A 56482-nucleotide genomic window follows, 5' to 3' on the forward strand; every position below is an offset into this window, starting at 1 on the left:
GCTCGATGAGCGCCGGCCAGAGATGCAGGCCGTCGAGGCGGCGTACGACGGCACCTTCCGGCACGCTCACCTTCTCACCGACGGCAATCACCCGGTCGCCCTGGATGAGAAGGGTGCCATCCCGAACAACGGTGCGCGCATCGATGTGCAGCACCGCCCCGGTGAAGGCATGGACCGGCTGGGCAGCATCGCGCACATGGGCCGGGGGACGCATGCTCTGGCCATGCAAAGCCAGTGGAGCCAACAGGGGCAGGAATCGGAGCGCGCGCATTCGGGTGCGGCGAAAGTAGCCGGGCGGCGGCTTCGCGGGCGCAGAGCGGGCCAGCGCCGCTACATTGGGCGCATGGCAAACCGGGAAACAAAGGAGCGCAGGGCGCCCGATGCGCTGCTGATCATCGCCGCGGTGCTCGCGCTCGCCGTGGCATGCACCTGGATCGTCCCGGCCGGGTCGTTCGAAAGGCGCGAAGCGGTCACCGAAGCCGGCACGCGCACGGCCGTGGTGCCGGGCACCTACCACGCCGTGGATGCTACGCCCGTGCCGTGGTGGGGCTTCTTCACCGCGCCGGTGAAGGGATTCACGGACCATCAAGCGGCCATGATCATGGCCTTCGTGCTGCTGATCGGCGGGGCCTTCGCCGTGCTGAACGCAACGGGCGCCATCGATGCGCTGCTCTTCCGTGTGCTCCGCTGGGCCCGCGACCACCCCGGCCGCAAGCGATTCGTTATACCGGCCCTCATGCTCGCCTTCAGCATCGGAGGGAACACCTTCGGCATGGCGGAGGAGGTGCTCGTGTTCCTCATGATCACCATCCCGCTGGCGCGGAGCCTGGGCTGGGATGCCGTGGTGGGCGCGGCCATCCCCTTCCTCGGCGCGGGCGTGGGCTTCGCAGGCGCGGCGTTCAATCCCTTCACCGTGGGCATCGCACAGGGGCTTGGCGAACTGCCGTTGTTCAGCGGGTGGGAGCTCCGCATGGCGCTGTGGGCCGTGCTTACGGGAATCGCCATTGCCTTCGTGATGCGCTATGCCGCCCGGCTTGAGGCGGATCCGCGCCGCAGCATCCTGCACGGCGTGTCAGGACGGGCCACTGAGCATGGCGCACTGGAAGAGAAGCCGCTCACCGGCCGCCGCATCGCGGTGCTGGCGCTCTTCGCCCTCACCATCATGGCGCTCATCGTGGGCGTGAACCGCTACGGATGGTACATCGAGGAAATCGCCGGTCTCTTCATCGGCATGGGCGTAGCCGCGGCCATGATCGGCGGCATCGGTGCGGATGCCGCGGCCAAGGCCTTCGTGGGCGGTGCACGCGACATGGTCGCCGCCGCGCTGCTCATCGGGCTGAGCCGCAGCGTGCTGCTGGTGATGCAGGAGGGCCAGGTGGTGGACACGGTGCTCCATGCGCTCAGCGGCGCCATCAGCGGACTGCCGGCATCGGTGAGCGCGCAGCTCATGTTCGCGGTGCAGTTCGCCATCAACTTCTTCGTGCCCAGCGGCAGTGGCCAGGCGGCACTCACCATGCCGGTGATGACGCCGCTGGCGGACCTGCTCCACATCCCGCGGCAGACGGCCGTGCTCGCCTACCAGCTCGGCGACGGACTCTGCAACTTCGTCATCCCCACCAGCGGCGTCACCATGGGCATCCTGCAGATCGCGGGCATCCCCTTCGGCGCCTGGCTGCGATGGATCGGGCGGCTCATGCTGCTGCTGGTGGGCGCCGGCATGGCCTTCCTGGCCCTCAGCGTGGCCGTCTGGCAGCCCTGACCGCGCTGCCCCGCCCTACCTTCGCGCCGCTCCGAATCCCGCACCATGAACTCCGGCTTCCTCTCCTTCGCGCACAGCCTGCTGCGCTACGGCGTGCTGCTCTTCGTCCTCGTGGCCTTCCTGGTGAGCCTGCGCGGGCTGCTGCTCCGGCGGCCCATCCTCACCTGGGAGCGCATGGCCGCGATCATCGCCGTGGTGCTCTGCCATGTACAGCTCGTGCTGGGCGCCATCCTCTACATGCAGAACTTCCAGGCCATCTCCCGCATGGAGGGCGCGCAGCTCCGGTTCTGGAAATTCGAGCACATCGGCACCATGGTGATCGCCATCGTGCTGGTCACCTTGGGCCGGTCCCTGGCCAAGCGGGCAACGGAGGAGCCCCTGAAGCAGCGCCGCATCGCCATCTTCTACGGCATCGCGCTGGTACTCATGCTCTGGGCGGTCCCCTGGCCCATCAGGGACGTGGGGCACGGACTGGGATGGCTATGAGAAGGAGCCTCATCACCCTCACCGCGCTGGCCCTCATGGTGCTGGCCTGCGGCAACGGAGCCTCGGCCGAAGCCCCACTGGAGACGGGCGGCGACCAAGGCGCACAGCTGTTCCGCCTGCACTGCACCCTGTGCCATGGCAAGGATGGCCGCTTGGGATTCAACGGCGCCAAGGACCTCACGGCCAGCGCGCTCTCGCGCGCCGAGATGATCGCACAGGTGACCAACGGCAAGGGGAAGATGATGCCCTATAAGAACGTGCTCACCGCGAAGGAGATCGAGGCCGTGGTGGACTACACACGCAAGCTGGGGCAGGCGCGATGATCGACCCGCTGGAGCTGAAGGGCAAGGCCGAGAAGGCCGTACTCGTGGGCCTGATCACCGATGAGCAGGACGCTGACCAGTCGAAGGAGTACCTGGACGAGCTCGAGTTCCTGGCCGCCACCGCCGACATCGCCACGCTGAAGCGCTTCACCCAGCGCATGCACAAACCCGACGGCCGCAGCTATATCGGCAGCGGCAAGCTGGCCGAGGTGAAGGCCTGGATGGAGGCCAATGGCGCCGACTGCGTCATCTTCGACGATGAGCTCACGCCGGCGCAGCAGCGCAACCTGGAGAAGGAGTTGGCGAAGCCGGTGCTCGACCGACCGCGCCTGATCCTGGACATCTTCGCCCGCAGGGCGCGCACCGCGCACGCCAAGAAGCAGGTGGAACTGGCGCAGTACGAGTACATGCTGCCGCGCCTCACCAAATTGTGGACGCACCTGGAGCGCCAGCGTGGCGGCACCGGCACGCGCGGCGGCGCCGGCGAGAAGGAGATCGAGACCGACCGCCGCCTGGTGCGCGACCGCATCGCGCTGCTCAAGGCCCAGCTCAAGGACATCGACAAGCAGATGGCCACCCAGCGCGGCAATCGCGGCAAGCTGGTGCGCGTGGCCCTGGTGGGCTACACCAACGTGGGCAAGAGCACGCTCATGAACCTGCTCAGCAAGAGCGACGTGTTCGCCGAGAACAAGCTCTTCGCCACGCTCGATACCACCGTGCGCAAGGTGGTGCTCGGCAACCTGCCCTTCCTGCTCAGCGATACCGTGGGCTTCATCCGCAAGCTGCCCACCCAGCTCATCGAGAGCTTCAAGAGCACCCTGGACGAGACGCGCGAGGCCGACCTCCTGCTGCACGTGGTGGACATCAGCCACCACAACTTCGAGGAGCAGTACGAGACCGTGAAGCAGACCCTGAACGAGATCGGCGCGGGCTCCACCCCCACCGTCGTCGTCTTCAACAAGATCGATGCGTACCGCCCCGCGCCGCACGACCCCGACGACCTGGCGCCCAAGCGCGTGGACCAGTACTCGCTGGAGGAGCTCAAGGCGAGCTGGATGGCCCGGATGACCACCGAGGAGTGCATCTTCATCAGCGCTGCGGCCCGGCAGAACATCGATGCGCTGCGCAAGCTGCTCTATGAGCGGGTGAAGACCATCCACATCGCGCGCTATCCCTACGAGAGCGACCTGCTCTTCAAGGACGAGTACCTGGAGCCTTGAGCGCACGGAAGCCGGCGGCACGGCGCTCGCCCTCCGCCAAGGGGAAGCGCGGCAGGAAAGGCGGCTCCGGCAGGATGCTGCTGAAATGGGCCTTGATCGGGCTGGCCGCTGCCCTTATCGCGTTCTTCAGCCTGCTCCAGGCCGTGCGCATGGGCGCCTTCGGCGCGCTGCCCACGGAGCAGGAGCTCGGCAGCATCCGCAGCGAGGAGGCCACGCTCATCCTCGCTGAGGACGGCACGCTCATCGGCAAGCTCTTCGCCAAGGACCGCACCAACGTGCGTTACAAGGACCTGCCGCAGCACCTCATCGATGCCCTGGTCTCCACCGAGGACGCACGCTTCTTCCAGCACGCCGGGGTGGACGGCCGCAGCTACATCCGCGTGTTCTTCCGCACGCTCCTGGGGCGCGATCGCAGCGGCGGCGGCGGCAGCACCATCTCCCAGCAGATCGTCAAGAACCTCTACGGCCGCAGCGACCACGGGCCGCTCACCATCCCGGTGAACAAGATGAAGGAGGCGCTGGTGGCGCAGCGCCTGGAGCGCGCCCTGAGCAAGAACGATGTGCTGGTGCTCTACTTCAACTCCGTGCCCTTCGGCGAGAACACCTATGGCATCGAGAGCGCCGCGCAGCGCTTCTTCAACAAGCCCGCCCGCCGGCTCGACGTGCTCGAGAGCGCTGTGCTCGTGGGCATGCTGAAGGCGAACACCACCTACAATCCGCGGCTGCACCCCGCACGCTCCAAGGGGCGCCGCGACCAGGTGCTGGAGCTGATGCATGAGCGCGGCCACCTGTCGCGCGCGAAGACCGACAGCCTGCGCCAGCGGCCCCTTCGCCTGGACTACACCGGTGGCGACGCGCTCGACCTCTATGGCTACTTCAACCACCAGGTGGAGCAGGAGGCGCGCGCCATCCTGCGCGAGGCGGAAAAGCGCACCGGCCAGCGCCACGACCTGGAGAAGGACGGCCTGCGCATCACCACCACGCTCGATGCCGGGCTGCAGCGCATGGCCGCCGATGCCGCGCACGACCACCTGGCCGTCATGCAGCCGAAGCTGGACCGCGAGCTGCGCGCACGCAAGGCCCGCGCGGCCTGGGAGCGCGGCACCCCGCACCGGCGCTCGGCGCGGTGGAAGGCCGACCCGATGAGCGCCGGGGAGCTCTACGACCATGGCGGCCGCCGCTTGGATTCCCTGAGCCACCGCGACAGCCTCTGGCACTACCACCGCCTGCTGCACGGGGCCGTACTCATCATGGACCCGGGCAGCGGCGCCGTCCGCGCCTGGGTGGGCGGCAACGACCACCGCTACCTCCCCTTCGACCTGGTGAAGGCGCGCCGCTCCGCTGCGAGCACCATCAAGCCCTTCGTGTATGCCGCGGCGCTGGAGCGCGGCCTGCAGCCCTGCGATTACCTCGACAACTCGCGCAGGACCTACGGGGCCTACGACGATTGGGCACCCGACAACTTCGACCGCGACACCACCGAAGGCGAGGTGGCCCTCTGGCACGCCCTCGCGCGCAGCCTGAACCGCCCCACCGTGGACCTCTACTTCCGCGTGGGCGTGGACACCCTGCGCACCGTGCTCGGCGCCATGGGGCTTCCCACCAAGGATGCGGACAAGCCGGCCATGGCGCTGGGCGCCACCAGCGTGGCCCTGCACGAGCTGGTGCCTGCCTACGGCAGCTTCGCCCAAGGAGGCAATCGGATGCCTGCTCGGCTCATCACCCGCATCACCGATGCGCAGGGGAAGGTGCTCTACAAGGCCAAATCCGGCCGCCCGGTGCGCACCGTTAGCACGGAAACGGCCGCGGGCATCACCGCCATGCTGCAGCGCGCCGTCAACGAGGGCACCGGCTCCGCGCTGCGCACACGTTACGGGCTCAGCGGCGCCTACGCCGGCAAGACGGGCACTTCGCAGGACTACAGCGATGCCTGGTTCGTGGCGTACACCCCCAGCCTCGTCATCGGCACCTGGGTGGGCGCGCACGACCCTTCCGTGCACTTCAGCAGCAACCTGGGCACCGGCGGCCAGCTGGCATTGCCCATCGCCGGGCGCGTGCTCCGCGCCATCGAGAGCGACCCCAAGCGCCGCAAGCGCTACATCAGCGCTTTCGGTTGGCTCACCGAGCACCCCATCAGCATGGACTGCGCGCCGGTGCGTGAGCCCAATCTGCTGCAGCGCCTCTTCAGGCGGCACGACCAGCGCGAAGAGCCTGCCGATCAGGGCGAGCGCAAACCCGGCCTGCTCGAGCGGCTATTCAAGAAGCGGAAGGACGGCTAACCCGCCCGCAGGAGGCGCTCGCCGATGCCATCGCGCAGGGCCATGAAGCGCCGCTCCCAGTAGCGCCACACGAACCAGCTAAGCGCGATGCACACCGCCCAGTAGACCAGCAGCGGCAGCAGCAACCCGGCCTCGCGCTCCAAGGCGAACCAGCGATTGAAGACGTAGCGCACCGGCTGGTGCACCAGGTAGAGCGCATAGCTGATCAGGCTGATGAAGGTGATGGCGCGGCCCCAGCGCGGCGCCGCGGACCAGGCGGAAAGGGCCGGCAGCAGCAATGTCATGGCTACCGCGTTCAGCGTGAAGTAGTGCGTGCCGCTGAAGCGCAGGTGCTCCGCGCCATAGGCCATGGCGCAGCCCAGCATGCCCAGCAGGCCGATCGCGAGCAACGGCCACCGCGCCGTGCCCCAAGCCACGGGATACCTGATGCGCAGCCACGCCGCGAGGATACCCCATCCGATGCTGTCGAGCCGCGTGATAACGAGCTTGCGCAGCCCCTGCTCCAGGTGCCAAAGCGAAGGCGCCTCAGGCGCCAGTGCCCAGCGGGCGGCCATGGGCAGCGCGATGAAGAGCAGTGCCAGCACCAGATAAGCCCGGCGTGCCGAGGCCACGCCCAGGGCCGCTATCCCGAACAGCAGCAACGGGAACAGCAGGTAGAACCACTCCTCCACCACCAGCGACCACGACTCCCAGAAGAAGAGGTCCACCGGCTTATAGAGGTTCTGCAGGAAGACCGCGTAGATCCACGTATTGTGATTGATGATGCCGCCGGAGAAGCCAGCGAGGACCAACATGATGTTCACCGCCAGGAAGAGGTAGTAGTTGGGCAATGTGCGCAGCCATCGGCGCTGCCAGAAGTCGAGCAGGCGGAGGTGCCACGGCGCCCCATCCATGGCTGCGTTGCGCAGCAGGATGCCGCCGATCAGGTAACCGCTGAGCACGAAGAAAAGGTCCACCCCATCGATGTGAGGCGGCAGCGCAATGCCCGGAACGGCCGCCCGCAGCACATCGGCGCTGTGCCAGAACACCACCAGCAGGATCGCCGTGGCGCGCATGAGGTCGAGGCCGAAGACGCGGAGCATCGGGGTGAAAGTACCCGGGCGCCCTCAATCGAACGCCTGCATGTCGCAGAGCCTGCGGTAGTGCCCGCCCTTGGCGAAGAGCTCGGCGTGGGTACCGCGCTCCACGATGGCGCCCTCCATGATCACGCAGATCTCGTCGCAATGCTGGATGGTGCTGAGGCGATGGGCGATCACCAGGCTGGTGCGGCCCTCCATCATGCGGTAGAGCGCCTCCTGCACCAAACGCTCGCTCTCGGTATCCAGCGCGCTGGTGGCCTCGTCGAGAATGAGGATGGGCGGGTTCTTCAGCACGGCGCGCGCGATGGCCAGGCGCTGCTTCTGCCCGCCGCTGAGGCGGTTGCCCATGTCGCCGATCACGGTCTGGTAGCCGCCCTCGAGCTTCGTGATGAACTCGTGCGCGTTGGCCACCCGCGCCGCTTGCTCGATGGCCGCCATGCTCACGCCGGGCTGCCCGAAGGCGATGTTGGCCGCCACGGTATCGTTGAACAGGATGCTGTCCTGCGTAACGATGCCCATGAGCGCGCGCAGGTCGGTGATGCGCAGGTCGCGCACGTCGTGCCCATCGATGAGCACCTGCCCGCCGGTGGCATCATAGAAGCGCGGCAGCAGCCCGGCAAGCGTGCTCTTGCCGCCACCGCTGGCGCCCACCAGCGCCACGCTGCGCCCCTTGGGCACCACAAGGTCGATGGTGCGCAGCACGGGCTTCTCATCGTACGCGAATTGGACGCCCTTGAACTCGATGCGGTCGTTGAACGCAGCGACCGCCCTCGCATCGGGCTTCTCCTTCACGCTGTTCTCCACGGCCAGCAATTCGAAGATGCGCTCGGCGCTGGCCCCGCCCTTCTTGATCCAGTAGTAGCCGGTGGTGAAGCCCTTGGCAGGCGCCAACAGCTGGCTGAAGAGGATGATGTAGCCGATGAACTCGCCGCCGCTCAGCGTGGCGCCCTCGCCGATCACCAGCTGGCCGCCGAAGTACACGAGCGTCACCATCACCAGCGCGCCCAGGAACTCGCTCAGCGGCGAGGCCATGTCGCGGCGGCGCAGCGTGAACACGTTCAGCTTGTTCAGCATCTCGTTCTCGCGCCGGAAGCGGCGGCGCATCTGCTCCTCGCCGTTGAAGGCCTTCACCACCCGCATGCCGGTGAGGGTCTCCTCCACGGTGCTCAGCAGGTCGGCGGCCTTCTGCTGCGCGCGCAGCCCCTCCTTGCGCAGGCTCTTGCCCACGCGGCCGATGAGCAGCCCGCTGAGCGGCAGCAGCAGCAGCGCGATGAGCGTGAGCTGCCACGAGATGCCGATCATGAGCGCCAGCGAGAGGAGGATGGTGATCGGCTCGCGGAACACCATCTCGATGTAGTTCATGATGCTGAACTCCACCTCCTGCACGTCGTTGGTGATGCGCGCGATGGTGTTGCCCTTGCGCTCGCCGGTGTGGAAGCGCATGGGCAGGTCGAGGATCTTGTCGTACACCTCGTTGCGCAGGTCGCGCACGGCGCGGTTGCGCAGGATGCCGATGGCCCACAGCGCGAAGTAGCGCGTGAGGTTCTTCAGCAGGAAGCACACGGCCACCACCACGCAGATGAAGACCAGCCCGCCCATCTGGCCGTGCTCCTCGATGTAGGTGGCCATGCGCCAGTTGAAGAGCTCGGGCATGCGCTTGATGCCCTCCAGGCTCAGGCTAACCTCCGGGCGGTCGCTCGGCGGCGGGGTCTGCCCGAAGAGCAGGTTGAGGAATGGGATGAAGACCAGCAGCGACGCCAGGTGGAACAGGGTGCTCACCAGGTTGAACACCACGTTGAGCACGGCATAGCGCTGGTAGGGGCGCGCGTAGCGGAGTACCTTGAAGAAGTTGCGCATGGAAGCGGTGCCGCGAAGGTACCTTCGCGGCACGATGGACAGCCTACGACAGAACAAGGTGAACAGCCTGCTTCTAAAGGAGATGGCAGCGGTATTCCAGCAAGAAGGTCGGACGCTGCTGCCCGGCGGCCTCATCACGGTGACCGGCGTGCGCGTGAGCCCCGACCTGGGCGTGGCCAAGGTGTACCTGAGCCTCTTCCCCGTGCAGGACAAGAAGGCCGTGATGGAACGCATCAAGGAGCAGGCCCACCGCCTGCGCGGGGCGCTGGGCGGGCGCGTGGGCAAGCAGATGCGCGTGGTGCCCGAGCTCCTCTTCTACCTGGATGATTCGCTGGACCGGGCGGAGGAGATCGATCGGTTGCTCAAGAAATGATGAACATGGAACATTCAACGGCGAATGATCGACCCGCCGGAATGAAAAACATGGAAGATTCAACGGCCTTTGCAGAACGAGTCGGTTCCCCTGAGCGCAAGGAACGTGTCTTCGACCTGGAAGAACGCACCTGCGACTTCGCCGTTGCCACAATCGAGATCACGGAACGGATGCCGTCATCGCCTGCCGGGCGCTACTATGCCGACCAGTTGCTGAGATCAGGTGGGTCACCGGCCCTGCATTATGGCGAGGCACAAGGCGGAGAGAGCAGAAAGGATTTCGTCCACAAAATGCGCGTCGCCCTGAAAGAGCTGCGCGAATCCAGGGCCTGCTTGAAGATCATTCTCAGGGCACGCCTGCATCCCGAGCCCGAGGTCATTGATCGTGCTTTGGCTGAATGCACGGAATTGATCGCGATCTTCAGTTCCAGCGTTCGCACCGCCGAACGGAACATGGGAAAGAACTGGGACCCGAAGCCATGAGGACCCCGTTGCAGCGTTCACCAGTTCTTCGTTCTTGTATTCCATGTTCCATGTTCTCCATTCCATGTTCCATGTTCTTCATTCCATGTTCGATGTTCTACATTCCATGTTCCATGTTCTTCCTTCCTTCGCTCTGAGCCATGCAGTATGACCCTGTCAAGCGCCGCCTGGGCATCGTCTTCAACCGGACGCCCGCGCTGCGCATGCTCTTCTACCGCCTGCTCGACCTGCTGCTGCTGCGCTGCTGGCACATCCAGCGCGAGCTGCGGGCATGGATCGCCCAAAGGCAGGCCAGCGGCAAGCCCGTGGAAGCCATCTACGACGCCGGCGCGGGCTTCGGCCAGTACAGCTACTGGCTCAGCGGCCTGCTGCCCCAGGCGCGCATCACCGCCATCGATGTGAAGGACGAGCAGGTGGCGGATTGCAACGCCTTCTTCCAGAGGATCGGAAGGCCGCAGGTGATGTTCGAAGTCGGCGATGTGACCAGGTTCACCAAGCCGAACGCCTTCGACCTGGTGGTGTGCGTGGATGTGATGGAGCACATCCTGGAGGACGAGGCCGCGCTGCGCTGCTACAGCACCTCCTTGAAGGAGGGCGGCATGCTCATCATCAGCACCCCCAGCGACCAGGGCGGCAGCGATGTGCACGAGGAGGGTGAAGGCTCCTTCATCGAGGAGCATGTGCGCGACGGCTACAACATCGACGACATCCGGGCGAAGTGCCTGCGCAATGGCTTCAGCCAAGTGGAACCGCGATACAGCTACGGCGCTCCGGGCAAGATCAGCTGGAAGCTGAGCATGAAGTGGCCGCTGCTGATGCTGCAAGCGAGCAAGGCCTTCTTCATCGTGCTGCCGTTCTACTACCTGCTGGCCTACCCCATCGCCTTCGTCCTCAACATGGCGGATGTGCGCATGACGCACAGCACGGGGACGGGGCTGATCGTGAAGGCGTGGAAGTAGTCAGGCAATTGGGCAATCAGATGATCAGAAAATGCCACTTACGCTTGTCCTCCGTGCTTTGATCATCTGATCATCTCATTCACTGATCATCTGATCAATGAACCTCCCCCTCCTCTTCGCCCGCCGTTACCTGCTGGCCAAGCGCAGCACCAACGCGATCAATGTGATCACGTGGATCAGCATCGTGGTGATCGCGGTGGTCACCGGCGCCATGGTGGTGGTGATGAGCGCCATGAACGGCATCGCCGAGCTGGTGGACAGGATCTACTCGCCCTTCGACCTCGATATCACCATCACGCCCGCCCAAGGCAAGACGCTCGCGCGCGACTCCATCGACCTGGGCGCCCTGCTCGCGCGCGCCGATGTGGAGCAGGCCAGCTTCACCATCGAGGAGAACGTGCTGCTGCGCTGCGGCGACCAGCAGGCCGTGGCCACCCTGAAGGGCGTGGAGCCGCAATACCTGGGCATGGCCGGCATGGAGCGCTACATCTTCACCGGCGACGCCGCGCTGGAGGGCGCCACCGGGCCCGCCGCCATCCTGGGCCTCGGGCTCAAGGCCGACCTCGGCGTGCCACTGGACGATGGCGTGTTCCAGCCGCTGGAGATCAGCGCGCCCATCCGGGGCCGCAAGCTGAGCAAGTACAAGCAGGCGGCCTTCGAGCAAGCAGCTGTGGCCATGAGCGGCTCCTTCAGCATGAACATGGAATACGACAGCAAGTACGCCGTAGTGCCGCTGGACCTGGCGGCCGAGCTGCTCCACTACGACAGCGCGGCCAGCGCCCTGGAGCTGAAGCTGAAGCCCAAGGCCGACATGGACCGCGCGGCGCGTGAGATCGCCACAACGCTGGGCCCGCGCTATACCGTGAAGACGCGCTACCAGAAGAACGCGCTGATGTACCAGACCAACGCCACCGAGAAGCTCGTGGCCTTCGTGGTGCTCGCCTTCATCGGCCTCATCGGCGCCTTCAACGTGATCGCCTCGCTCACCATGATGATGATTGAGAAGAAAGAGGACATGCGCACGCTGATGAGCATGGGCGCCACGGCGCGCATGGTGCGCCGCATCTTCCTGCACGAAGGGCTGCTGATCGTGCTGGCGGGCGCGGGCATCGGCCTGGCGCTGGGCGTGGGCATCGTGCTGGCGCAGCAACGCTTCGCCCTCGTGGAGATGGCCGAGGCCATCACTGACTCCTTCCCGGTGAAGCTCGTGGGCACCGACCTGCTGCTGATCACCGCAACCGTGCTCGCCATCGGCCTGCTGGCCACCTGGGTGCCGCTGCGCGCGCTGAGCCGCAGGTTCCTCTACGCCACGGCGGCGAGGGCGTAGGTCGCCTTCACCTCATCCAGGATCTGCTCGATAACAACCGGGTCCTTCTCCGTGCACAACCGCAAGCGCACCTCCTTCACGTTGGGCAGTCCTTTCAGGTAGTTGCCGTAGTGCCGGCGCATCTCCACCACGCCTTCCCACGCGCCCTTCCACGCGAGTGATGCGCGCAGGTGCTGGCGCGCGGCCTCCACGCGATCGGTGATCGTGGGCGGGGCCTGGTGCGTGCCGGTGGCGATGTAGTGCTTGATCTCGTTGAAGATCCAAGGGTGCCCGATGCTCGCGCGGCCGATCATCACGCCGTCCACGCCGTAACGGCCACGGTAATCCACCGCCTTCTCCGGCGAGTCAATGTCGCCGTTGCCGAAGATGGGGATGCGCATGCGCGGGTTGTTCTTCACCGCTCCGATCAGGGTCCAATCCGCCGGGCCCTTGTACAGCTGCGCGCGCGTGCGGCCATGGATGCTCAGCGCGGCGATGCCCACGTCCTGCAGGCGCTCGGCCACTTCGATGATGTTCTTGCTCTTCTCGTCCCAGCCCAGGCGCGTCTTCACCGTCACGGGCAGCTTTACGGCCTTCACCACCTTCTCGGTGAGGCGCACCATCTTGTCCACATCGAGCAGCAGGCAGGCGCCGGCACCCTTGCTCACCACCTTGTGCACGGGGCAGCCATAATTGATGTCGATGAGGTCGGGCTTGGCCGCCTCGGCGATGCGCGCGGCCTCTTCCATCGCGTCCTCGCTGCCGCCGAAGAGCTGGATGCCGATGGGCCTCTCGGCTTCGAAGATGTCGAGCTTCTTGAGGCCCTTGGCGGCCTGGCGGATCAGCCCCTCGCTGCTGATGAACTCAGTGAACATCAGGTCGGCCCCATGCTGCTTGCACAGCGCGCGGAAGGGCGGGTCGCTCACGTCCTCCATGGGCGCGAGGAGCAGCGGGAACTCCGGCAGTGTGATGGGGCCGATGCGGACCATGGGCGGCTCAAAAGTACGGAAGCCCCGCAGGGCGGGGCTTCCGTGCATCGGCAATGCAGGGGGCGCTCAGCGTCCCTGCGATGTGCTGTAGTTGATCTTCAGCGCGTTGCTCTTGCGGAGCTCCTGCTTCACATCGGTAACGATCTTCATGTAGGTCTCCTTGTCCACCTTCAGGGAGCGCGTGATCTTCGGGCGCAGCACCTCGTCGCGGCGCTCGTTGCCAGCCTTCACCCAAGGGTCGATCTCGTCCAGCCTGGCATACTGGTCGTTGAGCTGCAGCAAGGGCTCTGTGCCGAGCTCCTTGCTCGTGGGCGGTCCGATGTAGAGGTAATCCACCAAGGCCTTGTCCTCGAGCTTTGTGGTCTCCGTGGCCTCGGGCAGCGTGATCTTCACCTTCAGGTCCACTTCGCGCATCACGGTGGTGACCATGAAGAAGAAGAGGAGCATGAAGATGATGTCAGGCAGCGAGGCCGTGCTGATGGCCGGGGTGGCGCCCTTCTTTTCCTTGAAGCGTGACATCGGATCAGGCGGGTTTCTTGGTGACGTCCACCGGCTCGGCCTCGGAGATGCGCTGCGGATAGACCATGCGGATGGCCTTGATGAGCTCCTTGTCCTCGTCCTTCTTCTCGTCGAGTTCGGTGAACTTGCGTCCGAACTTCTCCTTGCAGAGCTCGTCGCGCAGCTCGCGGATGCCGGCTTCCAGCTCGTTCTGCACCTTCACGTACATGTCGTAGCTGGTCTTGGAGCCCGTCTGCAAGGAGATCACGGCTGAACCCGGCAGCTCATTGTACTCGCCCAGCAGGCGCACGGCACTGAGCTTGCCCTCGTACTTCTCCAGCAGGTCCCGGTAGGTCTGCTTGTCCTTCTCGTCGGTGGCGGCCGCGATGCCCGCCTTGTACTCGGCGATCCGCTGCTGGCACTCGGCAGCGGTGACGCGCGATTTCTCAGGCAGGTTCTCCAGGTTGGCGGGATTCACCATGAACTCCTTGGCCCCGGCGCGCAGGTCCTTGATGTCCATCAGCTCCCCTTCCACCAGCAGCATGTCCGCATCGTTGATCAGTACCACGTAGACATTGCGGTCCTTCACCTTGTCCGCCTCCTGCTGGTCCTCCACGATGGGGGGCAGCAGGCGCAGGATGCCAGCGTCGGTATCCATGGTGGTCGTCACCAGGAAGAAGATCAGCAGCAGGAAGGCGATGTCGGCCATGGAGCCGGCATTGATCTCGCCCGGGCCTTGCTTGGCGCGTTTCCTCAGCATGGTGGCTTACTTGAAGAGGCGGGTGACCTCACCGTAGACGATGGCAATGATGGCTCCGAAGAGTGCGACGTACATGAGGATGAGGCCGGCACCGATCCACTTGGAGGCGCCCTCGGAGATGTTCCACTCCGGACGCACGCCGCCATCGCTGATCAGGTAGGCCACCACCAGCACCACCACGAAAGCGCCCATGCCCATGAACGATTTCTTGTTCAGGCCCATCAGCGAGAACGCCAGTGTGGAGACGGCCGCGATGCCGAAGGCGAAGTAGGTGACCCAGAGGCCGCCATCGATGCCGGTATCGCTGCCGCTGAAGATCATGAGGGTGAAGATCACCCCCAGCGCGATGAGCACCCATTGGGCAACGCGCCCCAGGAGCCCGGATCCCTTGTGGTTCATGGCCGCTTAGTGCTTGCTGAGGTTGTTCTTCACCAGCAGGTCGACCAGGCCGATGGAAGCCTCCTCCATCTGGCCGGTGATGCTGTCGATCTTGCTCTGCAGGTAGTTGTAGAAGATCTGCAGGATGATGGCCACGATGAGGCCGAACACGGTGGTGAGCAGTGCCACCTTGATACCGCCTGCCACGATTGCAGGGCTGATGTTGTTGGCGGCCGCGATCTGGTCGAAGGCGAAGATCATCCCGATCACAGTGCCCAAGAACCCGAGCATGGGAGCCAGGGCGATGAAGAGGCTGATCCAGGGAAGGCCGCGCTCCAGGCGGCCCACCTCCACGCCACCGTAGGCCACGATGCTCTTCTCGGCGATGTCAACGCCCTCATGCGCACGGTCAAGGCCCTGGTAGAAGATGCCGGCGATGGGGCCACGGGTATTGCGGCACACCTCCTTGGCACCATCGATGCCGCCGCTCTTGAGCGCATCCTCCACGCTGCCGAGCAGCTTGTTGGTGTTGGTGGAGGCCATGTTTAGGTAGATGATGCGCTCGATGACGATGGCCAGGCCCAGGATCAGGCATACGAGCACCGGGGCCATCCAGATGGGATCGCCTTCGATGAAGCGCTGCTTGAGCATCTGGTGGGTACCGCTGTCATCGGCAACCGCCTCGGTGGAAGCGGCGGCAGGGGCATCCTGCGCCATGACCGGGGTGCTGAGGAGGCCGAAGCCCAAGAGGGCGATCAGGCAAAGGGACAAGAACTTGCGTGCCATGTGAAGGGTTGCGGTTGTGGTTGTTGTCGGGGGTTGCGTTGCTAGTGGGAGCGGGTCAAAGATGGCGGAGAGAGAGGGATTCGAACCCCCGTTACCCTTTCAGGTAAACGCACTTTCCAGGCGCGCGCCTTAAACCACTCGGCCATCTCTCCTTGTTCTTCAAGGGAAGGGCGGTTCCAAGCCCTTCCGAAGGGCCGCCAAGGTACAAAAAGGACCATCCGGACAAGGGCGGCACGGGAAGCGGCGCGTCACGGGCAGCGAGCGGGCGATGGCCGGCATGTTAAGCCAGCGTCAACTCCCCCGCAATCGGTGCCGCCATTCGCTGCGCGAAGGCCTCCGCTTCCTGATCCCGCCCCAGCAGGAACATGGTTTTGGCCAAGGTCGCCTCCACGGTCATGTCCCCGCAGGGAACGACCCCCAGCTCCACGAAGGCCTGGCTGGTGACGTAGCGGCCCTGCTCCACCCGGCCTCCGATGCACTGGGTGGCATTGAGCAGGTGCAAGCCCCGCTCCCGCGCCTCGCGCAGCGCGGCCAGGAAGGCCCTATCCGTGGGGCCGTTGCCGCTCCCGAAGGTGGTGAGCAGCGCGGCCCTGAGCCCGGGCAGGGCCAGCGCATGCCGCACCCACTCCGCCCGGATGCCCGGGAAGAGGCGGATCACCGCCACTTGATCAACGAGGCGCTCATGCACGGTGAGCCCGCCCGTCCGGTGCGGTAGGATGGCGCCCCGGTCATAGCGAAGGTGCACGCCAGCCTCGGCGAGCGCCGGCCAATTCGGCGAGCGGAAGGCCTCGAACCGCTCGGCATGCACCTTCACCGTGCGATTGCCGCGCAGCAGCCGGTACTCGAAGTACACGGCCACCTCGGGCACCACGGGCCAGCCCCGCTCGTCCTTGGCGGCAGCGATCTCGATGGCCGTGATCAGGTTCTCCTTCGCATCGGTGCGGATGGTGCCGATGGGCAGCTGCGAACCGGTGAGGATGACCGGCTTCGCCAGGCCCTCGAGCAGGAAGCTGAGCGCACTCGCCGTATAGGCCATGGTATCGCTGCCGTGGAGCACCACGAAGCCGTCGTACCGGTCGTAGGCCTCGCCGATGATGCGCGCGATGCGCACCCAGTCCGCCGGCTGCATGTCGCTGCTGTCGATGGGCCGCTCGAACGCGACGCTCCCGAGGCGCACGGCGATGCGCTCCAGTTCCGGCACCTGCTCTTCGAGGTGCTCCAGGTCCATCGGGCGCAGCGCCCCCGTGCGCGGGTCGGCCCACATGCCGATGGTGCCGCCGGTGTAGATCAGGAGGACGCTCGCGCTCATCGGCCGAAGAGTTGCCCGGCGTTGGCCGTGGTGATGCGCGCGACCTCCTCCACCGGCCGCCCGACGGCTTCGGCCAGCCTGGCGGCGATGTACGGGATGTAGCTGCTCTCGTTGCGCTTGCCGCGGAAGGGCACCGGTGCCAGGTAGGGCGCATCGGTCTCCAGCACGCAATGGTCAGGGCCCACTTCGCGCATGGTCTCGAACAGGCCGCCCTTCGGATAGGTGATGACCCCGCCGATGCCGAGGTAGAAGCCCTTCAGAGCGATCACGCGCCGGGCCTCTTCGGGGGTGCCGGTGAAGCAGTGGAACACCCCACGGAGTCCCTCGGCGTTCTCCTCCTCCACGATGGCGATCACCTCCTGGAAGCTCTGGCGGCAATGGATCACAATGGGCAGGCCGAGCTCCTTCGCCCATCGCACCTGCTGGCGGAAGGCCTCCTGCTGCTGCACAAGGAAGGTCTTGTCCCAATACAGGTCGATGCCGATCTCGCCCACGGCGCAATAGCGCCCGGTGCGCAGCCGGCGCTCCACCTCCTCAAGGGCTGCCGCATTCTCCGCGCCCACGGAGCAGGGGTGCAGGCCCATCATGGGGAAGCAGCGCCCGGGATGCGCGGCGGCCAGGGCATCCATGGCCGCGATGCTCTCCAGGTCCACGTTCGGCAGATAGAGCCGGGCGACACCGGCTTCCAGCGCCCGCGTCAGCATGGCTTCACGGTCCGCAGCGAACTGGTCGTGGTAGAGATGGGCATGGGTGTCTACGAGCTCCACGGGGCGCGTTGGGGTTGCGGGGTGATACGTGTGCCGGGGGCCAAGCGGCCGCTGCAAAGGTGGCGCCCTGCCGCCAACGCCCGACTTCTCCCCTTCCGCCGCCCATCACCCGGCAACCATCACCTTTGCCGGCGTGAAGGTCCTCCTGCTGCGCTTCTCCTCCATCGGCGACATCGTGCTTACCAGCCCGGTTCTGCGCTGCGTGAAGGAGCAGCTGAAGGATGCCGAGGTCCACTTCGCCACCAAGGCCGCATTCGCGGACCTCGTGCGCTTCAATCCGCATGCGAGCAAGGTGCATGAGCTGGGCGACGACCTCGGCGCGCTCCTCACCAGGCTGAAGCAGGAGCGCTTCGATGCCGTCATCGACCTGCACCACAACCTGCGCACGGCGCGGATCAAGCGTGCGCTGGGCGTGCCGGCCCACAGCTTCCCGAAGCTAAACATGGAAAAGTGGCTGCTGGTGAACCTTCGCTGGGACCGCATGCCGCGCATCCACATCGTGGACCGCTACCTGAGCACCGTGGCGCACCTGGGCGTGAAGAACGACGGGAAGGGGCTGGAGCTGTTCGTCCCTGCCGATCGCAAGGTGCCGCCCGACGCGCTTCCCGCGACGCACCGGACCGGCTACACCGCCCTTGCGATCGGCGCAGCCCACGCCACCAAGCGGCTGCCCCAGCACCGGCTCATCGAGCTTGCGCGCCTCATCGAGGGGCCGATCGTGCTTATCGGCGGCAAGGAGGACCAGCAGGTGGCGCGTGCCATCGGCGATGCCGTGGGTGCGAGGGTCTACGATGCCACCGGCCTGTACGACATCCTCGGCAGCGCCTCGCTGATCGAACAGGCCCGCAGCGTGGTGGCGCACGACAGCGGTGCCATGCACATCGCGGCGGCCTTCCATCGGCCGGTGGCGAGCATCTGGGGCAGCACCGTGCCCCTGTTCGGCATGGGTCCGTACATCCCTCTGCATCCCGACCGGGCGCGCATCAGCGAGGTGGCGGGGCTGGCGTGCCGTCCCTGCAGCAAGATCGGCTTCGATCGCTGCCCGAAGGGCCACTTCCATTGCATGGAGCGGCAGGACCTCGCCCGCATCGCGCAACTCGCCAAGCCATGAGCTGGGACATATTCATTCAGGACCTGCCGGATGTGCCGACCATCGCCGACGTCCCGGCCGATTTCCGCCCGCGCCCCATCGGCACGCGCGATGCGCTGGTCGCCAAGGTGCGCGAGGCCATCCCATTCGCCGATGCGGTGGATCCGGACTGGCTCTTCGTGAAGGCCGAGGGCATCGACATCAGCATTCAGCTCCACATGGAGGACGCGGTTCAGGTGCGCTACATGGTGGCGCATGTGCACGGCGGCGAGCAGAGCGCGGCCTGCGTTGCGGCCTTGCTGCGGCAACTGGGCCTCCGCGGCCACGACACCGCCACCGGCGAGATCTTCGACACCAGCAGCCTCGACGACCGCCTCTGATCAGCGGCATGCGCCTGGCGCGCCGCCCCGCCCCCTCAGGACGCCGCTGGCGGGATGGGGGGCGGCACCATGTTCTCTACAGGCCTGGTGCTCTTCAGGTAGGTGAAGATGGCGTGGATGTCCTCGTCCTTCAGGTTCACCAGGTTCTGCCAAGGCATGGGCGGCAGCAGCGGGCGCGAACCCTCAAGGCCCTTGTAAAGGCCCTTGGTGATGGACCGCTTGAACTGCTCCTCGGTCCAGTTGCCGATGCCGGTCTCGTCGCTGGTGAGGTTGGCCGAGAACGAGGTGCCCCAAGGGCCGACGGCGGCGGTGAGGTCCATGCTGAATAGCGCCCAGCCCGCCACGTCCTTCGGCACCGGCGGCAGGGTGCTGCCGGCCGGGTGGCCGCTGAGCAGCCGATCGGGATCGAGCTCGGGACCGTTGGGGCCCATGCGCTTGGGCGAATGGCAATCGTGGCAGCCCATGGTCTCCACCAGGTACTTGCCGCGGTCGATGAGTTCGGCCTCGCTGGGGGCCTCAACGGCAGCGGCAACGGGTTCGGGTGCCGGGGGCGCTTGGTTGCACGCAGCGGCGAGCAGCAGGGCGGGCAATGCGGACCAGGGGAAAGGGTTGCGTAGCATGGGGGTTGTGGGTTTGGATGGGATATTGCTCTGCCGATCGCCCCCCGGAGAACGGCCTCCGGCTGATGCGATCGCGCCCTATGACGCACAACCCGCCTGCTTGTTACTCGAAGAGCGCCTTCAGCTCCGTGGCCTCCCCGGGCTTCATCTTGCCGCTGAGGATGAGCCTGAGCTGCCGACGGCGCAGCGCACCGTCGTAGCGCTTCTGCTCCTGCTCGTTGGTGGGCAGGGCCTCCGGCACGTTCACCGGCCTGCCGGCGCTATCCACCGCCACGAAGGTGTAGATCGCGCTGTTGCACATGATCTTCTCGCCGGTCACCTGGTCCTCAACGAACACATCGCTCCACACCTCCATGCTGCTCCCGAAAGCGCGGCTCACATGGCTGTGGATGGTGACGAAGTCGCCGAGCTTGATGGGACGGTCGAAGCCCACGTGGTTCACCGCCACGGTGACCACCACCCGCTTGCAGTGCCGGTGGGCGCTGATGGCGCAGCTGATGTCGAGCCACTGCAGCAGCCGCCCGCCGAAGAGGTTGCCGAGCGTGTTGGTGTCGTTGGGGAGCACCACATGCGTGGTTTCCGAATAACTGTCGCTGACGGGGCGTGAGGCGCGGTTCATCATGTGCGGCGCGAAGGTAGTCCCCACCCTGCCCCATCACGGGCGCGGCCTCAGTCCAGGGCGTGGAAGAGCACCCGGCCATCATCCGTGCCGAGCAGCAGTTGGCCCTCCCGGATAAGCAACGGTGACCGATGGTGCTGGTCCTTGTTCTCGGGGAACTCCAGCTTCTGCAACGCCTTGCCGTCGGCGCCGACCACCTCCACCGCACCATGCACTGTCGCTCGCATCACAAGGTCCCCGTACTTCGCTTCGGCCTGCTGGTAGAAGCGGTCGAAGGTGGAATTGCCCATGTCGAGGCCCATGGCCTTCACCGCGCGCGGATCGGGCACCCAGCGATGCTGTTGCAGCGAGGGCTCGGGCTTCCCGGTCTTCATGCTGTAGACCACCCGCTTGCCGCTGTGCCCGATGAGCACGGCGTATTCGCCGTTATCGTTGAAGGCGGTGTAATAGGCTGCGGTGCCGCCATCCTCGCTGTAGGGAAGTGCGAAGAGCTTCTTGCCAGTCTCCAGGTCGATGACCTCGGCACCCTTGCTCAGGCCCACCAGAATGCGGTCGCCCTTGGGAGCGATGGCCATGCTCACCACTTCGGCCTTCGCGGTGCGCAGTGTGCGGCTGGGGACTGGCGCCACCACTTGGGCGCAAGCGGCCGATACCGTGGCCGCCGCGGCGGCAGCAAGAAGGAGTCGATGCATCATGGGTCAATCGTGAGAGACCAGGTTGCGCTGGAGCCTGAGCCACTCCATGGCCGCCTGGCGGTCGGGGAACATCTGGATGGGCCGGCCCGGCTTGTGATGCCGCACGAACACGTTGGCGGCGAGCTGGTGGCCGAAGTCGCGCACGATGATCGCGTCGGCGGCTATGTAGCGCGATGACTCCATCGAACTGGCATAAGCCCGGGCCTCATTGCTCATGGCGGTGCCCACCCCTACGGAGACCATCAGCAACGCCTTGCGGCCCTTTCGCTCGGCCTCGATCGCCTCGAACATCCGCTGCACGTCCTCGGGGCCCACGAGGCGATTGTCCTTGAAGTGCGTGTGCACGATATCGTCATCGAGGAAGGTGACGGTGCAGGACTCCAGATCCGTGGCATGCAGGATGGTCATCGGCGGACTGCGGGGTTCAAAGTTACGGCTGGCCGCAAGGGATCGGCTCAGCGCACCAGCAGCCAGGCCGAACGGCCTTCGGTCCCGCGCACTCGGCCCAGTGCAGCCATGGCTTCGCCGCGTGTGGCGTAGCTGCCGTACGCCACCGGATGCAGCTGCCCGCGCTGCTTGAGGCGTCGCGCAGGGAAGCCCTTCGCCAGCAGTTCGGCCAGGAGCTTATCGGCATTCTCAGGCTGCGCGAAGCAGCCGCCCACGACATGGTAGCGGAGACCCGCTTCGGCAATCGGCGCGGCCTTCACAGCCACCGCCGTCGACTCCGCCGGTGCCTCCTTCGGCCGGCCCAGGTCGACCCGCAACCGGACATCGCGCTCCGCGTCGAGCACCACCTCGTGGATACCGGAGCCGCTTGCGGGAAGCACGAGCGGCTCAGGGCGCTCCACCGGTATGAGGGCTGCGGTCCCCGGAGCACGGTAGGCGGCTGCCGGACCGGAGCGCCACGGAGCGATGCCGCTCCATTGCTGCTGGCCCAGCCCGCTGCTTCGATAGGCCCAGAACGCAGCCGTCCCGAAGAGGATTGCAGCCGCAGCGGCCGCAGCCCATAGCATCGCCGGCCGACGGCGCTCCTCCGGCTCCGCGGGCGCGGCCGGCGGCGGCAAGGGGCGGACCAGCGGCGCCGTCCTGGCCTGCTCCACGGGAACGGCGGCCAGCGGACGCAGGCCCAAGGCGTCCTTCAGGTAGTTCGTGCGCCGGTCGGGCTCGAACTGCAGGTTGTGCTCCGCATCGCGGAAGAAGATACCGATCTGCGGCAGCTCCAATCGGCCTTGCCGCTCCAACGACTGCCGCCAACCGGCCACCTCTGCATCGATGCGCGTGGTCGCCGTATCGAATCCGATACCCTCGCGCTTCGCGAGGTGGTCCGCGAGGAGCCCGTCATTGCGCACCAGATGGCGGTTGAAACTCAGGTCCTTGCCAGGCGGATGGATGAGGCGTCGGGCCTCATCTAGCCGGGCCGGGCGGTAGTGCGTGAGGAAACCGCCCCATTGCGGCACGATCACGCAATCGTGGCAGAAGAGGAGGTCGTGCAGATCGCGCTCGATGCCCATGATTCCGAGGCCAAATCTAGGCAAGGGCCACCCGCCGGCGGGCCTCCTCCAGATCGGCGGGGGTATCCACGCAGAAGGAGGGGTGCACGGTGAGGCCGATGCGCACCTTGTACCCGTTCTCCACCCAGCGCAGCTGCTCCAGCGATTCGGCCAGCTCCAGCGGCGAGGGCGGCAGCTGCACCAAGCGTTCCAGCACTTCGGCTTTGTAGCCATAGAGCCCCACGTGCTTCAGGAAGCGGAAGCGGAGGTGGCGCGGGCCCGGACCCGGATTGCGCAGGAATGGGATTGCCGCGCGGCTGAAGTACAGGGCATCGCCGTTCACGTCGGTGGTGATGAGCACCTCCCCGGCATCGTCGAGGTCGCGGTCATCCGTCACCGCTTGTGCAAGCGTGGCGATGCCGCCCGGAGCGCTTCGCAGCGCCTCGCAAAGCTCATCGATCTGCTCAGGGGCGATGAAGGGCTCATCGCCCTGCACGTTCACCACGGCATCGTAGCGGTCGCGCCCCACGCGCAGAAGGGCCTCGTAACAGCGGTCCGTCCCGCTGGGATGCGCGGCCGAGGTCATCACCGCCTCAGCGCCGGCGGCGCGCACATGCTCCAGCACGCGCTCGTCGTCGGTGGCCACCACAACCCGCTCCAGCGCGCGTGACCTCCTCGCCTGCTCCACCACGCGCATCACCATGCTCGTGCCTCCGATGTCCACAAGCGGCTTGCCCGGCAGGCGGGTGCTCGCATGGCGGGCGGGGATGATGCCGAGGAATCGCATGAAACGGCGGCAAGGTACCGATCAGCGCTCGCCCTTGGGGGTGTATGCGTCAAGGCCCAGATTGCCCGCGCACTCCGGGATTCTGGCCATCGCTTCTGCACCTATGGGCGCCACTGACATCAAGCACCGCTATGCGCAACCCTCAAAAGCGCTGCGCTAGTGCTCATGCACGTGAACCTCCAAGGAACCGGCCAGCACGGCCTCCCCACTGGGCTCCCTGCACAGGATCATCAATCGGTCGGATGCCCGCCTCACCTCGGGGGTGAGGTACCACATGCGGATGCTGTCGCCCACCGCCCACCGCGTGGTCCGCGCATGGTAGGGGTAGCCGCCGTGCTCCATCGCCACCATCACTTCCACGGAATCGGCCACTACGGGGCCGGGCCGGAATCGCACCTCCACCCAGGCATGGTCGGTGGTGACGGCCTCTCCGTACACCGCTTGGAGCGCTCCGTTGGCGGCCCGCAGCACTGCGGAAGCCCTGTAGCCGGTGAGGTCGGGCCTGCGGGTGAAGTCTTCCTGCACGCGGTCCACCAGCAGCAGTGCATCCATGCCCTGCAACGGCGCCGTGCGCATCCAGGCCGCCTTGTAGGCGGGCCAGGTCATGCGCGATGTGTGCAGGATGCCGCGCTCGATCTGCCAAGTCTGGAACAGGTTGAGTGCGGTGAGGGCCAGCAGCAGCGGAAGCGCTGCGCGCGCGCGCCACGGCCGCTCCTTCAGCACGGTGAGCACGGCGCCCAACGGGATGGCCATGACCGCGTAGCCCTGCACCAGGGCCCGCTGCCCGAAGCTGTCGGCATACCACCAGCAGCTCCAGCTGCTCACCACGTAGAGGTTCAGCGCGAAGAAGCCGGTGAGCGCCCACCTCCAGGCCGGCAGCGTGCGCCAGACCACCGCCAGCCCGAGGGTGGCCACCAGCATCAGCGGGGTGTACACGTACCAACCCTTGCGGAAGCTGAACAGCGCTTCACGCGTGAAGGGGCTCAGGAACTCGAAGCCCTCGCCGGGATTGTTGTAGCTCATGTAGAGCCAGCGACCGGTCATCCACTTCCAATAGGCCAACTGCGGAAGCGTCACGAGCGCTGCTACCGCAGCCAGGAGCAGCAGATGGCTGCGGCGCTGCCAGAGCCAGGCGCCGTGCGCACGCAGCCGGCCGGCTTCGCCGCAGCCCGCCATCAAGGGCACCACCGCCCACACCGCCTCGGAGGGGCGCGACACCACCATCAGGCCGAGCAGGAAGCCGACCGCCGCCGCATCGCGCGCACGGCCTTGGGCACGCCACCGGATGGTGCGCCACAGCACGCCAGCGCCCAAGGCGAACAGGAAGATGTGGGGCATGCCCAGGCCCGCTGCAGCCTGATGGAACAAGTTGGTGCCGGTGACCAAGAGGGCGAGCGTGGCTGCGGTGACGGCCTCGGTGAAGAACCAGCGCAGCACGCGGCGCAGCGTGAGCAGCCCGACAAGCAGATAGGTGAGCCCGGCGGCGATGAGGGCCGCCTGGTAGGGCCACGAGAAGCCATCGCGCGGGGCGCCCAGCGCAGCCGCCGCTGCATGCCCCGTGGCGAAAAAGGGCGACCACAGCAGGGCCAGCCCCATCGGATATCGGTTCACCCACCGCCCATCCGGCAGCTGCGTCAGCTGGTAGAGGGTGCCGGTGTTGTCGTAGGCCGCATCAGCCGCCTCCACCCAGCCGCGGTCACGGATGCCGGGGTCGCCGTGCAGCAGGGCGGCGGGCAGGTAGAGGTGGTAGCCGAAGGTATCCCAGCTGATGATGTTGCGCGGCGGATGCAGCGCCACGGCTGCGGCCACCAGCACCCACAGCGCGAACGCCACGGCCAGCGAGGGCGTGATGCGCCGCGCAGCGCGTTCCATCACAGCGTGGCGCTCAGCTGCACCTGCACGCTCCGTGGCGCTTCGATGGAGAGCGGACGCAGGGAGTACACTTCGTTCGTGAGGTTGTTCATTATGAGTGCCACGCGCAGCTGTTTGGAGAGGTCCATGCCGAGGCGCGCATCCACGATCCAATCACCGGTGCGGTGCGTCTCCATCCACTCGCGCACTCCTGTGGGCAGCGTGCCGTCATCGTCAAGGTCGATGAAGGCCTTGTCGATGTTCTGCACATGGCTGTTATAGCGCAGACTGAAGCCCGCGAAGACCTTGCGGTAGCTCAGCTGCATATCGGCGCGGAAGGTGTTCCGGATGCGGAACTTGAGGATGTCGCCGCTGGGATCGAAGCTCGTATTGCGGTAGGTGGCGGCCGGGATGATGATGATGGGCTCGGTGGCTCCGGGCGGAACAGGGCCGGGCACGGGCTGGGCATAGACCTGGTCGGGCGTGGTGCTGATGGGCGTGGTGGCCGTGTAGCCGAGCATGGCCTGGATGCCCAACTTGCCGATGTCGCCCTTGCCGGTGAGCTCCAGCTCGTAGCCGGTGACGCGCGCTCCGCCGGTGTTCACGCTCTTGAAGCCCAACCCGTAGAAGTTGGCCAGCGGATTGAACAGGTCGAAGGCCTCCCATTGACCGAAGGTGAATTCCACATAATCCTGGAAATCCTGCTGGAACCACACGGCATCCAGGTAGCCCATGAAGCCGCCGAGCTTGAAGCCCTGCTTCACGCCCACCTCGGTGTTCCAGCTCTGCTCGGGCCGGATGTCGGCATTGGGGAAGATGCGCAGCTGCCCCACGCTGGTGCTGATGAAGCGCTCGCCGATGGTGGGGAAGCGGAAGCCCTGCCCGTAGCTGGCGCGCACGTAGGTGGCCTTGTGGGCGCGGAAGGTGGCCCCGGCGCGCACCACCGGTTGTCCGGCCTCGGCCTCGTTGACGATGAACTGCTCGTACCGCACACCGGCCGAGAGCGAGAGGCGCTCACCGAAGAGCTTCTTGTCCACCTGGAGGTAGCCGGCCAGGTTGCGGGCCATGTTTCGGTCGCTGCCCTCGCCGTTGCCGCGGTACAGCTCGGCGGTGCTCACCACATCGCGCAGCAGTGCGCCGCCCGTGATGATGGTCTCGCCGAAGAGTTCCACCTTCTGCTGCACCTGGTACTCGGCATGCCAGGTCTCATTGCCATTGCTCTGGCCGTTGTCGTTGTCGAATAGCTGGCGGTGGTAGCGTGTCCGCAGGCTGTGCCGGGTTCCGGCGGCGGAGGTGTAGCCCACATAGGGGTCGAGGTAGTACTGGGTGCCCTGCGTCCGCGTGACGGTGCCGTTCTGCGGGCGGTAGAGGCCGCGGTCGGTATCGCCCCAGATGAAGACGCTGGTGCTTTTGCTGCGCATGGCGTTGGCATTGAGCCCGACGGTGAGCCCTTGAACGCGCCTGCTCCGCCAACGGAGCCCCGCATTGAACCGGGCGCGATGGTCGTACCCGCCTGGGCCCAGGCGGTACGGATCGCGCGCTATGCTGTCCGCGGGCTGGGGCTCGGGGCCCACGAAGCCTTGGTCGCCGAAGGCGTTGCCGCCGAGGACGAGGTCGAGCCGGCCGAACTGCTGGGAGTGGAAGAAGTTGGCGCCGCCGAAGAGCGGGCTGTTCGCATCCCACCACTTGGCCGGCGCATGGCCGGGCGCATCGTAGACGCCAGAGAAGGTGGTGATGCGCGTGCGCGGCTCGCTCCGCGGATAGGCGGTGCGCACATTGATGACGCCGCTGAGGGCCGCACTGCCGTAGAGCACGGAGGATGCGCCCTTGATCACCTCCACCTGCTCCAGGTTCTCCAGCGGGAGGAAGGTCCAGTTGGGCCGGCCGATGTCGCCGCTCAGGATGGGGACATCGTCCACCAGCACCATCACACGGCTGCCTGCACCATAGCTGAAACCGCTGCCCGCGCGGATCTGCGGCTCCTCATCCACGATCACCACGCCCGGCACCTGATCCAGGGCCTGGTCCATGCTGGTGATGTTCTTGTTGAGCACGATCTCCGGGCGCAGCACGCTCAGGCTCTGCGTCACCTCGCCCACACGCTGCTCGAAGCGCCCGGCCGAGACCACCACCATGTCGAGCTGAGCGCTGGCAACGGCCATCTTCACGTCCAGGATGCGCTGCTCTCCGGCCGCAAGCACGAGCGCTTCGGTGCGCGATACGTATCCCACATAGCTGTAGGTGATGCGCGCCTCGCCGGCAGGCAGCTCCAGGCGATAGGCGCCGTTGACATCGGTGGCGACGCCCCTGCCGCTGGCATAGGTGACATTGACCCCGATGAGGGCCTCGCCGGTGGCGGCGTCGGTGACTTTTCCGGTGAGCGCGGCCTCTTGGGCGCACGCGAGCGTTACGGCTGCGGCGCTGAGCGCAGCGGCGATGATTCGCATCATGCGGTGGCGATCTGGTGGCCGCAGTGGCTATGGTGAGGGCCGGCGGTTGTGGCGAATGTAGCCGAAGCCCGTCATGGCGCACCAGCATCGCACCGGCGCCGGACCAACCGCTGCTCCGGCCTGATAAAAGGGCCTTTGGCTTAGGCGAAGCGGATGAGGTTGGGCCGCTGCTTGCTTCCTTCGCATCACCCGCGCACGGCAAGCCTGGCCCATGGAAGACCAAACGCTCATCCACCGCATCGCGCTGAGCATGCTCAAGGGCATCGGTGCGGTGAATGCCCGCAGCCTGGTGGCCTACTGTGGCGGGGTGGACCCCATCTTCATGGACCCCAAGGTGAAGCGCACCCTGGAGAAGGTGCCGGGCATCGGTCCCAAGCTCATTGCCAGCATCACCGACAGGAAGGTGCTGCCGGCAGCGGAAAGGGAGCTGGCCTATGCCCGCAAGCACGGTGTGCGCCTGTTGTTCTACCTCGATGAGGCCTACCCCAAGCGGCTGAAGCAGGCGGAGGATGCGCCAGTGCTCCTCTTCGTGAAAGGGCCTGCCGACCTGGACGCCGCGCGGATGGTCAGCATCGTGGGCACGCGTACGCCCACCGACCAGGGCAAGCGGCTCTGCGCCGAGCTGGTGGAGGGCCTCGCCGATTCCGGGGCCGCCATCGTGAGCGGCCTGGCCTACGGCATCGATATCGTGGCGCACCGCACCGCGCTGAAGCAAGGCATGCCTACGGTAGGCTGCGTGGCGCACGGCCTGCATACGGTCTTCCCCAGCGAGCACCGCCGGGATGCCGAGCGCATGGCCGAATCGGGAGCGCTCGTCACCGAGTTCCCCACCGGCATGAATGCCATGGCCGGCAACTTCCCGGCGCGCAACAGGGTGATCGCCGGGCTGAGCGACTGCACGGTAGTGGTGGAGAGCGGGCCCAAGGGCGGAAGCTTGATCACGGCCGACATCGCCAACAGCTACGACCGGGAGGTCTTCGCGCTGCCGGGCCGGCCCACCGATCCGCGCAGCGAGGGGTGCAACCGCCTCATCCAGCAGAACAAGGCCATGCTGATCACCTCCGCCAAGGATGTGGTCACCCTGATGGAATGGCTGCCGAAGAAGCGCAAGGCCCCTGTGCAGGCGGCCCTCTTCCCCGACCTGCTGCCCGATGAACAGGCCCTCGTGGACATCATCAAAGCCAAGGGCAAGGTGCACATCGACGAGCTCTGCCTCGAGAGCCGCATGGGCCAGGGGAAAGTGGCGGGCATCCTGCTCAACCTCGAGTTCAGCGGCGTGGTACGCGCGTTACCGGGCAAGGCCTATGCGCTCAATTGAGGCGAGCGGGGCCTTTGCTGGGCTGCCGCACGGTTCAAAGTCGCATGGCCGACCGTCATCGGATGAGCCGGCTTTCCGACCCGTTCACCACCTGAAATCCCGCGCCTACCTTCGCGCCCAAATTCCCAAAAACCCATCCATGGCTACCGCCAAGAAAGGCGCTTCCAACGTGCAGAAGCAGGTGGACGCGTTCATGAGCTACGTGAAGGCCAAGAACCCCAACGAGCCCGAGTTCCTCCAGGCCGTTCACGAGGTGGCCGAGGCAATCATCCCCTTCATCGAGGAGAACCCCAAGTACCAGGGCAAGATGCTGCTGGAGCGCATGGTGGAGCCCGAGCGGGTGATCATGTTCCGCGTGCCCTGGGTGGACGACAAGGGCAACATCCAGGTGAACCGGGGCTATCGCGTGCAGTTCAACAGCGCCATCGGTCCCTACAAGGGCGGCTGCCGCTTCCACCCCACGGTGAACCTCAGCGTGTTGAAGTTCCTGGGCTTCGAGCAGACCTTCAAGAACAGCCTCACCACCCTACCCATGGGCGGCGGCAAGGGCGGCAGCGACTTCGACCCCAAGGGCAAGAGCGACAATGAGGTGATGCGCTTCTGCCAAAGCTTCATGACCGAGCTGTGGCGTCACGTGGGCCAGTTCACCGACGTGCCTGCGGGCGACATCGGTGTGGGTGGTCGCGAGATCGGCTTCATGTTCGGCCAGGACAAGCGCCTGCGCAACGAGTTCACCGGCGTGTTCACCGGCAAAGGCCGCACCTGGGGCGGCAGCTTGATCCGTCCGGAGGCAACAGGTTACGGCTGCGTGTACTTCGCCGCCGAAATGATGAAGGAGAACAAAGAGGACTTCAAAGGCAAGATCGTGGCGGTTAGCGGCAGCGGCAACGTGGCCCAGTACGCCATCGAAAAAGCCACCCAACTTGGCGCCAAAGTGGTAAGCTGCAGTGACAGCGATGGTGCCATCTATGACCCCGCAGGCATCACCGGCGAAAAGCTCGCCTTCATCATGGACCTGAAGAACGTGAAGCGCGGCCGGATCGAAGAGTACGCGAAGAAGTTCAAGGGCAGCACCTACAAGAAAGGAGCCCGGGTTTGGGACATCGTGGCCAAATGCGATGTGGCCCTGCCCTGCGCCACCCAGAACGAACTGAACGACAAGAACGCCAAGGACCTGGTGAAGAAGGGTGTGAAGTATGTGGCCGAAGGGGCCAACATGCCCACCACCCCCGAAGGCATCGAGGTGTTCCACAAGGCCGGTGTGGCCTTCGCCCCGGGCAAGGCCAGCAACGCCGGTGGTGTGGCCACCAGCGGCTTGGAGATGAGCCAGAACAGCTTGCGCATGAGCTGGACCCGCGACGAGGTGGACGCCCGCCTGCACAAGATCATGAAGGACATCCACGCCGCCTGCGTGAAGCACGGCAAGGAGGGCCGCAAGATCAACTACGTGAAGGGCGCCAACATCGCCGGTTTCGTGAAGGTGGCCGATGCGATGCTGGAACAGGGGGTGGTGTAGGGCATACGACCCTGGAAGAGGGGAAGGGGCCGTCTCGCAAGGGGCGGCCCTTTTGCCGTGGATGTCATTTCTGCGTGCATGCCCGATCGTTCACATCCGACCACCCTTCCCGATGAATCATGATACCTCCCCAACGACCGATCCGAGCTCCAACACATGAGACCCCTCCTACGCAACACGCTCCTTGCCACGATCATCGCGCTTCTTGTCCAACCCATCGCTACACGTGCGCAGGATGGAACGGTGGACCCTTCCTTCACCGCAGGCACCAATGGCCCGGTATACTGCATCGTGCGACAACACGATGGGAAGCTGCTCATCGGCGGCAGGTTCACCGAGGTGAACGGCACTGCACGGGGCGGGGTGGCACGCCTGCACGCTGATGGCACCTTGGACGCAGGTTTCAGCACCGGCACCGGCCTCACCAGCACCACCATCGTCGATCCAACTGTATACACTCTGGCCAGTACCGCCGATGGCAAAGTGCTGATCGGGGGCTATTTCACCGGTTATGATGGCACAGCCGTGGCCCACCTGGCCCGGCTGAACAACGACGGCACGCTCGACGACACCTTCCTCAGCGGCACCGGACCGAACAGTGAGGTGCGCGCGTTGGCCGTTGCGGCAGATGGGGACATCTGGATGGGCGGCGCTTTCTCTCAATACAACGGTAACGCAGCCAGCAACATCATACGGTTGAATGCCGACGGTAGCGCAGACACCGACTTCCAACCCGTCGGCACCTTCGGGCCACAGCCCGGTACATTCGGCTCAGTCGTGAATGGTCTGGCGATCCGGCCCAGCGGCACCGTGCTCGCCGTTGGTTCCTTCGGCACCTTCAACAGCGAAGTCCACCGCAACATCATCCAGTTCCTCCCGGATGGTTCGGTGGACCCTGGCTTCACCACCGGGACCGGCGCGTACGGCGGCTACTACACCAGACTGGAAAAGGTGACGGTCGCATCGGATGGAGGCGCTTTCATCGTCGGCGACTTCACGTACTACAACGAGGTGTTCCGCTCGCGTATGGCCCGGCTGAACGCTGATGGCAGTCTGGACACCGCTTTCGATCCGGGCGTGGGGCCTTCGGAAGGTCCCGTCATCGCCGGGCCGATCCCCATTACCTGCGCAGCACTGCAACCCGATGGCAAACTGCTCATCGGAGGGTGGTTCCGCCGCATCAGCGATACGGAGCGCAGGCAGCTGGCGCGGATACTACCTACGGGAGCGCTGGACACGACCTTCGACCCCGGCACGGGGCCTGATGCGGACGATTGGTTCGGCATCGAGGTACTCACCATCCTTCAATTGCCGGATGGCAACCTGATCGTGGGCGGCACCTTCACCACCTTCGACGGTGCTTCGCACGCGAACCTGGTGCGCATCCACTCCAGTGTTGGAACCGGCATCAACGCACACACGAGGCCCGGGCTGCACCTGATGGCCGATGCCAGCACGTTGCGCCTGCGGCACGACGAAAAGCCAGCCAGCATGCATCTGTTCGATGCCACGGGCCGCACCGTGCGGGGGGGCTCCCACACCGTCGAACTGCCCATCACCGATCTTGCCACGGGCACCTATGTGCTGCGGGTGCATTGGGGCGGCGGCAGCCACCAGGCAACGCGGTGGGTCAAGGGGTGGTAGTCCGATCGCATGCTCCGCGAGCGGCCCTTGAACGGGAAACCCCGTCAGGCATTCCTGACGGGGTTTCCCGCTTTCTCAACGAAGACCTTTGTCAGCAGAACTCGTCGTAGGCCATCATCAAGTTGTCCGCGATCATTTCGGCACTGCGGCCCTCGATGTGGTGGCGCTCCAAGAAATGCACCAGCTTGCCATCCTTGAAGAGGGCCATGCTGGGGCTGCTGGGCGGATAAGGCAGGAAGTGCTTGCGCGCTTGGATCACAGCATCGGTATCCACGCCGGCGAATACGGTGACGAGCTTGTCCGGGCGCTTGCTTCCGCGGAGGCTGTGCTTCACCCCCGGGCGAGCGGCACCCGCGGCGCAGCCGCATACGCTATTGACCACGCAAAGCACGGTACCGGGCTGCGTCAAAGCCCTGTCTACCTGCTCGGGCGTCTTCAGCTCCTCGAATCCGGCGGAGACCAGGTCCATCGCCATGGGAGCAGTGAGTTCAGGAGGATACATGGAATGTTGATTTTCTGTGTTCGTTGGCACCGGAGCCCTCCGCGTGCAGGGCAAAGGTACCGCCTTCGGCCGCCCATGCGGCTTTCGGACAGGATCCCTCTGACCGCAGGAATGCGGTTGCCCTGCAGGGTCCCATCTCGGTACTTTCACAGCCCTTTGCTGAAACCATGATGATTCGGAACCTGCTGACAGCCGCTCTTCTCCTTTGTGCAACGGCAGTCCATGCTCAGCGGCTCCCTGCCGCGGCCCAGGCCGAACTGGAAGCCGCCGGCTTCCGTGCCGGCGATCTGGCCGGGCTGGTGCTGAAGGACAGCTACCGCAGCGCGCATAACGGTGCCACCCATCACTACTTCCGGCAGCGCTGGCAGGGAATCGAGGTCTGGAACGGGGATATCGCCATTCACCAGCTCGCTGACGGAAGCCTCGCGCGCATCAACAACGGTGCGTTCACCGGCCTGGAGAAGCGCGTGAACGCCACGGCACCGCTCATCACCGCCGAAGCGACCCTGGGCAGCGTGCTGCGCAAGACACTCCCCTCAACCGGCATGCCCCAGCTCCTCTCCGTAGAGGACGAAGGCCGGCGATGGGTCTACGAAGGAAGCGGCCTCGGAGGGGAGAAGGCGGTGGTGCAGCTGGTGTACCAGCCCGTGAGGGAATCGCTCAGGCTGGCGTGGAATGTGAACCACTACACCCCCGATGGCAGCCATTGGTGGAACATCCGCATCGATGCGCTGAGCGGCGAGGAACTCGACCGCAATGACTGGGTGGCCCAATGCGGATGGGGCGAATGCGTCCATACCGATGCAGGTTCGCCCGAGGAGGATTCCGCCCCGGCCGCGCCCAATGATTACAACGTGTACCCATGGCCTACGGAGAGCCCCAGCCACGGCCCGCGCGGCATCCGCAACGCGCCTTGGGGCGATGGCGGAGTCGCCTCGCCCTACGGCTGGCACGACACGAATGGCGCCGCCGGTCCGGAATACACCGACACGCGCGGCAACAATTGCCGTGCGCAGGATGATGTTGACGCCAACAACTCCGGCGGCACCCGGCCCAGCGGCGGCGCCACGCTCGACTTCGACTTCCCCATCGACTTGACGCAGGCGCCGAGCACCTACCTGCCCGCTGCCATCACCAACCTCTTCTACTGGAACAACGTGTGCCACGACGTGTGGTACCAGTACGGATTCGACGAGGCCTCCGGCAACTTCCAGGAGAACAACTACGGGCGCGGCGGTGCCGGCAATGACTGGGTGAATGCCGACGCACAGGATGGCAGCGGAACCAACAACGCCAACTTCGGCACGCCGCCTGACGGCAGCAACCCGCGCATGCAGATGTTCCGGTGGACCAACACCAGCCCCCAGCGGGACAGCGACCTTGACAATGGGGTGATCGCCCATGAGTACGGCCATGGCATCAGCAACCGGCTAGTAGGCGGCCCCTCCAACACCAGCTGCCTGGCCAACAACGAGCAGATGGGCGAGGGCTGGAGCGACTACTTCGCCCTGGTGATGACGATGAAGCCGGGCGACACCGGTCCCATGGGCCGCGGCATCGGCACCTACCTCCTTGGCCAGCCCACCACCGGCGCCGGGATCCGGCCAGCGCGGTACAGCACGAGCTTCGCGGTGAACGACTACACCTACGCGAACACCAACAGCGGCATCAGCCAGCCACACGGCATCGGCTTCGTGTGGTGCACCATGCTGTGGGAGATGACCTGGGAGCTGATCAACGTCTACGGCTTCGATCCGGACATCTACAACGGCACCGGCGGGAACAACATCGCCATGCAATTGGTGATCGACGGCCTGAAGCTGACGCCCTGCAACCCCGGCTTCGTGGATGGCCGCGATGCCATCCTGCTGGCCGACCAGATCAACAACGGCGGCGCCAACCAGGACTACATCTGGGCTGCCTTCGCCCGGCGTGGCCTGGGCGCCAGTGCCGATCAGGGTTCGACCACCAGCCGCACCGACCAAACGGAGGCCTTCGACACCCCGGTGCCCAACAATGTGGGCGTGTTCGCCATCGTCTCACCGCCGGTGAACCTGTACACCTGCCCTGATGGGGTGGTGCCCGTGGTGGTGGAGATCCGCAATTCCGGGTCGCAACCGCAGAGCGGGTTCCCGGTGTCGTATAGCGTGAACGGAGGCGCTCCGGTGACCGAGATCTTCACCGGCACGATCGGCGCCGGCGGCCTGGCTACCTTCAGCTTCAGTCAAGCCGCCACGCTCTCGGGCAGCGGGCCCTTCGACTTCGTGGTCGGTACCGCACTCGCAGGTGACCAGCTCACCTCCAACGACCAACAAATGCGATCCGTGACCCCGACGGCGGCCACGGTCGTGCCGGCGACCTACACCCAGGATGTGGAAGGCGGTAGCACCACCCCGGCGGGCTGGGCCCTGCAGAATCCGGACAATGGCATCACCTGGAGCACCACCCAGCTCACCAACGGAGCACTGTGTGCCAGCAGCCGGGCGTGGTCCATCGACTACTACTCGTACGCCGGCTCCGGCCAGGAAGACCGCTTGGTCTCACCGGTCGTGGACCTCAGCGCCTCTGCAGGCACGCGCTTGAAATACCATCATGCCTATGTGATCTACGGCCCGGGGTATGAGGACGGCATGCGGGTGGAAGTGAGCGGCAACTGCGGTGCGACCTGGACCACCGTGTTCGAGCAGAGCGGTTCGGTGCTGGCCACGGCATCCGCCTCCACCTCCTCGTGGACCCCAACGAACTGCTCGCAATGGCGCCTGAACGACATCGACCTGAGCGCCTTTGATGGTGGCTCGGTCATGGTGCGGTTCACGGGCATCAATGGCTACGGCAACAACCTCTATCTGGACAACGTGGTGGTGGAAAGTAACGGCGTGCGCGTGGCGCTGGACCTGATGCTTCAAGGACCATACGACACCGGCACCGACCGGATGCGCGATGGCCTGCGCACCGGAGGGCTGCTTCCGCTCACCGAGCCGTTCACCGCGCTGGGCATGCGCACAGCAGGCCCTGTCACTGGCGAGACCACCGACACCGGCGTTCTGGCCGTTACCGGTGACAATGCCATCGTGGACTGGGTGCTGCTTGAACTGCGTGATGCCACGGCCGCGGAGTCCATCGTGGCCACCCGGGCCGCGCTCGTGCAACGCGACGGCGACGTGGTGGACAAGGATGGGGTTTCACCCGTGACCTTCACGGCCACCACAGGCAATTACCATGTGGCCGTGCGCCACCGGAACCACCTGGGTTGCATGACGGCAGCGCCCGTGGCCCTGAGCGGCACGGCGACGAACATCGACCTGACCAGTGCCGCAACAGCGACCTATGGCACGGATGCGCGTCGGGCCGAAGGGACGCGCATGCTCCTGTGGGCCGGGAACGTGCTGCGCGATGCCACCCTGCGCTACACCGGTGAGGACAATGACCGCGACCCCATCCTGCAGAGCATCGGCGGCAGCGTGCCCACGAACACCTCGGCAGCCGGCTACCATCAGGAGGATGTGAACATGGATGGCGTGGTGCGGTACACGGGCGAGGATAACGACCGTGACCCCATCCTGCTGAACATCGGTGGCAGCATCCCTACCAACACGCGGCCGCAGCAGCTTCCGTGACCCGATGGCAGGGCGCTCCGCCGAGGGCTGGTATGATGCATTGCCGGAGGAGTGGCAGCCGCGTGCGCTGCGCGTCCGGGAGCTCTTGCTGGAGGCCTCGCCGCGCATGCATGAGCGACTTCGGTATGGCGTGCCCTTCTTCGACCATCGCAGCTGGCTGGCCTACCTCCGTCTGCAGAAAGGCCGGCTGGTCCTCGCCTTCCTGCAGGGCCAGGAATTGCTGGACCCCGAAGGGCTGCTGGCCCGGACGCCCCACAAGCTCATCCGCCAGCACTTCCTGCCCTACCCCTCCCATTCGCTGGACGAGCCCGCGCTGCGGCGCCTCATCGCGGAAGCGGTAGCGGTGAACGAAGAGCAGGGGCGGCGCAAGGGCCGGCGGCGGTCATAGCGCCCGCTTGCGCCTGAAGAAGGCCTTCATCAGGTCGGCGCACTCGGGCTCCAGCACGCCGCCCACCACTTTGGTCTTCGGGTGCAGCAGCTTGCCCCCGACGCGCCGGTAGCCGCTCTTCTCATCGAAGGCGCCGAACACGATGCGCCCCACCTGGGCCCACTGCAGCGCCCCGGCGCACATGGGGCAGGGCTCCACCGTCACGAACAGGGTGCATTCCTTCAGGTACTTCCCGCCGAGATGCTCGGCCGCCGCGGTGATGGCCTGCATCTCGGCATGCGCGGTAACATCATTCAGCCGCTCGGTGAGGTTGTGCGCCCGTGCGATCACCTGATCGCGGCACACCACCACGGCACCGATGGGCACCTCATCCGCCTTGAACGCCTGCTCCGCTTCGCGCAGCGCCTGGCGCATGAAGTGCTCATCGCCCGTGGCCAGGATCATTCCAGCAGCAGCTTGATGCGCCTGGCGGCGCTGCGTCCGTCAGTGGCTTCCAGCAGGTAAGCGCCCCGTGCAAGTGCGGTGACATCCAGCTCCATTCGCTCACCGGTGATGCGCTTGCGCAGCAGCTCGCGTCCGGAACCATCAAGGAGACGCAGCAGGCCATGTTCGAACGGCAGGTCCACGCGCACACGCCCTGCCGCCGGATTGGGCCCCACACCGAGCTGCGGCCAGTGGCGATCATCCGGAAGGCCCGTAAGGCCATCCACCATGCAATCGAGGTGATGCGGCGCGTGCGGGTCATCGTCGACCACGATGGCCTCGTCTGATGGAACGCCGGGGGTCCACGCGAAGAAGAAGAGCATCATCTCATCGGTGGTGGCCTCGCCGGCCGTCACCAGCTGGGGCGGATCGCTCGGGTTGGCCGGATTCGCCGTGGTATTGTCGTATGTACCCTCGCTGTGGATCACCGTGCCTGCGGGCAGGTGGATGGGGTTGCGGAAGGCGTAGAGGTCCTGCCACCGGAAATCCCACTGCGGGATATCGATCAGCGGCACCACCTGGCCTCCGGGCTTCACCGCCCAGCTCTTCAGGCTGCGACAGATCAGGTGGCCATGCGGACCGATGGCGGTGATGGTGGCACTGATGGGCACGGTGTACTCCTGGTGGAAGGTGCGCACTTGGTTGGCGGGGATGACCAACGGCCCGTCCGTCATGTTGCCATGATGCAGGATGGCATCGATGGAGAGCTCGCGCATGGCCGGCGAAGTGCCGAGCCGGATGCTCACCCGTGTGCTGTCCACCTGCACATCGCTCGTGGCCGGGTAGTGCACTTGGATCACGATGTCGGCTCCGGCATGGAGCCTGATGCCCATGCCCGGCGGCGTGAAGAACGGTTCGGACCCCGGCACCCACATGCCGATGAGCTTCGCGCTGGGCACACCGATGCCGCCGAAGCTGGTGTATCCGGGCGCGGGATCCTGGGCGTCGAGCTGCTGGGCCTGGCCGGTGTTGTCCTGGAAGACGAGCACATGATGCACCATGGCCCGGTTGCCGGGCACCACCTCCAGCCCGGTAATCCAGCTGTCCGATGGGTTCTCTATGGGCAGGACGAAGCAGCGATAGAGGTCGGCCGTGGAGGCGGGAATGGCGAAATCCTCCATCACGGCCGTGATGTCCGGATCCGGGATGACGGCCTCCTCCGTGAAGACCGGTGCCTGCGGCGCGTTCTGAGGATTGCCTTGAGGTGCCCCGCCATCGACCCATGCCGCAATGAGGTCGATTTCCTGCTGGGTGAGCAGCCGCTCGTGGGCCAGGGACCGGTACTCGGGATCGGCCGGCCAGGGCGGCATATAGCGAGCCTGCGTCGCTGCGCGAATCTCGTTTCGCCACCAATAGGCGTCCGCATAGCCCGTCAGGCTGAAGTGGCCCGGGCCACCGTCATGGTGGCACCCGGCGCAATGCGAATAAACGATGCAGGCAACATCATCGCTCCAAGTCGGCGCCTGTCCCATGAGCGATGTAGACAGCACCGAGAGGAGCGGAAAGGCAAGGGTGCGCATGCGATGGGGTTGCTGGAACGGATCACGAGCCTGAAGCAGCCAAGGCCTCCTCCCCCACCAGCACGCCCTCCACGCCCTGCTTGATGTCCTTGATGTTGAGCTGGATGGTGGTGCGGCCCTGCCATTCGTTCTCCTCAATGGCGTAGAGCACGCTGAAAGGCGCCCCGCCTTTCACCACCGGCAACCACTCCGCCTGCTTGAAGGCGATGGCATCGTAGCTCCGGCCGGGCGACTCCGGGTGCATCAGGCGGAGCTTCAGGTGGTGCTCGCCCACGATCCGCGCCTGTCCCGAATCCACCACCCCGCGCGCCAGGAAGACGGGGCGCATGTTGCCCGGCCCGAAGGGGGCCATGTGCTTGAGGATCCGCAGCAGCGGCTCATCGATGGCATCAAGCCGGAGCTCCAGATCCACCTCCTCCTCGGGCACGCGCTGCTCAGGCCTGATGCTCATGCGCACCGCTTCCTCGAACCGCGCGCGGAACGCCTCCAGGTTCTCCATGGGCAGCGTCAGGCCCGCTGCATACATGTGCCCGCCGAACTGCTCCAGCAGGTGGCTGCATGCGCTGATGGCCTCGTACACGTCGAAGCCTTTCACGCTGCGGGCGCTCCCCACCGCCTTGCCGCCGCTCTCGGTGAGCACGACGGTGGGGCGGTAATGGCGCTCCACCAGGCGCGAGGCCACGATGCCCACCACGCCCTTGTGCCAGGCGCGGTTGAAGACCACGGTGCTCCACGAGGAGCGCAGGTAGTCGTCGCCATCGATGTGCGCCAGCGCTTCCTGGGTCATGGCCCGATCGAGTTCCTGTCGCTGGCTGTTGTTGCCATCCACGAGCAGGGCAATGGCATCGGCTTGGCGCTGGTCGTGGGCCAGCAGCAGCTCCACCGCCTGCCGCCCGTGCTCAATGCGGCCAGCGGCATTGATGCGCGGCCCGATGGAGAAGACAAGGTCGCCCACGCAGAGGCGCTTCTTCACGTTCGCCATGCCCATCATGGCGCGCACGCCGGGCCGTGGGCTGTCGTTGAGGTGCTTGAGCCCGAAGTGGCAGAGGATCCGGTTCTCTCCGGTCACCGGCACGATGTCGCAAGCGGTGCTGATCGCCACCAGGTCGAGGCTCGGCTCGAGGTCCTCGAAAGGGATGCCATTGTGCCGCGCGAAGGCCTGCATCAGCTTGAAGCCGATGCCGCAGCCGCTCAGTTCCTTGAAGGGGTAGGGGCAATCCGGCCGCTTGGGGTCGAGCACCGCCACTGCATCGGGAAGCGCTTCGCCGGGCAGGTGGTGGTCGCAGATGATGAAATCGATGCCGCGCTCGCGGGCATAGGCCACCTTGTCGACCGACTTGATGCCGCAGTCGAGCGCGATGATGAGCCCCACGCGCTCATCGGCAGCCCGGTCGATGCCCGTGAACGATACACCGTAGCCCTCGCTGTAGCGATCGGGGATGTAGAAGGTGATGTTGCCCGTGAACCGGCAGAGGAAGCTGTAGACCAGGGCCACGGCCGTGGTGCCATCCACATCGTAGTCGCCATAGACCATGATGCGCTCATTGTCGCCCAAGGCCTGCTCGATGCGTTCCACGGCGGCCTGCATCCCTGCCATGAGGAAAGGGTCGTGCAGGTCATTGAGCGAGGGGCGGAAGAATGCGGCCGCCATGCGTGGATCCCGTATCCCACGCTGGGCCAGGATGACCGCTCCGGCCTGCGGGCAGCGCTCATAGGTCAGGGCCCGCACCACCGCCGGATCGGGTTCCGCTTTCAGGCGCCAGCGCTTCACAGGGTTCACTGAAGGCATGGCCGAATGTAAGGCCGGCAGCGGCTCCCACGAGCCCCTTGCGCACCTCGCCGGGCGGAATCGCGACCGACCGGACCGTGCGGAAGCTGCGAGGCCCCGCACCTCTCGGTGGGGGCCCCGTAGCCTAAGGCTTCCGCCTTCAGCAGCAGGCGTTGGACGCGCTCGCTAACGGTATCCGTTGATGTATGCGTTGGCGATGATCTCGCTCTCGCGGATCAGGCCCTGCACGATCTCCCGGATGACGTCATTGAGCTGTTGGTCCGAGTAGCGGTTCAGGTCATTGTACACATGCGTCTTCCGCTTGCTGCTCTTGATGAAGGCGATCTTGTCCTTCTTCGTCATGGGCCCTTGTACGGGGGTGCCCGGAAAAAGATCCAAGCGCTGACCCGGAGAGGCCCCGAATGCAGCGGCGGCACCCTACCGGATGCCGCCGTTTCCTTGCCGGACCATGCGGGCGCAGTGCGGCCCCATGGCATGCATTGCATGCTAGGCCAAACCCGGCGTACGGTGCGCGCGCAGACCGTGGATGAGGCGGAGAGCACGCATGTAGCGGTCCATGTCACCGGCGAGCATCATGCGCCGGGCGGCGGCCTTGAGCTTCTGATAGCGGTTCATCGTGGGTTCCATGGCGGGATGTATTGAGGTTCTATATGCATAACAGCCAAGCGGCGTGCCAAAGTGTGTCCGCCACAGCATCACCGGGGCGCCGCTCCTGCGGCCGAGGACGCGGGCGCGGCGCAGGGCCGCCTATTTTCGCCCCATGCGGCAGGCCTATCTGGTGGGGGTGGCCGGGGGCAGCGGATCGGGCAAGACGAGCCTGGTGCGCGCCCTCCGAGAAGCCCTCCCCGCCCACCTGACGTGCACCATCTCGCAGGACGATTATTACCACCCCAAGGAACAGCAGGCCATCGACCCCAACGGCCGGGTCAACTTCGACCTGCCCAGCGCCGTGGACCTGGATGCGCTGGAGCGCGACCTCAGGACCCTGCTCGCAGGCGGGGCCATCCTGCGCAAGGAATACACCTTCAACCAGGAAGGCAAAGAGGCCGGCCTGATCGAGCTGCGGCCCGCACCCATCATCCTGGTGGAGGGGCTTTTCGTGCTGCACCATCAGCCGGTGCGCGACCTCTTCGACCTGCGGGTCTTCATCGATGCGAGCGAGGCCAGCCAACTGGATCGGCGCCTGCGGCGCGACGCCCGCGAGCGCGGCTACGGGGCGGATGACGTGCTGTACCAATGGGAGCACCATGTGCTTCCGGCCTACCGCAGCTACCTGCTGCCCTACCGCCACCTCTGCGACCTGCATGTGGTGAACGAACTCGGCTTCGAGCGTGCGGTGCGCGTGCTGCGCGACCACCTCTTCAATGCCGCTGAGAAGCTGGTGGGGGCCGGCGTTCAGGCCCCATAGAGCCGGTGCAGCCGGGCATAGTCCGCCACCTGGGGGTCCATCCTATCCGCCACCGTGCGGCCCGCGGCAAGGTCCTGCCGTAACCGGGTGGCGGAGACATCCAGCAGCGGAGCATCGTCGGCCACGCAGACCTGCTTGGAATAGCGCTGCAACATGGGGTTGAGTCGGGCCAAATGGCCCGGCCGCGGGTAGACGAGCAACCGGTGATGCGCCAGGATGCCCTCGGGATCCTTCCAGCGGTGGAAGGCGGCCAGGTTATCCCCGCCGATGATGAGGCTGAAGTGCGCATGGGGCCAGCGGGCGCGCAGGGACCGCAGCGTGTCCACCGTATAGTTAGGCGCGGGCATGCCCAGCTCGGCATCGCTGGCCTCGAGGCCGGGCTTTGCCGCAACAGCCAGCCGGACCATGGCCAGGCGGTGGATGTCCGGGCTGATCGCATGGTCGTGCTTGAAGGGATTCCGCGGGGTGACGATGAGCCAGACGGCATCCAAGCCCTGCGTGCGGAGCATGTGGTCGGCCACGGCCACATGTCCGTTATGCGGTGGATCGAACGTGCCGAACAGGCAGCCGATGTTCATGGGGCCAGGAATCGGCGCACGATCGCCTCGGCCTCGGCACAGGCGGTGGCCAGTTCGTCGTTCACGATCACGGAGTCGAAGCGGTCCGCATAGGAGAGCTCGTGGACCGCCTTTTCCACCCGCATGCGCAGCGTTTCCCCGTTCTCGGTGCCGCGCACCCTCAGGCGCTCCTCGAGCACCTCCACGGAGGGGGGGCGGACGAAGACGGCCAGGGCCCGCTCTTGGTAGATCTCCTTCAGGTCAAGGCCGCCGATCACGTCGATGTCGAACAGGGCATGGTGGCCAGAGGCCCAGATGCGCTCCAGCTCCGACCTGAGCGTGCCATAGAACCGGCCCGGATAGACCTCCTCCCACTCCACGAACTCCCCGGCCCGCACCCGGCCCTTGAACTCATCCACGGACATGAACAGGTAGTCCCGGCCATCCACCTCATGGTGCCGAGGGGGACGCGTGGTCGCGCTCACGCTGAACGCCAGGTGCAGGTCGAGGCCCAGCAGGTGGCGCACGATGGTGGTCTTGCCCGCCCCGCTGGGTGCCGAGAAGATGACCAGGCGGCCGCGCGGAATGCCATTGCCTTCCATCACAGCACGTTGAGCAGCTGCTCCTTCACCTTCTCCAGCTCATCCTTCATGCGCACCACCAGCCGCTGGATGACCGCGTCGTTCGCCTTCGACCCGATGGTGTTTATCTCGCGCCCCATCTCCTGTGCGATGAATCCGAGCTTGCGGCCCTGCTGCTCATCGGCCTGTATGGTCTCGCGGAAATAGGCGCAGTGCGCGCGCAGGCGCACCTTCTCCTCCGTGATATCGAGCTTCTCCAGGTAGTAGATGAGCTCCTGCTCGTAGCGGTCCTGATCGATATCCGCCTGGAGCTCGGCGAGCTTGGCACGGAGCCGGTCGCGCACGCGGTCGGCCCGGCCTTGATCCAGCGCCTCCACTTCGGATAGGAGAGCCTCGATGGCAGCCAGGCGCTCCACCAGTTCAGCGGCGAGGCGTGCACCCTCCTCGCACCGGAAGCGGTCGAAGCCATCCAGGGCTGCCCTTAGAAGTCCCTTGAGCCCCTCCCACTCCTCCTCATCCAGGCGCTCCGCGCTGGTGCTGGCCACGTCGGGCAGCCTGAGCACCTGGGCCATGATGTCCACCGGTGAGTCCGGTGCGATCTCCTGCACGATTCCCCTGATCTCCTCGTAATAGGCCTTGATGAGCGGCCGGTCGAAACTCGTGCGCTTGGCCGCATGCACGGCCTCCATGGCGATGAAGGCCTCGGCCTTCCCGCGCACCACGCGCTCGCTTAGTGCTTGACGCAGCTCCTGCTCGCGTTCCTTGTAGGCCCCTGGAAGCTTCAGGAGCAGGTCGAGCTGCTTGCTGTTCAGGGAGCGGAGCTCCACGGTGACCTTCCTGTCCTTGACGACGCCCTCGGCGCGGCCGAAGCCGGTCATGGAGCGCACAATGCCCTTTGCCATGGCCGGCAAAGGTATCCGGCCCTAGCGCTCGCGATCCGCCGCGTTCACCAGATGCACGCCCGCCATGATGAGCGCAGCGCACAGCGCCTGATGCCAGCCCAAGGCTGCCTCGTAACCGCCCGTCAGCCCGAAGCGGTCCGGTCCGATGCGCATGAAGAGCCAGGTGATGAAGGCGGCCAGCAGCGGCTGCAGGTAGATGTAGATGCCCACAACGCTGGGGCTCACCACGCCCAGCGCCCAGGTATTCAGCAGATAGGCCACGAATGTCACCATCACCACCACGAAAGCCATGGCGATCAGCGCAGGGGCCGTGAGCGCCGGCCAGTCCACCGCATGCAGGTCGGACCAACCGAACGGCAGCACCAGGAATGCGCCGATGAGGAAGCACCAGGCCATCACGGTAACGGCTGAATAGCGGCGCATGAGCGGCTTCACCATCACCAGATAGAGGCCGTAGCTGGCGGCATTGATGAGGATGAAGGCATCGCCGAGCGCCGTGGAACCGGCCATTGCGCCGGCTGGCCTGAGCAGGATCAGCGCCAGCGCGCCGATGGCGCCGAGCACCACGCCCAGCACCTTTCGGCGCGAGATGCGCTCGCCGATGAGGACACCGGACAGGATGAGCACCAGGATGGGCGTGGCCACCATGATGATGCTGGCATTGATCGGGGAGGTGCGCATGAGCCCGTGGAAGAACATGAGCTGGTTGAGCGCCACGCCGAAGACGGCGCAGAGGAGCATACGGGACCAATCGGCCCACGCCACGCGCTGGGGACGGAGCGCGCGCAGCAGCCAGAACAGGACCGATGCGCCCAGCACGCGGAGCAGGATGAAGCCCCCCGGTGCGATCACGCCCGGCATGAGGCCCTTGGCCACCACGTAGTTGAGCCCGTAGATGGCGTTGACCGTGAAGAGGCCGAGGTGGGCCCGTGCGCGTTCATCCATGGCTGGGAGCGCGAATGTGCGGACGGATACCTTTAGCCCGACGATGGCCGCACCGATGGGTAAGCAGGGGATGCACCAGCAGGAGCAGGAATTCCGGAGCAAGTTCCGGCTGGGGCGGGTGATGATCCCGGTGGTGATCGGGCTGTTGGCCTCGGCCTGGCTGCTCTGGCGCGACTTGGGCAAGGTACGGTACGAGCATGTCGGACCCGGCAAGGGCGACCATGCCTGGACGGATGCGAACGGCAATCGCATCGCCGACCTCGCCGAAGCGGCCGAGTTCACGCCAACGGCTCCGGGGCAGGGCGCCTACAAGCGGATGACAGCGCGGGAGACGCTGCGCACGGTGGACTGGACCTGGCACAGCACCTGTTGGATCCTGCTGGCCGTGGTGGCCACCGCCTTCCGCGACCTGGGCTACATCTACCGCCTCCGCGTGCTGAGCGACGGCCATCTCACCTGGCGGCAGAGCTTCAATGTCACCTTCCTCTGGGAATTTGCCTCGGCCCTCACGCCATCCGTGGTGGGCGGCTCCGGCATCGCCATGTTCATCATCGGCCGGGAAGGGATTGCGCTGGGCCGCGCCACGGCCATCGTCCTTGTCACCGCACTCATGGACGAGCTCTTCTACGTGGTGATGGTCCCCATCGTCTTCATCGCCGTGGGCATGCACCACCTATTCCCGGGCGAGCTCGACAACGCCTTCTGGGGCCTGCCGATCCGCACCATCTTCTGGCTCGGCTATGCCTTCATCGTCCTTCTCGTCACCATCATCTTCTACAGCGTCTTCTTCCGCCCGCGGGCCTTCAAATTCATCCTGCTCCACCTGTTCCGTATCCCCTTCCTGCGGCGCTGGCGGCCTTATCTGATACGCGTGGGGGACGACATCGCCATCACCAGTACCGAGCTCAAGGGCAAGCCGAAGCGCTTCTGGGCGAAGGCCTTCGCCGCCACCTGCTTCTCCTGGGCCAACCGCTTCCTGGTGATCAACCTGGTCGTGGCCGCATTCTTCACCGTGGAAGACCACCTGCTGCTCTATGCCCGGCAGCTGATCATGTGGGTGATCCTGCTCATCAGTCCGACACCGGGCGGCAGCGGCATCGCCGAGATCGCATTCGCCGGGTTCTTCCGCGACCTGCTGCCAGCAGTGGGCTACATCGGGGCCATCGCCATCCTCTGGCGGCTGCTCAGCTACTACCTGTACCTGGTGATGGGCACCCTGGTGCTGCCGCGCTGGTTCCGATCCACACAGCCGAAGAACTAGCGGCCGCTACCTTCGCCGCCCCTTATCATCGATCCATGAAGTTCGGCACCAAGGCCATCCACGCCGGCGTGGAACCCGACCCCTCCACCGGGGCCATCATGACGCCCATCTTCCAGACCAGCACCTACGTGCAGGCTGCGCCGGGGGACCACAAGGGCTACGAGTACAGCCGTACCCACAACCCTACCCGCACCGCGCTGCAGAGCGCGCTGGCCGCGCTCGAGAACGCCACGCACGGCCTCTGCTTCAGCAGCGGCATGGCCAGCATCGATGCCATCGTCAAATTGCTGAAGCCCGGCGATGAGGTGGTGAGCACCAACGACCTCTACGGCGGCACCTACCGGCTCTTCACGAAGATCTTCGAGGGCTTCGGGGTGAAGTTCAGGTTCGTGGACATGGGCGACCTGAAGAACGTGGAGGCCGCCATGAGCCCGGCCACGCGGCTCATCTGGGCCGAGACGCCCACGAACCCGCTGTTGCGCATCATCGACATCGCGGGCCTGAGCGCCATCGCCAGGAAGCACGGCTGCCTGCTGGGCGTGGACAACACCTTCGCCAGCCCCTACCTGCAGACGCCGCTCGACCTCGGCGCCGACATCGTGATGCACAGCGTGACCAAGTACCTGGGGGGCCACAGCGATGTGGTGATGGGCGCGCTCATCGTTAAGGATGCGCAGCTCGCCGAGCGCCTGGCCTTCATTCAGAACAGCAGCGGGGCCACCCCCGGTCCCATGGACTGCTTCCTGGTGCTCCGCGGCCTGAAGACGCTTCACCTGCGCATGCAGCGCCATTGCGAGAACGGCAAGGCCGTGGCCGAATGGCTGGTGAAGCACCCCAAGGTGGACAGGGTCTACTGGCCCGGCTTCGGCACGCACGCCAACCACGATGTGGCCAAGCGCCAGATGCGCGGCTTCGGCGGCATGATCAGCTTCACACTGAAGGGCGACGACATGGCCGATGCGACCAAGGTGCTGAGCAGCACCCGCCTGTTCTCGCTGGCCGAGAGCCTTGGGGGCGTGGAGTCGCTGCTGGGCCACCCTGCCAGCATGACGCACGCCAGCATCCCGCGCGAGGAGCGCCTCAGGAACGGCCTCGCCGACACGCTGATCCGCCTGAGCGTGGGCCTGGAGGACGCTGAGGACCTGATCGCCGACCTGGATCAGGCGCTTCGCTGACCGGTTGCCGCCCCCGGTCGCGCCCGTGGTAGCTTGCTCCCATGAAGAGCCTGCTGCATGATGCGCGCTTCGCCGTGGAGCGCCCCGGTGCCTTTCGTCTGAAGGACCATGTTACGGACCTTCCCACGGACGAGGACAAGAAGGAGCTGAAGGCCCGCCTGGAGAAGGACAAAGAGCGCATCGCGGACCTTCAGGAGCTGCTGTACGCTTCAGGGAGCCATGCCGTGCTCCTCATCTTCCAGGCGATGGATGCCGCCGGCAAGGACAGCTGCATCCGCCACGTGATGAGCGGAGTGAATCCGCAAGGCGTGCGCGTATGGAGCTTCAAGGCGCCGAGCTCGCTCGAGCGCAGCCACGATTTCCTCTGGCGGCACTACCAAGCCGTTCCCGAGCGCGGACACATCGGCATCCACAACCGGTCGCACTACGAGGAAGTGCTCGTCACCCGCGTCCACCCGGAGTTCATCCTCGGGCAGCGCATACCCGGCATCCGCACTGCGAAGGACATCGGGGAGGCATTCTGGGAAGACCGGTACGCAGCCATCCGGTCGTGGGAAAAGCAACTGGCGGACAGCGGAACGGCGGTGATGAAGTTCTACCTCCACATGAGCAGGCGCGTGCAGAAGGAGCGCTTCCTGGAGCGCATCGAGGACCCCGCCAAGAAATGGAAGTTCAACGCCGGTGATGTCAAGGAGCGCGCACACTGGGAGACCTACATGAACGCCTACGAGCAGGCCATCGGCGCCACCGCAGCGCCGCATGCGCCATGGTACATCGTCCCCGCCGATGAGCAATGGGAGAGCCGTGCCATGGTCGGCCGGCTCATCCGGGAGCGGCTCGAGTCGCTGCGCCTCCAGCATCCGGTGCTCGACCGGGTCGCCGAGGAGCAACTGGCCACCGCGCGCGCGGCGCTCATGGCCGAGCGGCACTGATGCCCAAGCGCGTCTGGAGGCGCCAGCGGATGCGGACGCCTCCAGGCGCGCGGCCTAGGTCAGTGAATAGGCAGCGCGCTGCGCCTGGCGGCCCATGAGCGCGTAGACCGTGAACGACGCGGCACACAGCACCGCTTCGATCACCAGCCACTGACTGCCGAAGTCGCCGAGCGCGCCTTCCATGCGGATGGTGATGAGCCGCGAGAGCGCGTACATCCCCCAGAGCACGCCGAGGAAGCCCATGGCCTCGCGCCGATGCCGGCGCGCCAGCGTCAGCAGCACTACCAGGAGCGTGGCGCCCACCCCGCCGTATACGCCGCGGATGGAGCTGTAAGCATCGGTGGTGCCCAGATCGACCTGCACCAGGTCCATCACGGCCTGCGGGTCCATGAAGGCCATTGCGCTCACCGCACCCACGCCGAGCGCGGAGATGCCGACCAGCGACCAGGCCGCTGCATCAAGGATTCGATTCGTTCTCATCGTTGTTCGTTTTGATGGGCGCAAACGTATCGGGGTGCCCTGCGGGGGGCGCTTGATGTGCATCAAGAACCGGCGGGGCCATCCGCTGCATCGGCCCTCCGATGGCGGGATGCACGGCCGGGTGCAGCGGCCTATTTTCGCGACCCGTTCCCCGCTCCATGTACCGTACCCACACCTGCGGCGAGCTCCGCCTCTCTGACGCCGGAACCACCGTGACCCTGGCCGGATGGGTCCAGCGCGCCCGCGACCTGGGCGGCATGACCTTCGTGGACCTGCGCGACCGCTTCGGCATCACCCAGCTCGGCTTCAACATGGAGCGCGACAAAGGGCTGTGTGAGCAGGCCCGCCAGCTGGGCCGCGAGTTCGTGGTGCAGGCCACCGGCACTGTGCGCGAGCGCGAGAGCAAGAATGCCAACATCCCCACCGGCGAGATCGAGCTCATCGTCACCGAACTGAAGGTGCTCAACGCCGCCAAAACGCCGCCCTTCACCATCGAGGAGGAAACCGACGGCGGCGATGAGCTGCGGATGAAGTACCGCTACCTCGACCTGCGCCGCGCCAGCGTGCGCCGCAACTTCGAACTACGCCACCGCATGGCCATCGAGGTGCGCAACTACCTCAGCGCACAGCACTTCCTGGAGGTGGAGACCCCCGTGCTGATCAAGAGCACGCCCGAAGGAGCCCGCGATTTCGTGGTGCCCAGCCGCATGCACCAAGGCGAGTTCTACGCGCTGCCGCAGAGCCCGCAGACCTTCAAGCAGCTGCTGATGGTGGCCGGCTTTGACCGCTACTTCCAGATCGTGAAGTGCTTCCGCGACGAGGACCTGCGCCAGGACCGGCAGCCTGAGTTCACGCAGATCGACTGCGAGATGGCCTTCGTGGAACAGGAAGACATCCTGAACACCTTCGAGGGCATGGCCAAGCACCTGTTCAAGGCCATCCACGGGGTCGAGTTCAACGCGCCCTTCCCTCGCATGAGCTTCGATGAGGCGATGCGGAGCTACGGCTGCGACAAGCCCGACCTGCGCTTCGGGATGAAGTTCCACGAGCTGAACGACCTCGTGCAGGGCAAGGGCTTCAAGGTGTTCGACGAGGCCGAGCTGGTGGTGGGCATCAACGCCGAGGGCTGCGCGGGCTGGAGCCGCAAACAGACCGACGCGCTCATCGACTTCGTGAAGCGCCCGCAGGTCGGCGCCACGGGCATCGTATTCGTGAAGTGGACCGAAGAGGGCCTGAAGAGCACGGTGGACAAGTTCTACACGCCCGAGCACCTGCAGCGCTGGGCGGAGTGCTTCGGCATGCAACAGGGCGATCTGCTGTGCATCATGGCCGGCAAGTTGGACAAGACCCGCAAGCAACTGAACGAGCTGCGCCTGCACCTCGGCGACCTGCTGAAGCTCCGCGACCCCAAGGTCTTCAAGCCGCTGTGGGTGGTCGATTTCCCCTTGCTGGAGCAGGACGAAGAGACGGGCCGCTGGCACGCCATGCACCACCCCTTCACGGCGCCGAAGCCCGAGGACGCGCAGAAGCTCTTCGACCAGCAGGACCTCGGCAGCGTGCGCGCCAACGCCTACGACCTGGTGATCAACGGCACCGAGATCGGCGGTGGCAGCATCCGCATCCACGACCGCGCCATGCAGGAGGCCATGTTCCGCGTGCTGGGCTTCATCGATGAGGACGCCCGCTACAAGTTCGGCTTCCTGATGGACGCCTTCGAGTACGGCGCTCCTCCGCACGGCGGCGCGGCCTTCGGCTTCGACCGCTGGGTGAGCCTCTTCGGCCACCGCACGGACATCCGGGAGTTCATCGCCTTTCCGAAGAACAATGCGGGCAGGGATGTGATGATCGACGCGCCGAGCCGGATCGATGACGAGCAGCTCACGGAGCTGGGCATCCACCTGAAAGCCTGAACTTCGGTCACCATGACAGGGACCGACGAGCATTTCCTGCGTGAGGCCATCGCCCTGGCCCGAGCCGGCATGGACCGCAACGACGGCGGTCCCTTCGGCTGCGTGATCGTGAAGGACGGCGTCATCATCGGCCGGGGCAACAATCGGGTGACCAGCAGCAACGACCCCACGGCGCACGCCGAGGTGTTGGCCATCCGCGAAGCATGCCGGGCGCTTGGCTCCTTCCAGCTCGAAGGCTGCACGCTCTACACCAGCTGCGAGCCCTGCCCCATGTGCCTGGGCGCCATCTATTGGGCCCGGCCGGACCGCGTGGTGTACGCAGGCACCCGTGCGGATGCCGCCGATGCGGGCTTCGATGACCAGCTGATCTACGACGAGCTGCCGCTGCCGCCCGGAGATCGGCGCCTGCCGATGCTGACGATGCTGCGCGAGGAGGCGCTTCCGGTCTTTGAAGCGTGGAAGGCGAAGCCGGACAAGACCGCTTATTGAGATGCTCCCGGAACAGGAAGTCCGTTCGCTGCGCATCCTGCACATGGCCCTGATCACGGGATGCGCGCTCTTCCTTGCGGTCGCCTCGCAGTTCGCTGCGCGCGCACCCGGCATGGAAGGGCTGGCGACCGCCTTCCTCGCGGTCGGTGTGGTGTCCATGGGCCTGATCGTCCTTTCCTTCCTCCTCTTCAGGCGGCGCATGCGAATGGGCATCGACCCCTCCCTCCCCGAGGGCTCCTCCGCGCTCCGCACAGCCCTGATCCTCCATTGGGCACTGATTGAAGCCCCCTGCATGCTGAACACCGTGCTCTACCTGCTCACGGACTCCTTTGCCCACGCCGTGCTCGCCGCCTCCGGACTCTTCGTCCTAGTTGGACGGGCACCGACCGAAACCCGCTTCCTGCGCTGGACGATGCCGACCGGCTGATCCATGGCGACCCTGCGGAAGCGCCCTCGATCCTGACAAGGCAAGGTGGAACTACTCCTGATCATCCTGCTCATTGCCGTGGCATATGCGCTGCTGCGCGATGAAAAGAAGGGCAGCCGTGCGCTGCGCACCGTGCTTTCCCCGGGCCACAGGGCCATCCTGGCCAGGTACGCCATTCAGTACCAGCGCCTCGACGCAGCCGGCAGGGAGCGCATGGAGCGCATCACCGCCTCCTTCCTCCAGGAGAAGGACTGGATCGGCGCGGGGATCAAGGTGGAGGAGGAGATGAAGGTGATGATCAGCGCATGCGCCGCGCAGCTGCTCATGGGCTACCCGGACCTGGTGCTCGCGCACTTCGAGCGGATCGTGGTCTACCCTGACACCTACCGCTCACCCAAGACCGGGCGCATGCACCAGGGCGAGGTGCGCCCGCGGCCGGGCATCATCATCATCAGCTGGGAGGACTTCGTCCACGGCTATGCGCACAGCCGCGATGCGCACAACGTAGGCCTCCACGAGTTGGCCCATGCCCTCTGGTTCGAGAATGCCATCGAGAACGACGAGCACCGGTTCCTCGACGGTGCGGCACTGGTCCATTGGCAACGCCAGGCTTCGGAGCATGTGGCGCGGATCAAGCGAGGCGAGCCCCACTACTTCCGCGACTACGCCGGCACCAACCAAGCGGAGTTCTTCGCCGTGGCGGTGGAGTACTTTTTCGAGCAGCCGAAGGACTTCCGCACTGCCGAGCCCGGGCTGTACGCCACCCTCTCGCAGCTGCTGAAGCAGGACCCGGCGTCGGTGGGCTAGCCTGCCCGGCCGGGCAAGGCCCCCTTTCCTGATGGCCCGACTCCGCACCGGATGAGGGGCCAGGGCTTCCTGCATCGCGCGCATTCCCCGCCCGCGGGCCCGTGCGGGACAGGCTTCCCGCACCGGTCGGCCCTGCGGAAATGACGAAGCCCCGCTCGCGCGGGGCTTCGTACTCTCGGAGTTGGCCGACCAGGGCTCGAACCTGGACTCTTCTGAACCAAAATCAGACGTGTTGCCAGTTACACCATCGGCCATCGCTGGTGCCGCTGCCCACCTTGCGGCGGGCTTTGGCCGGTTGCGAGGGGGATGCCCCGCCCCCGGCCAAAAGCGCGGCGAAATTAACAAGATCCAACACACCATGGCCAGGCCCCCGGAATCACTTTGATACTTTCGCCACTTTCCGAGACGCCCGCTCCATGGACTACAAGAAGCTGAACATCATCACCGGCTGGGTGGTGTTCCTGGTCGCCGCCTGGACCTACATCTCCACCATCGAGCCCACGGCCAGCTTCTGGGATTGCGGGGAGTTCATCGCCACGGCGTACAAGCTGGAGGTGGGCCATCCGCCCGGCGCCCCGTTGTTCATGATCCTGGGCCGGGTGGCCAGCGCCTTCGTGAGCCCGGAGAACGTGCCGGTGGCCATGAACATCCTGAGCGCCCTGGCCAGCGCCTTCACCATCCTCTTCCTCTTCTGGAGCATCACCCACATGGCCCACAAGCTGGCCACGCGCGACGGCCGGGCGCTCACCAGCGGAGCAGTGGCGGCCATCCTGGGCAGCGGCATCGTGGGGGCGCTGGCCTACACCTGGAGCGACAGCTTCTGGTTCAGTGCCGTGGAGGGCGAGGTATACGCCCTTTCCAGCTTCTTCACCGCCATCGTGTTCTGGGCCATCCTCAAGTGGGAGAGCGTGGCCGATGAGGCCCACAACATCCGCTGGCTCATCCTCATCGCCTACCTCATGGGGCTGAGCATCGGCGTGCACCTGCTCAACCTGCTCTGCATCCCGGCAATCGCTTTCGTCTACTACTTCAAGCGCTACCCGGTCAGCACCAAGGGCGTGGCCGTCACCTTCGTGGTCTCCGCTGTCATCCTGGGGGCCATCCAGGCCGTCATCATCCCGGGCATCGTGCAGGTGGCCGGCAAGTTCGAGCTGCTCTTCGTCAACGACTTCGGGCTGCCGTTCAACTCCGGCGTGCTGTTCTACGCCCTGCTGATCATCACGCTGCTGGTGATGGGCATCCGCTGGACCCAGCAGCGCGGGCTCGTGCTCTGGAACACGGTGATCCTGGGCGTGAGCGTGATCCTGGTGGGCTACAGCACCTATGCCATGATCGTGGTGCGCAGCGTGGCCAACCCGCCCATCGACGAGAACAACCCGGAGAACGTCTTCAACCTGCTGAGCTACCTGAACCGCGAACAATACGGCGACCGGCCCCTGCTGATCGGCCAGTTCTGGGACAGCCCCTATGCCAATGAGCGCAAGGACGGCACGCCGGTGCACACCGCCACCTATCTCGTGCAGAAGGGCGGCCGCACGGTGCAGCGGTTCTACGACCGTTGGAGCGCCAACCACTTCGCGGAGCTCAATCCAGGCCACGAGGTGAAGCACGAGTACATCGTGACGGACCCGCGGAAGGGGACGGAGATCGTCTACGACCCGCAGTTCACCATGCTCTTCCCGCGCATGTACAGCAGCCAGGCCAGCCATGTGCAGGCCTACAAGAGCTGGAGCGAGTTCAAGGGCGTGCCCATGCGCGGCACCGACCGGCAGGGCAAGCCCACGCGCATCTACAAGCCCACGCAGGCGGAGAACTTCCGCTTCTTCATGGCCTACCAGCTCGATTGGATGTACTGGCGCTACTTCATGTGGAACTTCGCCGGGCGCCAGAACGATGTGCAGGGCAGCGGCAACATCATGGACGGCAACTGGCTCACGGGCATCAAGGCCATCGATGCCGAGCGCCTCGGCAACCAGGACACCCTGCCCAGCAGCATGACCCGCAACAAGGGCTTCAACCGCTACTACCTGCTGCCGCTCATCCTTGGCCTCATCGGCTTCGTATACCAGCTGCTTCGGCACGGGCGAGACTGGAGCGTGGTGATGCTGCTCTTCTTCTTCACGGGCGTGGCCATCGTCATCTACCTCAACCAGACGCCCTACCAGCCACGCGAGCGCGACTACGCCTACGTCGGCTCGTTCTATGCCTTCGCCATCTGGATCGGCCTGGGGGTCTTCGCCCTCTATGAGGCGGCGCGTTCCATCTCCGTGCGCGACCTCGGGGTCGTCGCCGCCAGTGCGCTCGGCCTCGGGGCCTTGAAGTACCTGGTGGAGGGCCTCGCGTCCGATGGGCATGCGGTGTCATACATCCTCTTCTTCATGGCCCTTGTAGGCGTCGGCGCGGTTGCATGCTTCGTCCTGCTCGGGAAGGCGCTGCGCGCGGACCTTGCCCACGGTGTGCTGGCCACGCTGGTGGGGCTGGCCGTGCCGGCCGTGATGGTGGCCGACGGCTGGGACGACCATGACCGCAGCAACCGGACCCCTGCGCGCGACCTGGCGAGCGACTACCTGGAAAGCTGCGCGCCTAATGCCATCCTCTTCACCAATGGCGATAACGACACCTTCCCGCTGTGGTACGCCCAGGAGGTGGAGGGTATCCGCACCGACGTGCGCGTGGTGAACCTCAGCCTGCTCAACACCGACTGGTACATCGACCAGATGCGGCGGAAGGCCTACGAGAGCGACCCCGTCCCGTTCACGATACCGCCGGACAAGTACAGGCAAGGGACGCGCGATGCCGTCTACCTGGTGCCGCGCGATGAGAAGAGCCCGAACGTGATGGACCTGCGCAAGGCCATCGCCTATGCCATCGACGACCGGAACCTGCAGCGCTCCGGCAACGACCGCTTCGCCTACATCCCCGCCGATGCCTTCTCCATACCGGTGAACCGCGCGCAGGTGCTGGCCAACGACGTGGTTCCGCCCAAGGACACCGCACGGATCGAGGATGCCATCACCTGGCGCGTGGGCCGGTCGGCCGTGATGAAGAACCACTTCCTCGTGCTCGACCTCCTCGCGAACAACGACTGGTCGCGGCCCATCTACTTCGCGGTCACCACGGGGCCCGACAGCTACATCGGCTTGCAGGACCACTTCCAGCTGGAGGGCCTCACGTACCGCGTGGTGCCCGTGTACACGCCGAGCGACCCGCGGACCGGCAGCCTCGGCTCCGTGGCGACCGACCGCATGTTCGAAACGGTGACCACCAAGTTCCGCTGGGGGAACATGGAAACCGAGGAGGACATCTACCTGGACGAGAACATCCTGCGGATGACCACCAACCTGCGGCTTCAGCTCAGTGCGCTCGCCGAGGCCCTCATCGCCGAAGGGCGCAAAGAGGAGGCCCGCACCATCCTGGACCTGAGCCTCGAGAAGATGCCCGACCGCAACGTGCCCTTCGACCGTGTGCTCCTGCCCACTGTGGAAGCCTATTACGCCATCGGTGACAGCGCCAAAGGCAATGCGCTCGCCGAACGGCTCTTCACAATCATGGAGGAGAACCTCGCCTGGTACACGAGCCTGGAGCCCCGCTTTGCGGCCCCGCTGGCCAAGGAGACGGAGATCACGCATGCGGTCATGGGCCGCCTGGCCTCCGTGGCGAGCGCAGCGGACAGCGCTTTCGGCGGAGGGCTGGAAGCCCGCTTCCAGGCAGCCGACCAGCTCTATCGCATGAGCAAGGCCAACGGCCGCCAACCGCGCATGAGCCGGGCCCGCTTCTGATCGCGCAGCGGGCCATGGTGCCGGCACGCGTTCCGCCTCCGCTGCGCTGGCTCCTGCCCGGGGCCATGTGGCGGATGCGCACCGAGGAGCGCGTGCTCTTCCTCACCTTCGATGACGGCCCCCTGCCGGGCCTCACACCCTGGGTTCTGGACACGTTGCGCGCGCATCGTGCCAAGGCCACCTTCTTCATGCTGGGGCGGAACGCCTCTGCGCATCCGGGCATCGTGCAGCAAGTCCGGGATGAGGGGCACGGCATCGGCAATCACACCTGGAGCCACCCCGATGGATGGCGCACAACCACGGATGCTTACCTCGCCGATGTGGAGCGTGCCCGTGCCTGCACCGGGTCCAGCCTGTTCCGGCCTCCATACGGACGGATCGGTGCGCGTCAGTTCAAGGCGCTCCGTTCGCGCTACCAAGTGGTGATGTGGGATGTGCTCAGCGCCGACTACGACTCCCG

At 65.8% G+C, this 56482-nt stretch carries 55 protein-coding genes and 2 tRNA genes (2 of these 57 cut by a window edge); 26 read left to right on the forward strand and 31 right to left on the reverse strand.

Going from position 1 to position 56482, the window contains the following annotated elements; genetic code table 11:
- On the reverse strand, positions 1-271 hold the start of the coding sequence (locus QY325_11395) for an amidohydrolase family protein (protein ID WKZ65366.1). 2780 nt of this gene lie to the left of the window's left edge; the window shows 271 of its 3051 coding nt (coding positions 1-271); its start codon is at positions 269-271; its stop codon lies off the left edge, out of view.
- 72 nt (positions 272-343) lie between these two features.
- Between QY325_11395 and QY325_11400 the strand changes: the two genes are divergently transcribed.
- From QY325_11400 to QY325_11420, 5 genes are read left to right on the forward strand one after another with little or no spacing between them, the layout of a single operon-like run.
- The gene (locus QY325_11400) at positions 344-1759 is read left to right on the forward strand and encodes a YfcC family protein (GenBank protein WKZ65367.1); all 1416 of its coding nucleotides are present in this window, start codon (positions 344-346) and stop codon (positions 1757-1759) included.
- Positions 1760-1804: 45 nt separating this feature from the next.
- Positions 1805-2245: a hypothetical protein gene (locus tag QY325_11405; GenBank protein WKZ65368.1), complete on the forward strand. Its 441-nt coding sequence runs from the start codon at positions 1805-1807 to the stop codon at positions 2243-2245.
- A complete protein-coding gene (locus tag QY325_11410; GenBank protein WKZ65369.1) occupies positions 2242-2568 on the forward strand; it encodes a cytochrome c in 327 nt (108 codons plus the stop codon). Before QY325_11405 ends, QY325_11410 begins: the two co-directional genes overlap by 4 nt.
- Complete coding sequence (gene hflX, locus QY325_11415; protein WKZ65370.1) at positions 2565-3788, forward strand: GTPase HflX; 1224 nt, start codon at positions 2565-2567, stop codon at positions 3786-3788. The genes QY325_11410 and hflX overlap by 4 nt, the downstream gene beginning before the upstream one ends.
- The gene (locus QY325_11420; GenBank protein WKZ65371.1) at positions 3785-6067 is read left to right on the forward strand and encodes a transglycosylase domain-containing protein; all 2283 of its coding nucleotides are present in this window, start codon (positions 3785-3787) and stop codon (positions 6065-6067) included. Before hflX ends, QY325_11420 begins: the two co-directional genes overlap by 4 nt.
- Here the strand turns inward: QY325_11420 and QY325_11425 are convergent.
- Both QY325_11425 and QY325_11430 read right to left on the reverse strand, forming a co-directional pair.
- Positions 6064-7149: an acyltransferase gene (locus QY325_11425; protein WKZ65372.1), complete on the reverse strand. Its 1086-nt coding sequence runs from the start codon at positions 7147-7149 to the stop codon at positions 6064-6066. The genes QY325_11420 and QY325_11425 overlap by 4 nt on opposite strands.
- A 24-nt stretch (positions 7150-7173) precedes the next feature.
- Positions 7174-9003, reverse strand: coding sequence for an ABC transporter ATP-binding protein (locus QY325_11430; protein ID WKZ65373.1), 1830 nt, complete (start codon positions 9001-9003; stop codon positions 7174-7176).
- Between the two features lie 34 nt (positions 9004-9037).
- On the opposite strand from QY325_11430, the gene rbfA reads away from it, so the two are divergent.
- The 4 genes from rbfA (at position 9038) to QY325_11450 (ending at position 12144) form a co-directional block, all read left to right on the forward strand.
- On the forward strand, positions 9038-9376 hold the full coding sequence (rbfA, locus tag QY325_11435) for a 30S ribosome-binding factor RbfA (protein ID WKZ65374.1): 339 nt from the start codon (positions 9038-9040) through the stop codon (positions 9374-9376).
- Complete coding sequence (locus tag QY325_11440) at positions 9373-9858, forward strand: four helix bundle protein (protein ID WKZ65375.1); 486 nt, start codon at positions 9373-9375, stop codon at positions 9856-9858. The genes rbfA and QY325_11440 overlap by 4 nt, the downstream gene beginning before the upstream one ends.
- A 140-nt stretch (positions 9859-9998) precedes the next feature.
- The gene (locus tag QY325_11445; GenBank protein ID WKZ65376.1) at positions 9999-10817 is read left to right on the forward strand and encodes a class I SAM-dependent methyltransferase; all 819 of its coding nucleotides are present in this window, start codon (positions 9999-10001) and stop codon (positions 10815-10817) included.
- 97 nt (positions 10818-10914) lie between these two features.
- Positions 10915-12144 (forward strand): ABC transporter permease, encoded by a 1230-nt coding sequence (locus tag QY325_11450; GenBank protein WKZ65377.1) that lies wholly within the window; start codon positions 10915-10917, stop codon positions 12142-12144.
- On the opposite strand, the gene dusB is transcribed toward QY325_11450, so the two are convergent.
- From dusB to QY325_11490, 8 genes are all read right to left on the reverse strand, one after another.
- On the reverse strand, positions 12120-13112 hold the full coding sequence (gene dusB / locus QY325_11455; protein ID WKZ65378.1) for a tRNA dihydrouridine synthase DusB: 993 nt from the start codon (positions 13110-13112) through the stop codon (positions 12120-12122). The two genes, QY325_11450 and dusB, sit on opposite strands and share 25 nt — an antisense overlap.
- A 66-nt stretch (positions 13113-13178) precedes the next feature.
- Positions 13179-13631, reverse strand: coding sequence for a biopolymer transporter ExbD (locus QY325_11460; protein WKZ65379.1), 453 nt, complete (start codon positions 13629-13631; stop codon positions 13179-13181).
- Positions 13632-13635: 4 nt separating this feature from the next.
- Positions 13636-14370 carry a biopolymer transporter ExbD gene (locus QY325_11465; protein ID WKZ65380.1) on the reverse strand — a complete coding sequence of 245 codons (735 nt, stop codon included), beginning with the start codon at positions 14368-14370 and terminating at the stop codon, positions 13636-13638.
- A gap of 6 nt (positions 14371-14376) precedes the next feature.
- Positions 14377-14769: a hypothetical protein gene (locus QY325_11470; protein ID WKZ65381.1), complete on the reverse strand. Its 393-nt coding sequence runs from the start codon at positions 14767-14769 to the stop codon at positions 14377-14379.
- A gap of 6 nt (positions 14770-14775) precedes the next feature.
- Positions 14776-15534: a MotA/TolQ/ExbB proton channel family protein gene (locus QY325_11475; GenBank protein WKZ65382.1), complete on the reverse strand. Its 759-nt coding sequence runs from the start codon at positions 15532-15534 to the stop codon at positions 14776-14778.
- Between the two features lie 62 nt (positions 15535-15596).
- A tRNA-Ser gene (locus QY325_11480) sits at positions 15597-15686 on the reverse strand.
- 128 nt (positions 15687-15814) lie between these two features.
- A complete protein-coding gene (locus tag QY325_11485) occupies positions 15815-16843 on the reverse strand; it encodes a type I asparaginase (protein WKZ65383.1) in 1029 nt (342 codons plus the stop codon).
- Complete coding sequence (locus tag QY325_11490) at positions 16840-17610, reverse strand: TatD family hydrolase (protein ID WKZ65384.1); 771 nt, start codon at positions 17608-17610, stop codon at positions 16840-16842. Before QY325_11490 ends, QY325_11485 begins: the two co-directional genes overlap by 4 nt.
- A 133-nt stretch (positions 17611-17743) precedes the next feature.
- Between QY325_11490 and QY325_11495 the strand changes: the two genes are divergently transcribed.
- On the forward strand, positions 17744-18721 hold the full coding sequence (locus tag QY325_11495) for a glycosyltransferase family 9 protein (protein ID WKZ65385.1): 978 nt from the start codon (positions 17744-17746) through the stop codon (positions 18719-18721).
- Positions 18718-19080 carry a hypothetical protein gene (locus QY325_11500; protein WKZ65386.1) on the forward strand — a complete coding sequence of 121 codons (363 nt, stop codon included), beginning with the start codon at positions 18718-18720 and terminating at the stop codon, positions 19078-19080. Before QY325_11495 ends, QY325_11500 begins: the two co-directional genes overlap by 4 nt.
- 35 nt (positions 19081-19115) lie before the next feature.
- On the opposite strand, the gene QY325_11505 is transcribed toward QY325_11500, so the two are convergent.
- From QY325_11505 to QY325_11540, 8 genes are all read right to left on the reverse strand, one after another.
- Positions 19116-19700 (reverse strand): c-type cytochrome, encoded by a 585-nt coding sequence (locus tag QY325_11505; GenBank protein WKZ65387.1) that lies wholly within the window; start codon positions 19698-19700, stop codon positions 19116-19118.
- Between the two features lie 103 nt (positions 19701-19803).
- Positions 19804-20322, reverse strand: coding sequence for a hotdog domain-containing protein (locus QY325_11510; GenBank protein WKZ65388.1), 519 nt, complete (start codon positions 20320-20322; stop codon positions 19804-19806).
- 47 nt (positions 20323-20369) lie between these two features.
- Positions 20370-21014 carry a hypothetical protein gene (locus tag QY325_11515; GenBank protein ID WKZ65389.1) on the reverse strand — a complete coding sequence of 215 codons (645 nt, stop codon included), beginning with the start codon at positions 21012-21014 and terminating at the stop codon, positions 20370-20372.
- Positions 21015-21017: 3 nt separating this feature from the next.
- The gene (locus tag QY325_11520) at positions 21018-21422 is read right to left on the reverse strand and encodes a hypothetical protein (protein WKZ65390.1); all 405 of its coding nucleotides are present in this window, start codon (positions 21420-21422) and stop codon (positions 21018-21020) included.
- Positions 21423-21469: 47 nt separating this feature from the next.
- The gene (locus QY325_11525; protein WKZ65391.1) at positions 21470-22525 is read right to left on the reverse strand and encodes an SPOR domain-containing protein; all 1056 of its coding nucleotides are present in this window, start codon (positions 22523-22525) and stop codon (positions 21470-21472) included.
- Between the two features lie 16 nt (positions 22526-22541).
- Positions 22542-23291, reverse strand: a complete 750-nt coding sequence (gene kdsB / locus QY325_11530; protein WKZ65392.1) for a 3-deoxy-manno-octulosonate cytidylyltransferase — start codon at positions 23289-23291, stop codon at positions 22542-22544.
- Between the two features lie 156 nt (positions 23292-23447).
- Entirely contained in the window at positions 23448-25163 is a 1716-nt protein-coding gene (locus QY325_11535) for a hypothetical protein (protein ID WKZ65393.1), read from the reverse strand.
- Positions 25163-27592: a TonB-dependent receptor gene (locus QY325_11540; GenBank protein ID WKZ65394.1), complete on the reverse strand. Its 2430-nt coding sequence runs from the start codon at positions 27590-27592 to the stop codon at positions 25163-25165. The genes QY325_11535 and QY325_11540 overlap by 1 nt, the downstream gene beginning before the upstream one ends.
- A 211-nt stretch (positions 27593-27803) precedes the next feature.
- On the opposite strand from QY325_11540, the gene dprA reads away from it, so the two are divergent.
- From dprA to QY325_11555, 3 genes are all read left to right on the forward strand, one after another.
- Entirely contained in the window at positions 27804-28910 is a 1107-nt protein-coding gene (dprA, locus tag QY325_11545; GenBank protein WKZ65395.1) for a DNA-processing protein DprA, read from the forward strand.
- Between the two features lie 169 nt (positions 28911-29079).
- Positions 29080-30426: an NADP-specific glutamate dehydrogenase gene (gdhA, locus tag QY325_11550; protein WKZ67978.1), complete on the forward strand. Its 1347-nt coding sequence runs from the start codon at positions 29080-29082 to the stop codon at positions 30424-30426.
- 156 nt (positions 30427-30582) lie between these two features.
- Positions 30583-32070, forward strand: a complete 1488-nt coding sequence (locus QY325_11555) for a hypothetical protein (protein ID WKZ65396.1) — start codon at positions 30583-30585, stop codon at positions 32068-32070.
- A gap of 91 nt (positions 32071-32161) precedes the next feature.
- Here the strand turns inward: QY325_11555 and QY325_11560 are convergent, their stop codons facing one another.
- Positions 32162-32572: a BrxA/BrxB family bacilliredoxin gene (locus QY325_11560; GenBank protein ID WKZ65397.1), complete on the reverse strand. Its 411-nt coding sequence runs from the start codon at positions 32570-32572 to the stop codon at positions 32162-32164.
- Positions 32573-32739: 167 nt separating this feature from the next.
- Here QY325_11560 and QY325_11565 point away from each other — a divergent pair, with 167 nt between their 5' ends.
- Both QY325_11565 and QY325_11570 read left to right on the forward strand, forming a co-directional pair.
- Entirely contained in the window at positions 32740-36189 is a 3450-nt protein-coding gene (locus QY325_11565; protein WKZ65398.1) for a M36 family metallopeptidase, read from the forward strand.
- Between the two features lie 4 nt (positions 36190-36193).
- Complete coding sequence (locus tag QY325_11570; GenBank protein WKZ65399.1) at positions 36194-36577, forward strand: DUF1801 domain-containing protein; 384 nt, start codon at positions 36194-36196, stop codon at positions 36575-36577.
- Here QY325_11570 and QY325_11575 read toward each other — a convergent pair.
- From QY325_11575 to QY325_11595, 5 genes are all read right to left on the reverse strand, one after another.
- Complete coding sequence (locus QY325_11575; GenBank protein WKZ65400.1) at positions 36572-37021, reverse strand: nucleoside deaminase; 450 nt, start codon at positions 37019-37021, stop codon at positions 36572-36574. The genes QY325_11570 and QY325_11575 overlap by 6 nt on opposite strands.
- Entirely contained in the window at positions 37018-38580 is a 1563-nt protein-coding gene (locus QY325_11580) for a hypothetical protein (GenBank protein ID WKZ65401.1), read from the reverse strand. The genes QY325_11575 and QY325_11580 overlap by 4 nt, the downstream gene beginning before the upstream one ends.
- 22 nt (positions 38581-38602) lie before the next feature.
- Positions 38603-40369 carry a single-stranded-DNA-specific exonuclease RecJ gene (gene recJ, locus QY325_11585; GenBank protein WKZ65402.1) on the reverse strand — a complete coding sequence of 589 codons (1767 nt, stop codon included), beginning with the start codon at positions 40367-40369 and terminating at the stop codon, positions 38603-38605.
- Positions 40370-40534: 165 nt separating this feature from the next.
- Positions 40535-40711 (reverse strand): hypothetical protein, encoded by a 177-nt coding sequence (locus QY325_11590; GenBank protein ID WKZ65403.1) that lies wholly within the window; start codon positions 40709-40711, stop codon positions 40535-40537.
- A gap of 144 nt (positions 40712-40855) precedes the next feature.
- The gene (locus QY325_11595; protein ID WKZ65404.1) at positions 40856-40996 is read right to left on the reverse strand and encodes a hypothetical protein; all 141 of its coding nucleotides are present in this window, start codon (positions 40994-40996) and stop codon (positions 40856-40858) included.
- 133 nt (positions 40997-41129) lie between these two features.
- On the opposite strand from QY325_11595, the gene QY325_11600 reads away from it, so the two are divergent.
- A complete protein-coding gene (locus QY325_11600) occupies positions 41130-41777 on the forward strand; it encodes a hypothetical protein (protein ID WKZ65405.1) in 648 nt (215 codons plus the stop codon).
- Here QY325_11600 and nadD read toward each other — a convergent pair.
- From nadD to QY325_11620, 4 genes are read right to left on the reverse strand one after another with little or no spacing between them, the layout of a single operon-like run.
- Positions 41765-42355: a nicotinate (nicotinamide) nucleotide adenylyltransferase gene (gene nadD, locus QY325_11605; protein WKZ65406.1), complete on the reverse strand. Its 591-nt coding sequence runs from the start codon at positions 42353-42355 to the stop codon at positions 41765-41767. The two genes, QY325_11600 and nadD, sit on opposite strands and share 13 nt — an antisense overlap.
- Positions 42352-42936 carry a guanylate kinase gene (gmk, locus tag QY325_11610; GenBank protein ID WKZ65407.1) on the reverse strand — a complete coding sequence of 195 codons (585 nt, stop codon included), beginning with the start codon at positions 42934-42936 and terminating at the stop codon, positions 42352-42354. The genes nadD and gmk overlap by 4 nt, the downstream gene beginning before the upstream one ends.
- The gene (locus QY325_11615; GenBank protein ID WKZ65408.1) at positions 42936-43817 is read right to left on the reverse strand and encodes a YicC/YloC family endoribonuclease; all 882 of its coding nucleotides are present in this window, start codon (positions 43815-43817) and stop codon (positions 42936-42938) included. The genes gmk and QY325_11615 overlap by 1 nt, the downstream gene beginning before the upstream one ends.
- Positions 43818-43838: 21 nt before the next feature.
- A complete protein-coding gene (locus tag QY325_11620; protein ID WKZ65409.1) occupies positions 43839-44762 on the reverse strand; it encodes a DMT family transporter in 924 nt (307 codons plus the stop codon).
- A 43-nt stretch (positions 44763-44805) separates the two neighbouring features.
- On the opposite strand from QY325_11620, the gene QY325_11625 reads away from it, so the two are divergent.
- Genes QY325_11625 through QY325_11635 form a run of 3 tightly spaced genes read left to right on the forward strand, consistent with a single transcriptional unit; the run spans position 44806 to position 48130 of the window.
- A complete protein-coding gene (locus QY325_11625) occupies positions 44806-46023 on the forward strand; it encodes a lysylphosphatidylglycerol synthase transmembrane domain-containing protein (protein ID WKZ65410.1) in 1218 nt (405 codons plus the stop codon).
- A gap of 35 nt (positions 46024-46058) precedes the next feature.
- On the forward strand, positions 46059-47198 hold the full coding sequence (locus tag QY325_11630; protein ID WKZ65411.1) for a cystathionine gamma-synthase: 1140 nt from the start codon (positions 46059-46061) through the stop codon (positions 47196-47198).
- Positions 47199-47239: 41 nt separating this feature from the next.
- Positions 47240-48130, forward strand: a complete 891-nt coding sequence (locus QY325_11635) for a polyphosphate kinase 2 family protein (GenBank protein ID WKZ65412.1) — start codon at positions 47240-47242, stop codon at positions 48128-48130.
- Between the two features lie 54 nt (positions 48131-48184).
- Here the strand turns inward: QY325_11635 and QY325_11640 are convergent, their stop codons facing one another.
- Positions 48185-48610: a DUF4345 domain-containing protein gene (locus tag QY325_11640; protein ID WKZ65413.1), complete on the reverse strand. Its 426-nt coding sequence runs from the start codon at positions 48608-48610 to the stop codon at positions 48185-48187.
- A 158-nt stretch (positions 48611-48768) separates the two neighbouring features.
- On the opposite strand from QY325_11640, the gene aspS reads away from it, so the two are divergent.
- The 4 genes from aspS to QY325_11660 are packed head-to-tail and all read left to right on the forward strand — an operon-like array spanning position 48769 to position 52243.
- Complete coding sequence (gene aspS, locus QY325_11645; GenBank protein ID WKZ65414.1) at positions 48769-50520, forward strand: aspartate--tRNA ligase; 1752 nt, start codon at positions 48769-48771, stop codon at positions 50518-50520.
- A gap of 12 nt (positions 50521-50532) precedes the next feature.
- Positions 50533-51009: a nucleoside deaminase gene (locus tag QY325_11650; protein WKZ65415.1), complete on the forward strand. Its 477-nt coding sequence runs from the start codon at positions 50533-50535 to the stop codon at positions 51007-51009.
- A gap of 1 nt (position 51010) precedes the next feature.
- A complete protein-coding gene (locus QY325_11655) occupies positions 51011-51436 on the forward strand; it encodes a hypothetical protein (GenBank protein WKZ65416.1) in 426 nt (141 codons plus the stop codon).
- A 45-nt stretch (positions 51437-51481) separates the two neighbouring features.
- Positions 51482-52243 carry a zinc-dependent peptidase gene (locus QY325_11660; GenBank protein WKZ65417.1) on the forward strand — a complete coding sequence of 254 codons (762 nt, stop codon included), beginning with the start codon at positions 51482-51484 and terminating at the stop codon, positions 52241-52243.
- Between the two features lie 181 nt (positions 52244-52424).
- Here the strand turns inward: QY325_11660 and QY325_11665 are convergent.
- Positions 52425-52497: transfer RNA gene (locus tag QY325_11665), tRNA-Gln, on the reverse strand.
- 162 nt (positions 52498-52659) lie between these two features.
- On the opposite strand from QY325_11665, the gene QY325_11670 reads away from it, so the two are divergent.
- Both QY325_11670 and QY325_11675 read left to right on the forward strand, forming a co-directional pair.
- A complete protein-coding gene (locus QY325_11670; protein WKZ65418.1) occupies positions 52660-56022 on the forward strand; it encodes a DUF2723 domain-containing protein in 3363 nt (1120 codons plus the stop codon).
- A 14-nt stretch (positions 56023-56036) separates the two neighbouring features.
- A protein-coding gene (locus tag QY325_11675) for a polysaccharide deacetylase family protein (GenBank protein ID WKZ65419.1) crosses the window boundary here: on the forward strand, positions 56037-56482 show its 5' portion. 193 nt of this gene lie beyond the right edge of the window; 446 of the gene's 639 nt are visible here — the first part of the coding sequence; its start codon is at positions 56037-56039; its stop codon lies off the right edge, out of view.

The sequence above is a fragment of the Flavobacteriales bacterium genome (assembly GCA_030584065.1).
Classification (GTDB): Bacteria; Bacteroidota; Bacteroidia; order Flavobacteriales_F; family PHOS-HE28; genus PHOS-HE28.

Bases quoted from the DNA above. Each gene is read 5' to 3' on its own strand.
- QY325_11400 (WKZ65367.1), top strand. From the start codon at position 344: ATGGCAAACCGGGAAACAAAGGAGCGCAGGGCGCCCGATGCGCTGCTG.
- QY325_11405 (WKZ65368.1), top strand. From the start codon at position 1,805: ATGAACTCCGGCTTCCTCTCCTTCGCGCACAGCCTGCTGCGCTACGGC.
- QY325_11410 (WKZ65369.1), top strand. From the start codon at position 2,242: ATGAGAAGGAGCCTCATCACCCTCACCGCGCTGGCCCTCATGGTGCTG.
- hflX (WKZ65370.1), top strand. From the start codon at position 2,565: ATGATCGACCCGCTGGAGCTGAAGGGCAAGGCCGAGAAGGCCGTACTC.
- QY325_11425 (WKZ65372.1), bottom strand. From the start codon at position 7,149: ATGCTCCGCGTCTTCGGCCTCGACCTCATGCGCGCCACGGCGATCCTG.
- QY325_11430 (WKZ65373.1), bottom strand. From the start codon at position 9,003: ATGCGCAACTTCTTCAAGGTACTCCGCTACGCGCGCCCCTACCAGCGC.
- rbfA (WKZ65374.1), top strand. From the start codon at position 9,038: ATGGACAGCCTACGACAGAACAAGGTGAACAGCCTGCTTCTAAAGGAG.
- QY325_11440 (WKZ65375.1), top strand. From the start codon at position 9,373: ATGATGAACATGGAACATTCAACGGCGAATGATCGACCCGCCGGAATG.
- QY325_11445 (WKZ65376.1), top strand. From the start codon at position 9,999: ATGCAGTATGACCCTGTCAAGCGCCGCCTGGGCATCGTCTTCAACCGG.
- QY325_11450 (WKZ65377.1), top strand. From the start codon at position 10,915: ATGAACCTCCCCCTCCTCTTCGCCCGCCGTTACCTGCTGGCCAAGCGC.
- dusB (WKZ65378.1), bottom strand. From the start codon at position 13,112: ATGGTCCGCATCGGCCCCATCACACTGCCGGAGTTCCCGCTGCTCCTC.
- QY325_11460 (WKZ65379.1), bottom strand. From the start codon at position 13,631: ATGTCACGCTTCAAGGAAAAGAAGGGCGCCACCCCGGCCATCAGCACG.
- QY325_11465 (WKZ65380.1), bottom strand. From the start codon at position 14,370: ATGCTGAGGAAACGCGCCAAGCAAGGCCCGGGCGAGATCAATGCCGGC.
- QY325_11470 (WKZ65381.1), bottom strand. From the start codon at position 14,769: ATGAACCACAAGGGATCCGGGCTCCTGGGGCGCGTTGCCCAATGGGTG.
- QY325_11475 (WKZ65382.1), bottom strand. From the start codon at position 15,534: ATGGCACGCAAGTTCTTGTCCCTTTGCCTGATCGCCCTCTTGGGCTTC.
- QY325_11485 (WKZ65383.1), bottom strand. From the start codon at position 16,843: ATGAGCGCGAGCGTCCTCCTGATCTACACCGGCGGCACCATCGGCATG.
- QY325_11500 (WKZ65386.1), top strand. From the start codon at position 18,718: ATGAGCTGGGACATATTCATTCAGGACCTGCCGGATGTGCCGACCATC.
- QY325_11505 (WKZ65387.1), bottom strand. From the start codon at position 19,700: ATGCTACGCAACCCTTTCCCCTGGTCCGCATTGCCCGCCCTGCTGCTC.
- QY325_11510 (WKZ65388.1), bottom strand. From the start codon at position 20,322: ATGATGAACCGCGCCTCACGCCCCGTCAGCGACAGTTATTCGGAAACC.
- QY325_11515 (WKZ65389.1), bottom strand. From the start codon at position 21,014: ATGATGCATCGACTCCTTCTTGCTGCCGCCGCGGCGGCCACGGTATCG.
- QY325_11520 (WKZ65390.1), bottom strand. From the start codon at position 21,422: ATGACCATCCTGCATGCCACGGATCTGGAGTCCTGCACCGTCACCTTC.
- QY325_11525 (WKZ65391.1), bottom strand. From the start codon at position 22,525: ATGGGCATCGAGCGCGATCTGCACGACCTCCTCTTCTGCCACGATTGC.
- kdsB (WKZ65392.1), bottom strand. From the start codon at position 23,291: ATGCGATTCCTCGGCATCATCCCCGCCCGCCATGCGAGCACCCGCCTG.
- QY325_11535 (WKZ65393.1), bottom strand. From the start codon at position 25,163: ATGGAACGCGCTGCGCGGCGCATCACGCCCTCGCTGGCCGTGGCGTTC.
- QY325_11540 (WKZ65394.1), bottom strand. From the start codon at position 27,592: ATGATGCGAATCATCGCCGCTGCGCTCAGCGCCGCAGCCGTAACGCTC.
- dprA (WKZ65395.1), top strand. From the start codon at position 27,804: ATGGAAGACCAAACGCTCATCCACCGCATCGCGCTGAGCATGCTCAAG.
- QY325_11555 (WKZ65396.1), top strand. From the start codon at position 30,583: ATGAGACCCCTCCTACGCAACACGCTCCTTGCCACGATCATCGCGCTT.
- QY325_11560 (WKZ65397.1), bottom strand. From the start codon at position 32,572: ATGTATCCTCCTGAACTCACTGCTCCCATGGCGATGGACCTGGTCTCC.
- QY325_11565 (WKZ65398.1), top strand. From the start codon at position 32,740: ATGATGATTCGGAACCTGCTGACAGCCGCTCTTCTCCTTTGTGCAACG.
- QY325_11570 (WKZ65399.1), top strand. From the start codon at position 36,194: ATGGCAGGGCGCTCCGCCGAGGGCTGGTATGATGCATTGCCGGAGGAG.
- QY325_11575 (WKZ65400.1), bottom strand. From the start codon at position 37,021: ATGATCCTGGCCACGGGCGATGAGCACTTCATGCGCCAGGCGCTGCGC.
- QY325_11580 (WKZ65401.1), bottom strand. From the start codon at position 38,580: ATGCGCACCCTTGCCTTTCCGCTCCTCTCGGTGCTGTCTACATCGCTC.
- recJ (WKZ65402.1), bottom strand. From the start codon at position 40,369: ATGCCTTCAGTGAACCCTGTGAAGCGCTGGCGCCTGAAAGCGGAACCC.
- QY325_11590 (WKZ65403.1), bottom strand. From the start codon at position 40,711: ATGACGAAGAAGGACAAGATCGCCTTCATCAAGAGCAGCAAGCGGAAG.
- QY325_11595 (WKZ65404.1), bottom strand. From the start codon at position 40,996: ATGGAACCCACGATGAACCGCTATCAGAAGCTCAAGGCCGCCGCCCGG.
- QY325_11600 (WKZ65405.1), top strand. From the start codon at position 41,130: ATGCGGCAGGCCTATCTGGTGGGGGTGGCCGGGGGCAGCGGATCGGGC.
- nadD (WKZ65406.1), bottom strand. From the start codon at position 42,355: ATGAACATCGGCTGCCTGTTCGGCACGTTCGATCCACCGCATAACGGA.
- gmk (WKZ65407.1), bottom strand. From the start codon at position 42,936: ATGGAAGGCAATGGCATTCCGCGCGGCCGCCTGGTCATCTTCTCGGCA.
- QY325_11615 (WKZ65408.1), bottom strand. From the start codon at position 43,817: ATGGCAAAGGGCATTGTGCGCTCCATGACCGGCTTCGGCCGCGCCGAG.
- QY325_11620 (WKZ65409.1), bottom strand. From the start codon at position 44,762: ATGGATGAACGCGCACGGGCCCACCTCGGCCTCTTCACGGTCAACGCC.
- QY325_11625 (WKZ65410.1), top strand. From the start codon at position 44,806: ATGGCCGCACCGATGGGTAAGCAGGGGATGCACCAGCAGGAGCAGGAA.
- QY325_11630 (WKZ65411.1), top strand. From the start codon at position 46,059: ATGAAGTTCGGCACCAAGGCCATCCACGCCGGCGTGGAACCCGACCCC.
- QY325_11635 (WKZ65412.1), top strand. From the start codon at position 47,240: ATGAAGAGCCTGCTGCATGATGCGCGCTTCGCCGTGGAGCGCCCCGGT.
- QY325_11640 (WKZ65413.1), bottom strand. From the start codon at position 48,610: ATGAGAACGAATCGAATCCTTGATGCAGCGGCCTGGTCGCTGGTCGGC.
- aspS (WKZ65414.1), top strand. From the start codon at position 48,769: ATGTACCGTACCCACACCTGCGGCGAGCTCCGCCTCTCTGACGCCGGA.
- QY325_11650 (WKZ65415.1), top strand. From the start codon at position 50,533: ATGACAGGGACCGACGAGCATTTCCTGCGTGAGGCCATCGCCCTGGCC.
- QY325_11655 (WKZ65416.1), top strand. From the start codon at position 51,011: ATGCTCCCGGAACAGGAAGTCCGTTCGCTGCGCATCCTGCACATGGCC.
- QY325_11670 (WKZ65418.1), top strand. From the start codon at position 52,660: ATGGACTACAAGAAGCTGAACATCATCACCGGCTGGGTGGTGTTCCTG.